The organism is Streptomyces afghaniensis (genome assembly GCF_044327915.1).
GTDB classification, from domain to species: domain Bacteria; phylum Actinomycetota; class Actinomycetes; order Streptomycetales; family Streptomycetaceae; genus Streptomyces; species Streptomyces afghaniensis.
In genome coordinates this window covers 172,416-228,050 of the sequence record NZ_JBIRGJ010000001.1, presented here as the reverse complement: position 1 = coordinate 228,050, position 55,635 = coordinate 172,416, and the positions used below count along the sequence as shown (strand labels likewise).

Here is a 55,635-nt window from a genome sequence, read left to right as displayed (position 1 = left end):
GCGGAGCTCGCCGCGCGGCTGCGCACCGAGCGGCCGGACGTGGTGCACATCCACAACGTCTTCCCGCTCCTGTCGCCGGCGGTGCTGGCCGCCTGCGCCGACGCCGGCGTGCCCGCCGTCGCCACGCTGCACAACTACACCCAGGTCTGCCCGCCCGGCACGCTGCAGCGCGACGGCCGGCCGTGCACCGAGTGCGTCGGGTCGACGCCGCTGCCCGCCGTCCGGCACGGCTGCTACCGGAACTCCCGGCTGGCGACGGTGCCGCTCGCGGTCAGCCTGTCGGTCAACCGGCGGCGGTGGTGGTCCGGCGTGGAGCGGTTCTTCTGCATCTCCGCGGCACAGCGCGACGTCCTGGTGCGGTCCGGCATGCCGGCCGAGCGGCTGGCGGTGAAGCACAACTTCGTGCCCGACCCGGATGCTCGCCGGGCGGGCACCGGCGAGCACCTGCTCTATCTCGGCCGGCTCGCGGAGGCCAAGGGCGTGCGGCTGCTCATGGCCGCGTGGGACGAGATCGCCGCCACCGGCGGTGTGGGCGTGCCGCTCGTGATCGCCGGTGCGGGGCCGCTGGAGCGCGAGGTGACCGCCTGGGCGGCGGGCCGGGACGACGTGCGCCACGTCGGCCTGCTGGACCCGGCCGAGTGCCGGAAGGCCGTCGCGCAGTCGGTCGCCGTGGTGGCTCCCTCTACGTGGCTGGAGGCGTTCGGCCTGGTGGTCGTGGAGGCGATGGCGGCCGGGGTCCCGGTCGTCGCCGCCGGTCACGGCGCCTTCGTCGAACTCGTCGAGGACGGCGTGACCGGGCTGCTGCACCAGCCGGGCGACCCGGCGTCGCTCGCGTCCCGCATACGCCGGATCGCGGCCGAGCCGGACCGCAACCGGGAGATGGGCAAGGCCGCACGGCGCCGTTACGAGCAGGGGTTCAGCCCGGCCGTCGGCCTGGAGCGCCTGGTGGACGAGTACCGCACCGCGATAGCGGGTCGGACGGAATCAATGGGGGGCAGTAGATGACACGATGCCGACTCTGCGGCTCGGCGACGCTGGCGAGCGTCGTCGACCTGGGGGCCACGCCACCATGTGAGAGCTTTCTCGCCGCGGACCAACTGGACCAGCCGGAGCCCGCGTACCCGCTGCACCTGCGGGTCTGCACCGACTGCTGGCTCGCGCAGATCCCGCCGCTGATCACGCCGGAGGAGACGTTCAAGGAGTACGCGTACTTCTCCTCCTACTCGACCTCCTGGGTGGAACACGCGCGCACGTTCGTCACCGACGCCGTACAGCGCCTCGCTCTCGGCCCCGACGCCTTCGTGGTCGAGGTCGCGAGCAACGACGGGTACCTGCTGAGGCACGTGGTGGACCGGGGGATCCGCTGCCTCGGCATCGAGCCGTCGGTGAACGTCGGCGCCGCGGCGCGCGAGGCGGGCGTGCCCACGCTCACGGAGTTCCTGAGCCCGGACACCGGCGCCGCGGTCCGCGCCGAACACGGCCCGGCGGACCTGGTCGTGGCCAACAACGTGTACGCGCACATCCCCGACGTGGTCGGGTTCACCCAGGGGCTGCGCGCCCTGGTCGCCGACGACGGCTGGGTCTCGATCGAGGTGCAGCACCTGCTGACCCTGATCGAGGAGAACCAGTACGACACGATCTACCACGAGCACTTCCAGTACTACACCGTCGCCGCCGCGATCCGGGCCCTGGCGAGCGGCGGACTCGCGCTCGTGGACGTCGAGTTGCTGCCCACGCACGGCGGCTCCATCCGGCTGTGGGCCCGGCCCTCTGAGGCCGCCGGCGAACCGACCCGGCGCGTGGCCGACGTACTGGCCCGGGAGAAGGCCGCCGGGCTGCAGGAGCTGTCCGGGTACACGGAGTTCTCCGCCCGGGTGGCCAAGGTGCGCCGGGACCTGCTGCGGTTCCTCATCGAGGCGGCCGAGCGCGGCGAGACGGTCGTCGGCTACGGCGCACCGGGCAAGGGCAACACCCTGCTCAACCACTGCGGCATCCGGCCCGACCTGCTCGCGTACACGGTCGACCGCAACCCCTACAAGCACGGCAGGTTCACCCCGGGCACCCGCATCCCGATCCTGCCGCCCGAGCAGATCGCCGCCGACAAACCCGACTACGTCCTCGTCCTGCCGTGGAACCTGCGGGCCGAGCTGGTCGAGCAGCTGTCCTACGTGCACGACTGGGGCGGCCGGCTGGTCTTTCCCGTCCCGGAACTGAGCATTGTCGAGGTCGCGTCCGGAAAGGGCACAGCATGAAGGTCGTTCTGTTCTGCGGCGGTTACGGGATGCGGATGCGCAACGGAGCTTCCGATGACGTACCCAAGCCGATGGCGATGGTCGGGCCGCGGCCGCTGATCTGGCACGTCATGCGCTACTACGCGCACTTCGGGCACACGGAGTTCATCCTGTGCCTCGGGTACGGGGCCCACCACATCAAGGACTTCTTCCTCAACTACGAGGAGACGACGTCCAACGACTTCGTGCTGAGGGGCGGGCGGACCGAGCTGCTGTCCACCGACATCTCGGACTGGACGATCACGTTCGCGCAGACCGGCATCGAGTCGCCGATCGGGGAGCGGCTGCGCCGGGTGCGGCACCATCTGGACGGCGACGAGATGTTCCTCGCCAACTACGCCGACGTGCTCACCGACGCCCCGCTGCCGGAGATGATCGACCGGTTCGCCCGGCGCGACGCGGGTGCGTCGATGATGGTGGTGCCGCCGCAGTCGTCGTTCCACTGCGTGGAGCTGGGCGAGGACGGCCTGGTGGGCGGCATCACCGCGGTGAGCGAACTGCCGCTGTGGGAGAACGGCGGCTACTTCGTGCTCCGCCAGGAAGTCTTCGACCACATCCCGGAGAACGGGGACCTGGTCGCCGACGGATGCGCCCAACTGGCCAAGCGCGGCCGGCTGGTGGCGCACCAGCACCGCGGCTTCTGGAAGCCGACCGACACCGTGAAGGAGCGGGCCGCGCTCGACGAGGCCTACGCCCGCGGCGACCGCCCGTGGGCCGTGTGGGAAAAGGACAGCGCGGCGGTGAGCGCGTGATCCGGCTCGGCGCCGGGCGCCTGGACCGGATCGTCGCGGTGGGCGCGCACTGCGACGACATCGCCATCGGCGCCGGCGGCACGCTGCTGACGCTGTGCCACACGCGGCCGGGTGTCCGCGTCGACGCACTGGTGCTCTCCGGCGGCGGCACCGAGCGCGAGCAGGAGGAGCAGGCCGCGCTCGCCGCCTTCTGCCCGGGCGCCGACCTGCGGCTGACCGTGCACAAGCTGCCGGACGGGCGGTTGCCCGTGCACTGGGACGAGGCCAAGGCCGCGGTCGAGGAACTGCGCGGGCAGACCGACCCGGATCTGATCCTGGCCCCGCGCACCGACGACGCGCACCAGGACCACCGCGGCCTGGCCCAGCTGATACCGACCGCGTTCCGCGACCACCTGGTCCTCGGCTACGAGATCGTCAAGTGGGACGGCGATCTCGGCCGTATGGCGGCGTACCAGCCGCTGACGCCGGAGATCGCCGAAGAGAAGGTGCGGCTGCTGCAGGAGCACTACCCCTCGCAGCGGCACCGGCCCTGGTACGACCGCGAGGCCTTCCTGGGCTTGGCCCGGATCCGCGGCATCGAATGCCACGCGCGCTACGCCGAGGCGTTCGCCGTCACCAAACTCACGCTCCACCTGGGGGGATGAACCATGCGCGTACTGCTGACCGGACACCAGGGCTACCTGGGCACCGTGATGGCCCCGGTCCTCGCGGCCGCCGGGCACGAGGTCGTCGGCCTCGACGCCGGCCTGTTCGCCGACTGCGTCCTCGGCCCGGCGCCCGCCGACCCGCAGGGGCACCGGGTCGACCTGCGTGACGTCACAGCGGAACACGTGGCCGGCGTCGACGCCGTGATCCACCTGGCCGCCCTCTCCAACGACCCGCTGGGATCGCTGGCGCCGGAACTCACCTACGACATCAACCACCACGCGTCCGTACGGCTGGCCCGGCTGGCCCGCGACGCCGGAGTGCGGCGCTTCCTGTACGCGTCGACCTGCTCGGTCTACGGCGCCGCCGGCGGCGACGACCTGGTGGGCGAGGACGCCCCGCTGCGCCCGGTGACGCCGTACGCGGAGTCCAAGGTGCGGGTGGAGGACGACCTGCACGAGCTGGCCGACGGTGACTTCACCCCGGTGTTCATGCGCAACGCCACCGCCTTCGGCTACTCCCCCCGGCTGCGCGCCGACATCGTGCTGAACAACCTGGTGGGTCACGCGCTCCTGTCCGGCGAGGTGCTGGTGCTCTCCGACGGCACGCCCTGGCGCCCGCTGGTGCACGCCGCCGACATCGCCCGGGCCTTCACGGCCGCACTGACCGCGCCGCGGGACGCGGTGCACGACCGGGCGTTCAACATCGGCAGCGAGACCAACAACGTCACGGTCGCCGAGATCGCCGAGCAGGTCGCCGAGGCGGTACCCGGCTCCACGGTGGTGATCACCGGGGAGACCGGTGCCGATCCGCGGTCGTACCGGGTCGACTTCTCCCGGTTCCGCGCCGCGATACCCGGCTTCGACTGCGAGTGGACGGTGAAGCAGGGGGCTCTCGAACTCGCCGATGCCTACCGGAAACACGGGCTGACCCGGGAGGACTTCGAGCGCCGCTTCACCCGGCTTGCCGTGCTGCGCTCGGCGTCCGAGGCCGGCACCGTCGACGACACCCTGCGGTGGCGCCGGTGACCGCGGCCGGCTCCGGCGAGGAGATGTACGCGCTGGTGGAGCGGCTGTACCCGCTGTGCCGGAGCATCACCGGCGACGGGGTGCGCGCCACCTTGGACATCGTCGGGGAGCACATCCCGCTGCAGGTGCACGAGGTGCCGACCGGCACGCAGGTGCTGGACTGGACGGTGCCGCAGGAGTGGAACATCCGGGACGCTTACATCGCCGACACCGACGGCAACCGGGTCGTCGACTTCGCCGCGTCCAGCCTGCACGTGCTCGGCTACAGCGTGCCGGTCTCGGCGACCATGCCGCTGGCCGACCTGCGCGCACACCTGCACACCCTGCCCGACCACCCGGGTTGGGTGCCGTACCGCACCAGCTACTACCAGCCGGAATGGGGCTTCTGCCTGGCCCAGGAGACCCTGGACGCGATGCCGGACGGCGAGTACGAGGTCCGCATCGACTCCACCCTCGCCGACGGCCACCTCACCTACGCCGAGCACGTGGTCCCCGGGCAGGTCCCCGACGAGGTGATCGTCTCCTGCCACGTCTGCCACCCGTCGCTGGCCAACGACAACCTGGCCGGCATCGCGGTGGCGACGTTCCTGGCCCGGGCCCTGGCGGAGCAAACGCCGTACTACACCTACCGGTTCATCTTCGCGCCCGGCACCATCGGGGCGATCACCTGGCTCGCCCGCAACGCGGAACGGGTGACTGAGGGCAGGGTCAAGCACGGCCTGGTGCTGGCCTGCGCCGGCGACCCGGGCGACCTGACGTACAAGCAGAGCAGGCGCGGTGACGCGGAGATCGACCGGGTGATGCGGCACGTGCTGGCCGCCTCCGAACGCCCGCACCGCGTCACCGAGTTCACTCCGTACGGCTACGACGAGCGGCAGTTCTGCTCGCCCGGATTCAACCTCGGGGTGGGCTCGCTCACCCGGACCCCCTACGCCGGCTACCCGGAGTACCACACCTCGGCGGACAACCTGGACTTCGTCTCCCCGGAGGCGATGGCGGACACCCTGGCCGTCTGCCGCGAGGCGTTCGCCGTCCTCGACCGCAACCGGCAGTACGTCAACCTCAGCCCCTACGGCGAACCGCAGCTGGGCCGGCGCGGGCTGTACGACGCGCTCGGCGGCCGCAGCGACACCAAGCAGGCCCAGATGGCCATGCTCTGGGTGCTCAACCTCTCCGACGGCGAGCACAGTCTGCTGGACGTCGCCGAGCGGTCCGGGCTGCCGTTCGACACCGTCGCCGCCGCGGCCGGCGCCCTGCACGGCGCCGGGCTGATCAAGGCATGACGCCGATGACCACCGAGGGGGCGAAGACGACGAGACCGGCCGGGTCCGCCCGGCGGGCCCTCGTCGGCCGGCTGTCCTGGGGACTGGCCGACCAGGCGGCCTCCAGCATGACCAACTTCGCGGTGGGGATCTACGTGGCCCGCTCGCTGGGAGTGACCGCGTTCGGCGTGTTCAGCCTGGCCTGGGTGACCTACGGCGTGGTGCTCAACGTCTCGCGCGGGCTGGCCACCGACCCGCTCGTGGTGCGCTTCAGCGGCGTGCCGGACGCCTCCTGGCGCGCGGCGGTGGCCCGGTCGTCGGGTACCGCGCTCGGCGTCGGTGCCGCCCTCGGCGCGGCCTGTCTGGTGGTCGGGCTCGCTCTCGGCGGCAGCGTGGGGGCCGCGTTCGCCTGCCTCGGCGTCGTGCTGCCGGGGCTGCTGCTGCAGGACGCCTGGCGGTTCTCGTTCTTCGCCGCCGGCGCCGGGCGGAAGGCGTTCGTCAACGACCTCGTGTGGGGCGTCGCGCTCGTCCCGGCCATGGTGGCGGCGGCCCGCGTGGGCAGCGTCGGGGCTTTCGTGCTCGCCTGGGGCGCGTCCGCCGCGGTGGCCGCCGGGTACGGCTGCCTCCAGTCCGGCATCCGGCCCCGGATGACCGGGGCGCGCGGGTGGCTTCGCGAGCAGCGCGATCTCGGCTACCGGTACCTGGTCGAGAACGTCAGCCTCAGCGGCGCGAGCCAGCTGCGGGCGTACGGGCTCGGCGCGATCGTCGGGATCGGCGCCGTGGGTGCGGTGCGGGGCGCCGAGCTCCTCCTCGGCCCGTTCCTCGCCGTGCTGATGGGGCTGTCGCTGGTCACCGTCCCCGAGGCGGCACGGGTGCTGCGGCAGGCCCCGCACCGCCTGGGCACGTTCTGCCTCCTGCTGGGCGGCGGGCAGGCCGCCGCCGCGCTGCTCTGGGGCGGGGCGCTGCTGCTGGTGCCGGACCGGCTCGGCGAGCTGGTGCTCGCCGGCGTCTGGCACTCCGCGGCGGCGCTCATCGTGCCGGTCACCCTCGGCGTCGCGGGCGCCGGCCTCGGCACCGGCGCGGCGGCCGGGCTGCGCGCGCTCGGCGCGGCCCGGCGCAGCCTGCGCTGCCAGCTGTTCGCATCCGCCTGCTATGTCGGCGGCGGGCTCGGCGGGGCGGCCGTGGCCGGCACGGCCGGCTCTGCCTGGGGCGTCGCCGCCGCGACCGTCGGCAGCTCGGGCGTGTGGTGGCTGCACCTGCGCTCCGCCCGGCGCGAACACCACCAAGACCCGATCCGCGAAGTGAGGACGCCATGACCGCCCACCCCCGGCTGAGTATCGGCCTGCCCGTCTACAACGGCGAGGAGTACCTGGCCGAGGCGCTCGACGCCCTGCTCGGCCAGACCTACGAGGACTTCGAGCTGGTCATCTCCGACAACGCCTCGACCGACGGCACCCGGGACATCTGCCGCAAGTACGCGGCTCGGGACTCACGCATCCGGTACATCCGGCTGACCCGGAACATCGGCGCCGCGCCGAACCACAACCACGTGTTCACCGAGTGCCGCGGCGAGCTGTTCAAGTGGGCCTCGCACGACGACCTCTACGCCCGCGATCTGCTGCTGCGCTGCGTTGAGGCGCTGGACGAGCGGCCGGAGGTGATCCTCGCCCACAGCGGCCAGGCGGTCATCGACGGCGACGGCCAGGTGAAGGTCCCGTACGAGTACGGTCTCGCCACCGACTCGCCGCACCCGCCGGAGCGCTTCCGCAGCCTGCTGTTCGAACCCGGCGGCGACGACTTCTACGGGGTGATGCGGGCCGACGTGCTGCGCCGGGTGAAGCCGCACGACAGCTACCACCACGCCGACCGCACGTTCGTCGCCGAGATCACCCTGCACGGGCCCTTCCACCAGGTGCCGGAGCTGCTGTACTTCCGCCGCGACCACCCCACCCGCGCCGAGCGGGCGAACCCGTCCAAGCGCTCCCGGTGCGTCAACCTGGACCCGCGCCGGGCCGGCCCGCTGCACCCGACGCCCCGGCTGCTCGCCGAGTACGTCTGGGGCTTCGCCTCGGCGATCCGGCGGGCGCCGTTGTCCCCGGCGGACCGGCGCGCGTGCTACCGCCACCTGGCCGCGTGGATGACCAGCCGGGTCCGGCCGGGCGCCGGCGAGCGGGTCGAGGACCGCGCCCCCATCGACCCGGACCGGCTCGCCGTCTCCGTCGACGCCCTCGTCGCCGGCCGTGAGGGGAGGCGGGCATGACTCCGGTGCGGGTGGGGGTGTTCGGCCTGCTCGGCTCCGGCAACCTCGGCAACGACGGGTCGCTGGAGGCCGTGCTCGGGTACCTCCGCGCCGAGCACCCGGAGGCGGTCGTGGACGCGCTGTGCGGCGGACCCGAGGTCGTCGCGGCCCGGTACGGGATCCCCGCGACGCGGCTGCACTGGTACCGCGGGGAGTACCGGACCGCGTCACGTGCGGGCGCGGTCGCGGCAAAGGGGCTCGGCAAACTCGTCGACGCCTTCCGCACCGCTGCCTGGGTGCGCCGGCACGACGTGGTGATCGTGCCGGGCATGGGCGTCCTGGAAGCCACGCTGCCGCTGCGGCCGTGGGGGTTCCCGTACTCGCTGTTCCTGCTCTGCGCGAGTGGCCGGCTCCTGCGCACCCGGGTCGCGCTGGTCGGCGTCGGCGCGGACGCGATCAGCGACCGGCCGACCCGGGCCCTGGTGCGCTGGTCGGCACGGCTGGCCGGCTACCGGTCGTACCGGGACACCCTGTCCCGCGACGCGATGCGGGCGATGGGCGTGGACACCTCGCGGGACGAGGTCTACCCGGACCTCGCCTTCGCCCTGCCGGCGCCGCGGACGAGCGCGTCCTCGGGCCCCTCGGACCCGCCGGGCCCGGTGTGCGTCGGCGTCATGGCCTTCCACGGAGGCAACGACGACCGCGCCCGGGCGGAGGAGATCCACCGACGCTACCTCGACGGGACGACCCGCTTCGTCCGCGCACTCGTCGAGGACGGCAGGCCGGTCCGGCTGCTCACCGGCGACGAGTGCGATGCACCGGTGGTCGCGGCGATCCTCGACGCGGTGGACTCGCCGCTGGTCACCGCCGCGGAGGCCGCCTCGCTGGCCGACCTGATGAAGGAGACGGCGGCCGCCGACGCCGTGGTGGCGACCCGGTACCACAACCTGGTCTGCGCCCTGAAGGCCGGCACACCGACCCTCGCCCTCAGCTACGCGGCGAAGAGCGACGCGCTCATGGAACGGATGGGCCTCGGCGCCTACCGCCACCCGGCGCGCGAGGTCGACGCCGACCTACTGCTCGGACAGTTCCGGGCGCTGGAGCAGAGATCGGCGGAGCTGCGGCGGACGCTCTCCGAGCGGAACCAGGTCGCCGCCCGGCAACTCGAGGACCAGTTCACCGCCCTGTCCGCGGCCCTGTTCCCGGCGCCCGGCGACACCAACACCCACACCCACACCCACACAGATCGGGAGGCTCGATGAAGGCGACCGCAGTCCCGGAGATCGCCGGCGCGTACCTGTTCGAGCCGACGCCGTACGCCGACGAGCGCGGCTTCTTCTGCCGCACCTTCGACGCCGACGTGGTCCGCTCGGTCGGTCTGGACCCGCACGCCTTCGTCCAGGACAGCCTGTCCCGCTCGGTCGGGGGCGTGCTGCGCGGCCTGCACCTGCGCTCCGGTGCCGGCGAGGCCAAGCTGGTGCGGTGCTCGTACGGAAGGGTCTTCGACGTCGTCGTGGACCTGCGACCGGACTCGCCGACCTACCTGGGCCGGGCCTTCTTCGAGCTGTCCGGCGACACGCAGGCGACCCTGTACATCCCGGCGGGCTGCGCGCACGGCTTCCAGGCGCTGACCGAGACCGCCGACACCTCGTACCGGATCGACCGCCCACACGATCCGGCCGAGGACGTGACGATCGCCTTCGACGACCCGGAGCTCGCCATTCCGTGGCCGCTGCCGGTCACATCGATGTCCCAGCGGGACCGGGAGGCGCCGAGCCTCGCCGAGGTCCTGAAGCAAATGGAGAGGTGAAGCCGGCGTGGACACCGAACACACCGAGGAGACCGAGGAGTTCCTCCTGCCCCGGTCGCGGAGGGCGAACGAGCGGCTGCACGCCCTGATCCCCGGGGGCGCGCACACCTACGCCAAGGGCGACGACCAGTACCCCGAGAACCTGGCCCCGGTCATCAGCCACGGCCGCGGTGCGCATGTGTGGGACATCGACGGCAACCGCTATGTCGAGTACGGCTCCGGCCTGCGGTCGGTCAGCCTCGGCCACGCCCACCCACGCGTGACCGAGGCGGTGCGACGCGAACTCGACCGCGGCAGCAACTTCGTGCGCCCCTCCGTCGTGGAGGTCGAAGCCGCGGAACGCTTCCTGGCCACGGTGCCGACCGCCGAGATGGTGAAGTTCGCGAAGAACGGCTCCGACGCCACCACGGCCGCGGTGCGCCTCGCCCGCGCCGCCACCGGGCGCCCGCGGGTGGCGCTCTGCGCCGACCATCCGTTCTTCTCCACCGACGACTGGTTCATCGCCACCACACCGATGTCCGCCGGCATTCCGGCGCCGACCACCGACCTCACCGTGGCGTTCCCCTACGGCGACCTGGCCGCCACGGAGGAGCTGCTCAACCGCTACCAGGACGAGGTCGCCTGCCTGATCCTCGAACCCGCCACCCACACCGAGCCCCCGCCCGGTTACCTCGCCGGTCTGCGCGACCTGGCCGACCGGCACGGCTGCGTACTGATCTTCGACGAGATGATCACTGGCTTCCGCTGGTCCGAGGCGGGCGCCCAGGGCCTGTACGGCGTCGTCCCCGACCTCTCCACGTTCGGCAAGGCGCTGGGCAACGGATGCGCCGTCTCCGCGCTGGCCGGGCGCCGCGAACTGATGGAGCTGGGCGGTCTGCGTCACTCCGGCGACCGGGTGTTCCTGCTGTCCACCACGCACGGTGCGGAAACACACTCCCTGGCCGCCGCGATGGCCGTGCAGACCACCTACGTCGAAGAGGGCGTCACCGCGAGGCTGCACGCCCTCGGCGAGCGGTTGGCCGCCGGCGTCCGCGACGCCGCGGCGAGCATGGGCGTCGGGGACCACGTCGTCGTCCGGGGCCGGGCCAGCAACTTGGTCTTCGCCACCCTCGACGAGAACCGGCAGCCGTCGCAGCAGTACCGCACCCTGTTCCTGCGCCGGCTCCTCGCGGGCGGGGTGCTGGCCCCGTCGTTCGTGGTGAGCAGCGCGCTCGACGACACCGACATCGACCACACCGTCGACGTGGTGGCCCAGGCGTGTGCGGTGTACCGGAAGGCACTGGACGCCGCCGACCCCACCCCCTGGCTGGCCGGACGACCGGTGAAGCCGGTGTTCCGCCGTCTGGCATGACGTGACGTGACGTCAGCTAGGCGACAGCCGTACGGGTGTCGGCCACCTGATCGACCAGCCACGCGGTCGCCGGTACCACCGCCAGCGCGGTGCACCAGCCGCCGAGGACGTCGGTCGGGTAGTGCGCGCCCAGGGCGACCTGCGCCCACCCCATGGCGGCGCCGGCGACCAGCGCCGCGGCGAGCACGAGTGCCGTGCCGGCCGTCCTGCCGAGACCTAGCCGGCGGGTCGCGAGCAGCGCCACCGTGAGGGCGAACGCGGTGAGGAAGGCGGTGTGCCCGCTCGGATAGGACAGATTGCCGTCGCCGTGGATGGTGCGTCCCACCACGGACTTGAGCAGTGTGGTCGTCCCCACGGTCACGCCGGCGCCGACAACGACGAGCACCGCCGCACGACGGCACCGCAGCAGCAGGCACCCCGTCACAGTGGCCACAACCAGCGTCGCCGCGCCCACGGGCTCCCCGAGGAAGTCCGTGCCCAGAGCGAGGGACCGCCACGGCGGCCCCACACTGTCCGCCGTCGGCTGGATGATCCACCTGTCCACCCTGCCGGGCTCGCTGTGCCCGGCGAACAGAACCCCGAGCACGACGACCACCAGCGCGGCGAGTGCCGCGACCAGCCCGAGCGACGCGCGCAGTGCCGGGGGCAGCACCGCGGGCGCCGACCGGCCGGTCACCCGGCCCACCGCGTCCGCCCCACGAACGGCATCCTGTTCCGCCACCGCGCTACCGCTCCCCCGCCCCGAACTCGCCGGCCTGTCCATCACCCTGGTCAAGGGCACCGGAACCAGTCTCCGTTCGCCACCCTAACCAGCAATGCGGTCATGGAGAACCGCCGCTCGAGAACGAGTCCGGGCGGGATCGAGCAGGCGAAAGCCGCGGTCACCATCGGCCGTCCGAGGGACCGTTGACCTTTTCCGAGCCGCTCAAGATACGTTCTGGCGGTTGAGACGCGGTAGAGACGCCACTATGAGTCCAAGCAGGAAGCCCGCACCACCAACCACCCTTGGCGGCAGGATCGGTGGGGCGAGCACTGAGTACCAGGAGGTACCGCAATGACTGTGGCTCCAACTCGCTCTGTACTGTCAACGGCTCGCCCGAAGGGCTGGGCGGCCCTGCTCATCGTCATCGTGATCGTCTATGCCCCGGCGGCACAGATCCAGGACGTCCTCACCAGTCTGATCGCCCTGTCAGCCGTGCTCGTCTCGGGCTCGGCGGTCACGGCCGTATCAGCGAGTCGGCCGCAGACGACCGCCTGAGGAGACTGAACAGGCTCGATCGGGCCGGCAGGGGGCGGCGGCCACCACCCGGGAAGCGGGCGAGGCCTCCTCTACATGGTCGCCACCGCCCATTCCGCCCCCTGCCTGATCGCTATGTCGAGTCTGACCGGTGTGGTGCGCCCGGCCAGGCGGCCATCGCCGCGTCGACCACCCGCTCCAGGGTCTGCCGTGTCGCCCCGTCGCACGCTTGCTGGTTCATCCCCTGGATGACCGCCGCGCAGCTTGTCCTTCACGTCCTGCCGGTGATGATGAGACAGTCCGGCGGGTGGCTCGGGTCTGTGCAGTCGGCGGCGAGTTGCCGCAGCAGCGTGGCGACGGCCGAGCGGGCGTCCGAGCCCTCCCCCAGCCGGGCTCCGTAGGTGCGCGTGTACAACTGGACGGCCTCGTCGAACAGTTGCCGCTTGTCACCGAAGGCGGCATACAGGCTTGGCGGTTTGATCCCCATCGCCTCAGTTGCCGGGCCGAGCCGTCCGGCACCTCGAAGGGGAATCCGATGACCACGCCCACACGCACCGTCTTCGCCCGCACCGTCCGCGGCACCGGCCCCGGCCTCCTCCTCGCCCACGGCGCGGGAGGCGGCCGTTCGTCGAACGCCCTCAGGAGTGGCTGAAGCTCATGACTGATTTCCTCGCACGCAGCTGAGGGCCAGGGCCCCGGAAATCCCCACCCAGGGGAAAATTTCTTCCCCCTCACCACACATGGACATCATCACGGCCTCGACGAACCATGCTGCCAGGACTCCCATTGCCGGGTCAGGGACGACGAAAGGGGACTGGCGCCATGATCGAGAACGTTTCCTTCAGGAACAAGTCCGTGGAAATCGCGGCCCACCTGCGCCTGCCGGACGACTTCTCAGCGGACGAAAAATACCCGGCCCTCGTCGGTATTCACCCGGCCGGCGGAGTGAAGGAACAGACCATCGGCCACTACGCGAAGCGACTGGCCTCACACGGATTCGTCACCGTGGTCTACGACTCCTCCTGCCAAGGAGACGCCCAGCAGCGCACGGCGGAGACGAGGGGGGCGGAGCCGGTCTATGCCCGGACAAGATGTACGCCTTCTCGGCATTCGATCAGATTCCGGAACTGCTGACCCAGCCACTGCTCCTCATCGCGGGGAGCAAGGCGGACACCAAGGTTTTCAGCGACCAGGCGTACGAGCTTTCCAACGGCCCGAAAGAGCTGTTCGCCGTCCTCTAGCAGTGCACTCTCCCGACGCACGGCTTGGTTCGCCGGGCGCACCGCCCTCGCCGCCTGATCAGCCGACCTTCCCGCGACCGCCGCATGACCACCCCCACGCACACAAGGAGTGACCGTGTCCGATTCCCCGAGCCTGGCCCTCATCCGCCGCGTGTACGAATCCCGTATGGCCCCGGAGGTCACCAGCGAGGTCATGGCTCCCGACCTCGTCTGGGACATCACCCCCGGCTTCCCGAACAGCGGCGTCTACCGCGGCTGGGACGAGGTGGCGAAGAACTTCTTCGGCGCGACGACGCCGGACTACGAGTCCTTCGGCGCGGTGCCCGAGGAGTTCTACGCGGACGACGAGGGCCATGTCTTCGTCTTCGGGCACTACCACGCCGAGACGAAGACGGGGAACACGGCCGACGTCCGTTTCGTCCACCTGTGGACCGTCCGCGACGGCAAGGCCGTCAGCATGCGGCAGGCCGCCGACAGCCACGTCCTCCAGGAAGCCCTGAAGGGCTGAGACGACCACCGGGAGAGAGCCACCCATGACGAAGATCCTTTTCGTGATCACGGCGTCCGCCCACTGGACACTGGCCGACGGCACCCGCCACCCGGCCGGCTTCTGGGCCGAGGAGGCGATCGGCCCGTACCAGGTCTTCAAGGAGGCCGGATACGAGATCGCCGCGGCGACCCCCGGCGGCGTGCCGCCCACGGCGGACGCCCTCAGCCTCAGCCCCGACTTCAACGGCGGCGAGGAAGGGGCCGAGCGCATGCGCACCGCCCTGCGCGAGGCCACCGAGCTGGCGCGCCCGCTGCGCATCGAGGACGTGGACATCGACGACTACGACGCCGTCTTCTACCCCGGCGGCTGGGGCCCGATGGAGGACCTGCCCGACGACGCCGCCTCCGGCAGGCTGCTCACCGAGTGGCTCGCCTCCGGCAAGCCTGTGTCCCTGGTGTGCCACGGCCCCGCCGCCCTGCTCGCCACCATCGGCCCCGACGGGACCTCCCCGTTCGCCGGCTACCGTCTGACCGGCCTGTCCAACGCGGAGGAGAAGCAGAACGGCCTCGCGGACCGCGCGAAGTGGCTGCTCCAGGACCGGCTCGTGAATGAGCTCAGGGCCGACTACCGCGAGGCCGCCCCGTTCACCCCGCACGTCGAGGTCGACCGCACCCTGTACACCGGCCAGAACCCGTACTCGGCCGTCCCTCTGGCCCGGGAACTGGTCAAGGCTCTGAGCTGACGCCACACAGCACCGCATGATCCCCATCGGCCCGGTACGGGTCCACAGCGCCTACCGGGCCACATCTCATGCAGTGTGATCACACGGGCGGGAGATATGATTCTCGTGCGCCGGCAGCCGAAATCCGGGGCAGGGTACACCTCCCCATTACCAGCAGTGCCGGGCCCTTCCGCGAGGCTGGAGACCATGCACCGCGACCCGCACCTGAACGAGCTGGGCGAGTTCCTCAAGGCCCGCCGTGCCGAACTCGGTCCCTCCGAGGTCGGACTCCCTGGCGGGCAACGGCGACGTGTGAGCGGTCTGCGCCGCGAGGAGGTGGCCCTTCTCGCCTCGATCAGCACCGAGTACTACACGCGTATCGAGCAGGGCCGTCTCCAGGCATCGGCTGCTCTCCTGGACGGGATCGCCCGGGTGCTCCGGCTCAACGAGGCCCAGCGCACCTACCTCTTCGAGCTCGCGGCCAGGCAGAAGGTAGGCCCGCCGTCGTCGGGCGACCGACAGCAGGTGGATCCGCAGCTGCAGCGCATGCTGGACGATCTCACCGCCACTCCCGCCTTCGTCATCGGCCGACGGACCGACATTCTCGGCTGGAACCAGCTCGCCGCCGGGCTGTGGACCGACTTCGGCCGCTACCCGGAAGAAGAGCGTGTGTTCATCCGGCTGCTGTTCACCGAGCCCTGGATGCGCGAGCTGTACGCGGACTGGGAGGAGGTCACCCGGCTGGCCATCGCCCACCTGCGCATGGAGAGCGCACGGTATCCCGGCGAACCGCGCCTCGCCACCCTGGTCGAGACCCTCGCCGCCCGCGACGCCCAGTTCCGTCAGTGGTGGGCCGAACATGACGTCGCCATGCGGGACCAGGGCACGAAGAAGCTCCGTCACCCGGTGGTGGGCGAGCTGACGCTCGACTGGAACACGCTCACGTGCGGGACGGACCCGGAGCAGCACATCATTGTCTGGAACGCGGAGTCCGGTTCCCCGTCCCACGACGCCCTGCGCCTGCTGGCCTCCTGGACGGCGGACCAGAAGCGGACGGCGTCCGACAGCGTCGCTTGAGTCCTCGAGCCCTTCAAGGGCCCGAGGACCACCACACCGTCAGCCGGTTGCTGTCGGCTGCCATCTGTGACTCGCCTCCATCCGATGCTCAGCCGCACCGGCCGACGGCGCTCGAACCGCTGTCCCTCTGTTGATGCCCGCGAGCCGGACGACCTCCGCGCGGCGCGGCCCCCCGGTACGCGTCGGCGTGCCCCGGGACGAAGGGGGGTAAGGATTTCTCCCCTGGATAAGCGCTCCCCCGAGTGGAATTCTCCCCTTTGCGAGGTCGCGCGAAGAAGGCACGTTGGATGAAAGAGCAGCACGCGTCCCGTCGGGCGCGGGCGTAACTGCTGCCGGACATCATCCGTATCCCGCGCTTCGCGCGACCGGCGCAGTCGACGACATGCACATACACGTCACCTCACGAATTCCCGGTCCAGGCCGGGCGACCTGATCCGAAACACCCGCCAGGAGCACCACCCCATGACCGACCGGAAGAAGTTCGCGCCGCCGGCGATCCAGGAGTTCGCCCCGAAGCTCGCCGAGGTCACCGACACGGTCCTGTTCGGCGACATCTGGGAGCGGCCGGGTCTGTCCCCGCGTGACCGCAGCCTGGTCACCGTCACCGCGCTCGCCGCCCTCTACCGCACCGACCAACTCGGCTTCCACCTCGGCAAGGCGCTGGAGAACGGCGTGACCAAGGACGAGCTCGTCGAAGCCCTCACCCATCTGGCCTTCTACGCCGGGTGGCCCAACGCCATGTCGGCGATGACCCAGCTCAAGGCGATCGCGGACGAGGCCGACGAGTCGGCCTGAGGCGCGCCCCACCGCCCGCCGTTCGACGGCCTCTCGGACGACGAGCACCACGCCGCCCGTCTCAGGGCCAACTCCCCATGCTGGACTCCCCCACCACCCCAAGGAAGACCAGAGCACCCCCATGCGCGCAACCGTCATCCACGCGCCCGGCGACATCCGGGTGGAGAACCGTCCCGAGCCGGAGATCACCGCACCGACGGACGCCGTCATCCGCACCGTCGCCACCTGCGTGTGCGGCTCCGACCTGTGGAGTTACCGCGGCGTCATGCCGGTCCAGGAGCCGCAGCCGATCGGCCACGAGTACGTCGGCGTCGTCGAGGAGGTCGGCAGCGAGGTGTCGGGCGTCAAGCCCGGCCAGTTCGTCATCGGCTCCTTCGCGGCATCCGACAACACCTGCCCGGTCTGCCGGGCCGGGTACCACACCTCGTGTCAGCACGCGGAGTGGGTCACCGGCTGCCAGGCGGAGTACGTCCGCGTTCCCCTCGCCGACGGCACCCTGGTCGCCGTGCCGGAGCAGCCGGCCGAGGAGCTGATCCCCAGCCTGCTGACGCTGTCCGACGTGATGGGAACCGGCTGGTACGCGGCCGAGGCGGCCGGCGTCAGGCCCGGTGCGACGGCCGTGGTGGTCGGTGACGGCGCGGTCGGCCTGTGCGCCGTCATCGCCGCGAAGGAGCTGGGCGCCGAGCGCGTCATCGCCATGAGCAGGCACGAGTCCCGGCAGAAGCTGGCCCTGGAGTTCGGCGCCACCGACATCGTCGCCGAGCGCGGCGAGAAGGGCGTGGCCCGGGTCAAGGAGCTGACGGACGGCATAGGCGCCGACTCGGTCCTCGAATGCGTCGGCACGCAGCAGTCGATGCACCAGGCCCTGCTGTCCACCCGGCCGGGCGGCAACGTCGGCTTCGTCGGCATGCCGCACGGCGTGCGGATCGACGGGCAGGAGCTGTTCTTCTCCCACGTCGCCCTGCGCGGCGGCCCCGCCCCCGTGCGCGCCTACCTGCCCGACCTGATCGACCGCGTCCTGTCCGGCCGTATCAACCCCGGCAGGGTCTTCGACCTCACCCTGCCCCTCGACGAGGTCGCCGAGGGCTACAGGGCCATGGACGAGCGTCGCGCCATCAAGACGCTGCTGCGTCCGTGACCTCGCACCCGGCGGAGGACGAGGACATCAACGACCGTATCGACGCCGCCTACCGCGCCAAGTACGGCCGCTACGGCGGCGCGTACGTCGACCCCATGGTCGCCTCCCGCGCCACGACGCTGCGTCTGGTCCCGAGATGAGCGGGACGATCCGGCGGGAGGCCGCCCAGCCCTCGCCGGCACCCGGTCTCTCACAGGAGTAAGTCGCATGCTCGGTCTCGAACTCGTCGTGCTCCTCGGCGTAGCCGTGCTGGCGGGCAACGTCCTGGCGCAGCGCCTCGGAGTCGCGCCGCCCGTCGTCCTGCTCGCCCTGGGCGCGCTGCTCGGCCTGGTCCCGGCCGTCCGCCAGACCCAACTTCCGCCCGAGGTCGTACTGTTGCTCTTCCTTCCCGTACTCCTGTACTGGGAGAGCCTGACAACGTCGAGCCGGGAGATCCGCTCCAACCTGCGCGGCATCGTCCTGATGAGCACGGTACTGGTCATCCTCACCGCGTGGGCCGTGGCGGCCGCCGGGCACGCGCTCGGGCTGCCGTGGGGGCCCGCGTGGGTGCTGGGCGCGGCAGTCGCACCCACCGACGCCACTGCGGTCGGCGCCCTGGCCCGGGCGCTGCCGCGCCGCCAGGTCACGGCGCTGCGCGCGGAGAGCCTCGTCAACGACGGCACCGCGCTGGTCATCTTCGGCCTGGCGGTCGGTCTGACCGTCGGTGAGGAGCACCTCACCGTCCCCCACGTGGGCGCGCTGTTCCTCCTCGCCTACGGCGGCGGGGCCGCGGTCGGCGTGGCGGTCGCCTGGGTCAACATGAACCTGCGGCGGCGCCTTCAGGACCCGCTGCTGGGCAACCTCGTCATGATCCTGGCGCCGTTCACGGCTTATCTGCTCGCTGAGCTGATCCATGCCTCGGGGGTGCTCGCGGTCGTGGTGAGCGGGCTGATCATGGCCCAGGTGGCGCCCCGCCTCATCCGCGCCGAGCACCGCCGGCAGGCCCTGGCGTTCTGGCCACTGGCCACGTTCATCATCAACGCCGCACTCTTCGTCCTGGTCGGTGTGGAACTCCAAGGCGCGCTGCGGCACATGAGCCGACCGGACCTCCGGGACGCGCTGATCGCCGTGGGTGTGGTCAGCGTGGTGCTGGTCGCCGTACGCTTCGCGTTCCTGTTCGCCTCCGCCTACCTGATCCGCGCGCTCGACCGGCGACCGGAGCAGCGGCTGCGGCGGATGAGCGACCGGGCGCGCACCGTCAGCGGGTTCGCGGGCTTCCGGGGCGCGGTGTCCCTGGCCGTGGCCCTCTCGGTGCCGGAGACACTGGCCTCCGGTGCGCCCTTCCCGGACCGCGCCTTCATCGTCTTCGTCACCTCCGGCGTCATCGTGGTGACGCTCGTGGTTCAGGGTCTGCTGCTGCCAGCGGTGGTGCGCTGGGCCCGGCTGCCACGGGACACCTCCGTCGAGGAGGAAGAACTCCTGGCGGAGACCAAGGCCACCGAGGAGGCTCTCGAGGCACTGCCCCGGCTCGCCACCGACCTGGGCACGACCCCGAAGGTCGCAGAGTGGCTGCGCCAGGAGTACGAGGGCCAACTGGCCGCCGTACAGGCGCGGGGCGCGGGCTCCGACGGCGATCCGGCCCTGCTGCACAACCGTCACCACACCGAGCTGCGGCTCGCTCTCATCGCCCACAAGCGCGCGACCGTCGTCCGGCTGCGCGACGAGCAACGGATCGACGACACCGTTCTGCGCCGGCTCCAGACCACCTTGGACTACGAGGAGGTGCGGCTCTCCGGGACGGAAGTGGAGTGAGCCGGCGCCACCGGCCCGGCACGAAACCCACGAGAGAGAGGACCCCGTCATTCCCTCCGGCCTCATCGACGTCCACGACCTCATGGACCGCAACGGCATCGCGACCGCGATGCTGTCCCTGTCCTCCCCCGGCGTCCACTTCGGCGACGACAAGGCGGCCCGTCTCCTCGCCCGGCGCGTGAACGAGTACACCGCCGAGCTGACCCGCGAACACCCGGAACGCTTCGGCAAGTTCGTGTCGCTGCCCCTCCCGGACTTGGACGGCGCGCTCGAAGAGATCAGCTTCGCCTTCGACACCACCCGAACGCGCCGGGCCGGCACCGTCCACGCCACACCTGACTGCCCGACTCGACAGCACAGGCCAGACCCACTCGGCTCATCGAGCGGGTCGACCGGCAAGGAGGAGCACGATGCACACACGAACGCTGGGGCGGGACCTGCGCGTCTCCGCGATCGGGCTCGGCGCCATGGGCATGTCCCAGAGCTACGGCCCGAACCCCGGTGACCGCAAGGACATGATCGCCGTACTCCGCGGCGCCGTCGACCGCGGCGTCACGTTCTTCGACACCGCTGAGGTGTACGGCCCGTACGTCAACGAGGAACTCGTGGGAGAAGCTCTCGCACCGCTGCGCGACCAGGTGGTGATCGCCACCAAGTTCGGCTTCCGCATCGAGAACGGCGCGCCCGCCGGGCTCAACAGCCGTCCCGAACAGATCCGCGCCGTGGCCGACGCCTCCCTCAGGCGCCTCGGAGCAGACACGATCGACCTGTTCTACCAGCACCGCGTCGACCCGGACGTGCCGATCGAGGACGTTGCCGGCACGGTGGGTGAACTGGTCCAGGAGGGCAAGGTGCGCTGCTTCGGGCTCTCGGAGGCCAATGCGCGGACCATCCGCCGCGCCCACGCGGTACATCCGGTGACGGCGGTGCAGAGCGAGTACTCGCTGTGGACCCGGGACCCCGAGCCGGAGGTGCTGCCCACCTGCGTGGCACTCGGCATCGGCTTCGTGCCGTTCAGCCCGCTCGGCAAGGGATTCCTGACCGGGACGGTCGACACGTCCACGTCGTTCGCGGACGGCGACGTCCGCACGACCATTCCCCGGTTCACGGCGGAGAACCGCGCGGCGAACCAGGCTCTCGTGGACCATGTCGCGGCGCTGGCCCAGGTCAAGGACGCCTCACCCGGCCAGGTCGCCCTCGCCTGGCTCCTCACCCAGCACCCGTCGATCGTCCCGATCCCCGGAACACGACGCCTGTCCCGCGTGGAAGAAAACATCGGCGCCACTCAACTGCCGCTCTCCGCCGACGAACTGGCCCATCTCGGCAAACTCGCCAGCCGCATCGGCGTGCAGGGCGACCGCTACAACGAGCACCACATGTCCCTGGTCGACAAGTAAGGGGACACGTAAGGCTTGCGGGCGGGCGGCACCGATGCCGCGTCGTCCGCCCGCAGCACTCGTCCTGGCCCGGGCAGCCCGTCGCCGCCCGTCGGTTCGTGAGGCCGGCCTACCGGTAGCCCGCCAACTCCGACGGCCGGTGGATCGGGCCGGTGATCCGGGTCAGAGGTCTGCCCGTGCCGTGGTTGGCCTGGGCGATGATCTCCGCGGTGATGGAGACGGCCGTCTCCTCGGGTGTGGAGGCTCCAAGGTCGAGGCCGATGGGGGAACGCAGCCGGGCCAACTGGCTCTCCGTGACGCCCTGCTCGCGCAGGCGGCGTATGCGCTCGTCGTGGGTGCGCCGGGAGCCCATGGCCCCGACGTAGGCGAGGGGCAGGTCGAGTGCCAGGCGAAGCAGCGGGATGTCGAACTTGGCGTCATGCGTGAGGACGCATACGGCGGTGCGCTCGTCCACCTCGGTGCGTTCCAGGTAGCGGTGGGGCCAGTCGACGACCACTTCGTCCGCGCGCGGGAAGCGGGCGGGAGTGGCGAAGACGGGGCGGGCGTCACAGACGGTGACGTGGTAGCCCAGGAAGCGGCCGGCCTGGCTGAGGGCCGCGGCGAAGTCGACGGCACCGAAGACCAGCAGGCGCGGCGGGGACGCATGGACATGAACGAGGACGGACAGCCGTTCAGGGCATTCGTCTGCCCGCCCGCCGATGTCGATGCGGACGGTGCGGCCCGCCCGCATCAGGGCCCTGGCCCGGTCGGCCACGGCCCGGTCCGTCGGGCCGCCGTCCACGCGCCCGTAGGCGGCATGGCCGCCGCCGAGCACGCTCAGCGTGGAGCCGAGGAGACGATCCGGGCCCTCCACGACCTGTGCCACGGCGACCGATCGCCCTTGAGCGATCTCGGAGAGGGCCGTGGACAGGTGCGGCTGAGCTGCGGGATCGATGCGCTGGACGAGGACGTCGAGTTCGCCGCCGCAGGTCAGACCGACTGCGAAGGCGTCGTCGTCGGAGTAGCCGAACCAGGCCCGCTGCGGCGTGCCCCGGTCATGGAGCACCTGTCGGCACAGCTCGTAGACCGCTCCCTCGACGCAGCCGCCGGAGATGCTGCCGACGGCGTTGCCGTCCTCGTCCACGGCTACCGACGTACCGACCGGCAGAGGGGCACTGCCGTGCACGCCGACGACGGTGGCCAGGGCGAAGGGGCGTGCCTCGCGGCACCAGCGGTGCAGAGTGTCCGCGATGTTCAGCATCGGTAGTTCTCCAACGGCAGGACCAGGATCGGAAGGCGAGCGGTGTGCACTGCGTCGGCCCGAAGTGCACAGGTCAGAGCAACGCCTCCGCGGTGATGGGCAGTTCGCGGACGCGCCGGCCGGTGGCGTTGAAGACCGCGTTGCCGATCGCGGCCGCCACGCCCACCTGGACGACCTCGCCGAGCCCCTTGACGCCGAGCGCGTTGCCGTCGTTGTCCTCGCCGTCCAGGTAGATCGCCCTGACCTCGGGGACGTCGGCGTTGACGGGGACGAGGTAGTCGGCCAGGTTGGCGTTGACGATGCGGCCGTCGCGGTGGTCGGTGACCGTGTGCTCCAGCAGGGCCGCGCCGATACCGCCCACGATGCCGCCGAACGCCTGGCTCTCGGCGAGCTTGGGACTGATGATGCGGCCCGCGTCGTACACGCCGAGCATGCGCCTGACCCGGACGAGGCCCAGGGTCGCGTCCACGGCGACCTCGGCGAAGGTGGCGTTGTAGGCGTGGTAGGAGCGCCGTGCCGGCTCGGGCGCCCCGGCGTAGGAGCCGTCCGCCTGGAGATGGGTGCGGTGGTTGCGGGCCAGCAGGCTCCGGTACGTCTCGCCGCGCGCCGGATTGCCCCGCACGTGCAGCCGTCCGCCGCGCACCACCACATCGCCGGGGTCCACCCCGTACAGCGGTGACTCGCGGTCCTCGACCGCCAGCTTGATCGCCTGCTCGCGGACCTTGCCGCAGGCGTCGTGGACGGCGGTGCCGACGCTGGCCATGGTGGCCGAGCCGCCGTGCGGGCCGGTCGGCGGGTAGAGCGAGTCGCCGAGCCGGAAGGTGACCGTACGCATGGTCAGCCCGAGGGCGTCGGCCGCGACCTGGGTCTGGGAGGTGTAGGTACCCGGTCCCATGTCGCTGGTGGCCGTCTCGACCACGGCGGTGCCGTCGGCATCGAGGCGGGCTCGGGCCTGCGCGGGGAAGCGGCCGGGGTCGTAGACACCGGCGGCCATGCCCAGGCCGATCAGCCAGTCCCCGTCCCGCGTGGAGCGGGGCCTCGGGTTGCGGCGGTGCCAGCCGAACTCGCGGGCTCCCACGGTGTAGCACTCGCGCAGCCGCCGGGTGGAGAACGGCAGGTTGTTCGACTCGTCCTCGGACGGCTCGTTGCGCCGGCGCAGCTCGATGGGGTCGACGCCCAGTTCGTGGGCGAGCTCGTCCATGGCCGACTCGATGGCGAACGACGCCGTGGCGAGACCGGGGCCGCGCATCCAGATCGGGGTGTTCACGTCCAGGGGAACCTGCCGGTACGCCTGGCTGACGTGGGGCATGCTGTACATCATCTGGCCGGCCGCCATGACGGCCTCGGTGAACGTCTCGTACGACGACGTCTCGGCGTCGATGCCGTGGATCGCGGCGGTCAGCCGGCCGCGCCGGTCGCTGCCGAGGCGCAGCCGGTACTCGTACAAGGGCCGGAAGCCGGTGCCGAAGTACATCTGCCGACGGCTCAGCACCAGCTTCACCGGACGTGCCGTCACCCGCGCGGCCAGCGCGGCGACGACCGTGTGCGGCCAGCAGCGCAGCCCGCTGCCGAAGCCGCCGCCGACGAACGGGTTGATGATGCGCACCGACTCTGCGGGCAGGTCGAACACGGCGGCGAGTTCGTCGTGCGTACCGACGATCCACTGGGTCTTGTCCCACACGGTGAGCCTGTCGCCGTCCCAGCGGGCGATGGTGGCGTGCGGCTCCATCGGGTTGTGGTGGTTGCGCGCCAGCCGGTATGTCAGATCCAGCCGTACGGGAGCGCCGCGCAGGCCCGCTTCCGCATCGCCGCGTGCGTAGTTCGTCGGCTCGTCCCGCTCCGCCTCGTCCAGATCGGTGGAGGGCTGTTCGGCGTCGTAGCGGACCTTCACCAGGCTCGCGCCGTGCTGCGCGGCCTCCAGGGTGGTGGCGACCACGACGGCGACCGGCTGGCCGTGGAAGAGCACGCGGTCGTCCTGGAACACGCGGAGCCTGCGCCCGGGCGGGTTGTTGGACCCGGCGTTGTCGCGGTACGGCAGCTTCGGTGCGTTGCCGTGGTGGATCACCCGCAGCACGCCCGGCTGGGCCTCGGCGGCGCCCGTGTCGATGCCGGTGATACGCCCGCGGCCGATGCTCGCGTCCACGATGACGGCGTGTACCGCCCCGTCGACATCGAACTCGGCGGCGTACTGCGCCTTGCCCGTGACCTTCAGCCGGCCGTCCACCCGGGACAGCGGCGCACCCACGGCTGCCTGCGGCTGGGGGCTCACTTGGTACCTCCTACGACGCGCAGCTGGCGTTCGACAGTGCGCTTGAGCAGCTCGACCTTGAAGCGGTTGTGCTGAAGGGGACGGGCCCCCTCTGCCGCCTTCGCGGCAGCGGCCGACCAGAGGGCCCCCGAGGGGCGTTCACCGAGGAGGTGCTGCTCGACGGCGGGCAGCTTCCAGGGCACCGTGCCCACTCCCCCGGCGGCGACCTTGGCCTCGCGGATCACCCCGCCGCGTATGTGCAGCGCGACGGCCGCCGACGTCAGGGCGAACTCGTACGACTGCCGGTCACGCACCTTCAGGTAGCCGGACCTGAGCGGGCGCGGGAGAGCGGGGATCTCGACTGCCGTTATCAACTCACCTCTACGCAGGGCCTGTTCCCGTTGTGGGGTGCTGCCGGGCCGCAACAGGAAGTCGGCGAAGGGGACTTGGCGTGCTCCGTCCGGGCCCAGCAGGTGGACCCGGGCCTCCAGTGCCGCGAAGGTTACGGCGGCATCGGACGGGTGCGCGGCCACACAGGCGTCGGAGGTCCCGAGGATGGCGTGCGTGCGGTTGACGCCGTGCAGCGCGGCGCAACCGGAGCCGGGCTCGCGCTTGTTGCAGTCGGCGGTGACGTCCCGGAAGTACGTGCAGCGGGTGCGCTGCATGATGTTGCCGCCGATGGTCGCCATGTTCCGCAGCTGGGCCGACGCGCTCAGCTCCAGCGCCTCGGAGACGACGGGATACAGGGTGCGCACCTTGGGATGGGCGGCGGCCTCGGACATGGTCACCAGGGCGCCGATGCGCAAGCCCCCGCGCTCGGTGACGGTGATCTCGCCCAGCGGCAGTCCGGTGATGTCGACGAGGGCCTCGGGGCGTTCGACAGTCTCACGCATGAGGTCGACCAGGGTGGTGCCCCCGGCGATGTAACGCCCGCCGCGGCGACCAGCGTCGAGGGCTTCGCGGGTGTCGGAGACGCGGGTGTAGGAGAAGGGATGCATGGCGGGCCGCTCCTTACTTCCGGCCCGCGGTCTGCTCGACCGCGCGCACGATCTTGACGTAGCAGCCGCAGCGGCAGATGTTTCCGCTCATCCACTCCCGGATCTCCTCCGGCGAGCCGGTGTGGCCCTCCTGGATGCAGCCGACGCCGGAGAGAATCTGTCCGGGGGTGCAATAGCCGCACTGGAAGGCGTCCTGTTCGATGAACGCCTGCTGCAGCGGGTGCAGTTGATCACCATCGGCCAGGCCCTCGATCGTGGTGACCTCGGCTCCCTCCAGACGCACCGCGAGCGTCAGGCAGGCGTTGTGCCGCTGCCCGTCGACCAGGACCGTGCACGCCCCGCAGGCCCCGGCGTTGCAGCCCTTCTTGGAGCCCGTGAGTCCGAGGTGCTCGCGGAGCAGGTCCAGCAGTGAGGTGCGGTTGTCGACCGTCACGGTATGGCGGGTGCCGTTGACCGTCAGGGAGACACGGCTGGACGGCGGCCTCTCGGCGGCCCTCGCTTCCTCCGGGTCGGCGAGGAACGTGCCTCCGATCACTCCACCTGCGACGACGGCACCACCGACCGCTGTGCTGGTGGCGATGAACGTGCGCCGAGTCGGTGCCGGGGAGGACTCGCCGGCTCCGGTGGGTGGTGGGGCGGAAGGTTCGGGGAGTTCAGTGGACATACGTACGCCTTCGTATCGCGGACGGATCGGCGGTACACATCAGCGGGACGGGAGAGTGGATCGTCGTCACCGCGGGAAAGCCGGCAACCGCGCGCTCCGGCAGCGGCTACTGGTCGCCTGGGGAGTCTTGCACCACCGGCACCGCTCGTGGCAGGGAGACTTTCCTCCCCCCTTAGAAGCTCCATCAGGAGCGACTGACCGGCGTCATCGGGGGCACGTGCGCGCGGGCAAGGCAGGCGGCCCTCCCCGCGACGCGGTGACGTCCTGCGGGAGCCCCGGATGCGCGCTGGATGGACCGGGGCTACTGGTCGCGGGTGCGGCGGCCGTTGTAGTGCTGGTCGGTGACCGGCTCGGCCCACGTGGTCTCGGGAGTGCCGTCGCCTGTGCCCTCCCACAGGGCGATGTGCTCCATGAAGCGGTCGGGGGCAGCACCGTGCCAGTGTTCCTCGTCCGGCGGGCAGGCGACGGTCTCGCCGGGGTGGGCCTCGAAGACGGTGCCGTCCCGGGTGCCGATCAGGGCGATGCCGGAAACGACGTGCAGGGTCTGGCCCAGGGCGTGGGAGTGCCAGTTGGTGCGGGCGCCCGGCGAGAAGCGGACCAGGTTGGCGCGCATCCGGGACGGCTCCTGGCCGGCCACGATGACGTCCCACCACACGTCGCCGGTGAACCAGTCCGCCGGGGCCTTGCTGCTGGGCTGCTGCTTGATGAATTCCATGGTGTCTCTCAGCTCTCATTCCTGGGTGGGCTGTCTTCAGCGGGCGACGTAGCCGCCGTCGACGGGGAGGGCGACGCCGACGACGAAACTCGCTCCGGGGCTGCACAGCCACAGGACCGCCTGGGCGATCTCCTCGGCGGTGCCGAGCCGGTTGACGGGCTGGTTGGCCTCGGCCTCGGCGCGGTCGAGTTCCCCCTTGGCGATCATGTCGCCGACCATGGGGGTGTCGATGGTGCCCGGGCAGACGGCGTTGATGCGGATGCCTCGGGAGGCGTATTCGAGTGCCGCGCTGCTCGTCAGGCCGATGACTCCGTGTTTGGAGGCGTGGTAGGAGGCGCGGCCGGGCAGGCCGACCAGGCCGCCCAGGGAGGAGCAGTTGACGATCGCGCCGCTGCCCTGTGCGCGCATGTGCCGCAGCTCGTGCTTCATGCAGGCCCATACGCCGCGCAGGTTGATGGCGTTGACGCGGTCGAACCTCTCGGCGGGTTCGTCGGCGGCGTCGCTGGGCGGGATCTGGATGCCGGCGTTGTTGTAGGCCATGTCCAGGCGGCCGAAGGTCTCGACCGTGCGGTCGACGGCGGCGGCGACCTGGTCCTCGTCGCTGACGTCGCAGGTGAGGGCGAGGGCTTGGTGGCCGGCGTCGGTGAGTTCCTTCGCGGCAGCGTTCAGGGCCGCTTCGTCGATGTCGGTGAGGGCGACGGCGGCTCCGGACCGGGCGAACGCGCGGGCGGTCGCCAGCCCCATACCGGCGCCGGCCCCGGTGACGAGGGCGACCTGGCCGTTGAAGTCGTAGGTGGGATTCACGGGGCGTTGTCCCTTCAGGTGGCACGATGTGGCGGTCAGTGCTGCGACGGCACCTGCGCGGGTTCGTCGTGTCGCCGTTGCGCGGGAGCGCTGCTCCGGGCCACGATCCGGCCCTTGTGGGACGGGCCGTGAACGGCGAGGGCGATCAGCGGCAGCAGCGTCAGGGCGGCGATGACGGTGCCGACCAGAGGCGGGCCGGTCAGGCCGAGGGAGGAGTCCAGGGCCGTACCGGCGATCGCCGAACCGGCGGCGATGCCGGTGTTGAAGGCGGACGTGGTCAGCGCCGAGGTGAGAGTGGGGGCATCACCCGCGAAGCGCATGGCGAGGGCGGTGACGACCGGGTTGACCGTGAAGCCGGTCAGGCCCATGAGGAAGACCAGGAGGGTCGCTGTCACCGGATTGCCGGACAGCGGGATCATCAGGAACAGGATCAGAGCCGTAGCCGCGGCGGCCGTGATCGTGGTCGCCATCGGACGTCGGTCGCCCAGGCGGCCGCCCGTGGTGGTGCCGCCCAGGGCGCCGACCGCCGAAGGCGATGAGGACGAGCGGTACGGCGCCTGCGGGGATGCCCGCGCGGTCGGTCAGCAGCGGCGTGACATAGGTGTACGTCGCCAGGACGCCGCCCATGATCAGCATCGCGGCGCCGAGCGCCAGCCACAGCCGGCCCTGCCGCAGCGCCCCGACCTCGGCCCGGATGGACACCTCGACTCGCTGCTCCCGGGCCGGGATGAAGCGGCCGATGAACACGGCGGCGAGCCCGGAGAGGACGGCCAGGGCCCAGAAGGGGCCGCGCCAGCCGGTGAACTGGCCGGCGAACGAGCCGATCGGCACGCCGACGACGTTGGCCAGGGTCAGGCCGCCGATCATGACGCCCGTGGCGCGCGTTGCGTTGTGCGGGCCTGCGGCGGTGGTGGCGACGACGAAGCCGACGGACCAGAACGCTCCGGTGGCCAGGGCCGTGACGACGCGGGCGGCGAGGACGATCGTGAAGGACGTGCTGAGGGCGGCGACGAGATGGCCGAGGCAGAACACGGACAGGGCCAGGATCAGCGTCAGGCGCTGCGGAAGCCGCAGGGTCGCCATGGCCATGGTGGGCGCGCCGACGATCATGCCGATGGCGAAGGCGGTGATCAGCAGGCCGGCGTGGGAGACGCTGACACCGAGGTCACCGGCCAGCTCCGGCAGCAGGCCGGCGACGACGAACTCGGTGGTCCCCATCAGGAACGTGCCGGCGGCGAGCACCCAGACGACGAAGGGGAGCTTGCCGGGGGTCGTCCCGGACGCGGAAGGCATACGTGTGGTCTCTCCTTGCGTGGAAATCGGGGGATCATGGTGGCGGCTGAAGCCGTCGCGGCGGACAGTGGACGGCGCGGCCACGTCTTCGACGGTTCCATGCGGCGAACCGGACGAAAAGGGGAGAATCTCCTCCCCCCTTCGTGCACGGGTGAGCAGTGGGGCGGGTCAGGGCGCGGCTTCGATGGTGATCTCGTCGGCGGTGGCGAGCCGCTCGGCGCCGCCGTCGGCCATGTGCCCGAGAATCACCAGGCCGGTCGCGTAGGGGGCGTCGCGGTAGTAGGTGGCGAGCTGGTTCCATGGGGCGTAGTACGCCAGGTCGCCGACCTCGGGATCGGCGCCTTCCGGGGCGCCGGAGGTGGACAGCTTCCGGGGCAGATCGGCGACCTTCTCGGCCTGGTTGAGGTCGCTCAGGGAGAGTGTCAGGGGGAGCTGGGCGGCGAAGTCGCGGGCGGTGGGGCTGTCGTTCAGGGTGGCGGCGATGCGGTGGCCGTCGAGGGTGAGCCGGATGTTCATCGCGGTTGTCCTGCCGGTCGGTGCGGTGGCTGCCGGGGCCGTCGAAGCCTGCGGCGACGCGGGCTCGGAGGAGGCGGAGGAGGAGGCTGCGGAGGAGGGCGGGGGATCGTCGGTGCAGGCGGTCATGACCAGCAGCAGGGCGGCGGCCGGGACCACACGGGGGAGAGCGCGAAAGGGGGCGGGATTCACCGGTCGTCCTGTGGCTGGTCGGGCAGAGGCTCGGAGTAGTGGCGGAAGCCGTCCCGGTCGGTGTGGATGGCGTACAGGCGCTGGGCCAGGGCGTCGGGACTGCTGTGCTCGGCTTCGGGCCGGATGGCTCCGGGGATGATCAGCTGGGCGGCGTGGATGTTCTCCGGGGCGAGCGCGTCGTGAAGCATGCGGGCGTAGGCGCTCTCGGCGGCGAAGGCGATCGAGGTGCCGGCGACCTTCGGGTTGGGACGTACGGCGCTGGAGCCGTTGACGAACAGCAGCGTGCCGCGGCCGAGTTGGCGCATGCCGGGCAGGACGGCGTGCACCGCGGTGACAGGGCCCTTGACGGAGAAGGCGAGCGGGGCGTCGAGGTCGTCGGCGCTGGTGTCGAGGACCGGCTTCATGAAGTGGGCCTGGGGAACGGGGCTGTACTGGAGGATCTCGACGGGCCCCAGGTCGGCCGCGGCTGCGTGCAGGGCCGCGGTCAGGGACTCGATGTCGAGGACGTCGGCCGTGTAGCCGCGCGCCTGGATGCCGTCACGGGCGAGGTCGGCCGTCAGGCCGTCCAGCTTCTCCGCGTCGCGGGCGATGAGGGCGACGGCGTGGCCGGCGGTTCCGAAGCGGCGGGCGGTGGCCAGCCCGAGACCGGGGCCGGCGCCGACGAGGGCGAAGGTCGTCATGGTCAGTCCTTGTGTGGGCGGAGGTGGTTGCCGTCCCTGTGGCCGCACCGCCTCGGTGCGGCCCCGGGTGTGGACGCGGCCGCGCTCAGGGCTTGAGCAGGGCCTTGACGGCGCGGCGCTCGTCCATCGCCCGGTAACCCTCGGCGACCTGGTCCAGGGACAGGCTGAGGTCGAAGACCTTGCCCGGGTCGATGCGGCCGGTCAGGACGCGGTCGATCAGGTCGGGCAGGTAGCGGCGCACGGGGGCGGGGCCGCCGCGCAGGCCGACGTGGGAGAAGAACAGTTCCTCGCCGTCGACGGCCACCTCGTGCGGGACGCCGACGAAGCCGACGTTGCCGCCGGGGCGGGTGGAGTGCAGGGCCTGCCGCATCGAATCCGCGGTGCCGACGCACTCCAGCACGCTGTCGGCGCCGATGCCGCCGGTGAGGTCCTTGACGCGAGCGATGCCTTCGTCGCCGCGCTCGGCCACGATGTCGGTGGCGCCGAAGTCCAGGGCGAGCTTCTGGCGGGACGCGTGACGGGACATGGCGATGATCCGCTCCGCACCCAGTTCCTTCGCGGCGATGACACCGCACAGGCCGACCGCACCGTCACCGACCACGACGGCCGTCGAGCCGGGCTTCACCTCGGCGGCGAGGGCGGCGTACCAGCCGGTGCCCATCACGTCGGACACGGCGAGCAGGCTGGGCACCATCTCGGCGTCCGGGTGCTCGTCCGTGGCGACCAGGGTGCCGTGGGCGTTGGGGATGCGCACGTACTCGGCCTGGCAGGTGCTCATGAACTCGCGGTTCAGACAGGAGGACTGCCAGCCGTTCCGGCAGTTCACGCAGGTGTTGTCGGAGGTGGCGAAGGAACCGACCACGAACTGGCCCGGCGCGACGTTCGCGACCTCGCTGCCCACGTCCTCGACGATGCCGACGTACTCGTGCCCCATCGGGTGCGGGTCGCCGACCGGCTCGAGACCGCGATACGGCCAGAGGTCCGAGCCGCACACACAGGTGGCGACCGTACGGATCACCGCGTCGGTCGGCTCAATGATCTTCGGGTCGTCGAGGTTCTCGAGGCGCACGTCGCCGGGGGCGTGGATGACTGCTCCGCGCATGGGGTGCTTCCTTCAGTGCGGGGTCTGTGGACCGCAGCCGTGGTGAGGAACACGACTGCTCACGGTCGAGCCTCACACCCGAGGACAGGCGCGAAAAGCGGAGAGAAGTATCCCGGGAGGGAAACATCCGGGGAGGAAATTCTCCCCCCTTACGCAGGTGCGATGGGTGTCATGCTGGGAAGCATGACCGCCAACGTCCCCCTCAATGAGCTGGGAGAATTCCTCAAGAAGCGGCGCTCGGAGCTGAGCCCCCGCACGGTCGGTCTGCCCGAGACCGACAGGCCCCGCCGGGTGGAGGGGCTGCGCCGCGAGGAGGTCGCTCAGCTGGCCAATATCAGCACTGACTACTACACGCGTCTGGAACAGGGCCGTATGCAGGCGTCGGCGCCCGTGCTGGACGTCCTCGCCCGGGTGCTCCATCTGGACGACGACGAGCGGGGCTACCTCTTCCAGCTCGCCGGCAAGACCACCACCCGCACCCGGCGCCGCGGCCGGCAGAAGGTCCAGCCACAGTTGCAGCGGGTCCTGGACGACCTCACCGCCACTCCGGCCATCGTGCAGGGCAGGCGCGGGGACATTCTTGCCTGGAACGCGCTGGCCGCCGCCCTGGTCACCGACTTCTCCCGCCTCCCGGAAAAGCACCGCAACTACCCACGGATCATCTTCACGGACCCCGCCATGCGCACCCTGTACGCGGACTGGGAGAGCTCCGCGCACATCGCCGTCGCCCAACTGCGCATGGAGGCCGCGAAGTATCCGGAAGACCCGCGTCTGATCGAGCTGGTCGGTGAACTGTCCATGCGCGACAAGCAGTTCGCCCGCTGGTGGGGCGATCACCACGTCGCCGCCCGCACCGTGGGCACGAAGACCCTCAACCATCCGGTCGTCGGCGAACTCGTCCTGGACTGGGACACCCTCACCGCCAACACCGACCCCGACCAGCACCTCACCGTCTGGACCGCCGCGCCCGGCTCCCCCACCCACGAGCGGCTGCGCATCCTGGCCTCCTGGGCCACCGACCAGGACCTGCCGGCCTCCTCCCCCGTCAGCTGACCGCGACGGGCCGCGCCACGAAGGTGGTGGGAAGGGGCTGTCAGGCTCAGATCACGAGCCGCTGCACGTCCATCAGGCCGCGCTCTCCCGTGCGGTGTTCCGCCGGCAGGATGTAGGTGCGCAGTCCGCAGGCGGCCGCGCCGCCGTCGCGGACCGGGTTGTCGCCGACCATCAGGGTGGCGCGGGGGTCCACGCCGAGGCCGGCGCAGGCTTTGAGGAACAGCTGTGGGTCGGGCTTTTCCCGGCCCTGTTCGTAGGAGATCACGCAGGTGTCGATCAAGGCGTCCAGCCCGTGGTGGGCGAGGTGGGTGCGCAGGTCCCAGGCGAAGTCGCTGACGATGCCGACGCGCAGTCCGCGCTGGTGCAGGGCACGCAGGACCGGTTCGGTGTCGGGATAGGGAACCCAGGCGTCCGGAGCGGTGAGCTCCCGGTAGGCCGCCTCCTCCGCGCCGCATAGGAAGTCCACCTGCTCCCACCATCCCCACATGGCGCGGCGGTGCCGTTCGGAAGAGAGGTCACGGCCTTCCTGGAGGGCTGCGACGGAGGGCAGCCGGAAGGCGGCGCGCAACTGCTCGGAGATCTTGGCCACCGCGCCGGGCTCGTCCAGCACAGCAAGGCGGCCGGCGGCGGAGCCGACCCGGCGCAGCCACGTCTCCAGGTCGATCATCTGGAAGATGGTGTTGCTGAAGTCGAACAGGACGGCCTGGACCGGAGGCACCGGCGCCGCCATCTCGGCGTCGCTTGGGCGGTAGGCGCTCGGGGTTTCGAAGAGGGTGCGGGTCACTGGGAAGGCTCTTCGGGTTCGACCGTCTCGACGGGGACTCCGAGGTCGCGTATGGCCGCGAGTTCCGCGTCGGGGGTGGCGGTGTCGGTGATGACGGTGTGGTAGTCGGCCACGGTGCCGTACGCGTACGTGGCGGTCTTGCCGAACTTCGAGTGGTCCACCAGGAGCAGCGCCTGTTCGGCGGAGGCGAGCATGGCCCGCTTCACCTCGACGTAGTCGTTCAGGGGGTGGAAGAGGCGACCTTCCAGAACGGCGGTGGCGGACATCAGGGCGAGCTCGGCCCTCATGTGGGCCAGGGCGCGGGTGACGGTGGGGCCGGTGCAGGAGTTGAAGTCGCCGCGGTAGTGGCCGCCCAGCAGGGTGACGTTCACCCCGGGGGCGGCGGATCCGAGGCGCTGCGCGAGGCCGACCGAGTTGGTGACGACGTGCAGCTGATCCACCTCCGCCAGCGCCGGGACCAGGGGGAACAGGGTGGTCGAGTCCTCCATGAGCACGGTGCTGCCCGGGCTGATCCGGCCGGCGACGGCCGCGCAGAGCGCGTTCTTGGCCGCGAGGGCGCTGTTCTCCCGGAAACGGGTGGCCGTCTCCATGGTGAGCGCGGGGAACGCGACGGCCCGCCCGCGCTCCTTGCGCAGCAGATGCCGCCCGGCGAGGTCGTCCAGGTCCCGGTGCATCGTCATCAGACTGACGTCGAAGTGCCGGGCGAGGTCGTCGATGCGGGTCTCGCCATGGTCGGCGACGTACCGCAGCACGGCCTGGCGCCGCTCCTCGACGGCCGCCTGTGACAGTCGCGTACGGGCGGTCACGGCGCCCCTCCTTCCCGCTCGCTCCGGTCTCGCAGTTTCCCACACAGGCCGGTGCGGGGCCGGGTCCGTCCGGCTCGCGGCCCTCGGGCCGGCCGTGCGACGGCTGCTCCGTACGACGTGCGTGTCCGCGTCCATGTCTGCAATCCCTGTCTGCGTGGGGCCGTGGGCTACGGTCCGTCCACCGTGACCAGCACCTTGACCTGTTCGGGGTCGACGGATGCGGCGAAAGCCTTGGCGGCGTCCTGAAGCGGGTAGGTGGCGGTGACGATCTCGGCGGTGTCGACGGCACCGGACGAGATCAGGGACATCGCGGTGCGGTAGTCGTCGCCGGTGTACATCAGCGTGCCCTCGATGCGGATCTCCCGGTCCTGGACCAGGTCGAGGCGGACCGGGGTGGTGCCGGCGGCGCCGACGCCGACGACGATGATCGTGCCGCCCTTGGTGACCAGGTCGGTGGCCTGGGCGATGGACTGTTCGCGCGCCACGCAGTCGAAGACCACGTCGGCCGGTCCGCCGAGCGCCGCATGGGCCTGGTCGGCGAGGTCGGTGACGTCGGCGGGCAGGGCCGTGTCGGCTCCCAGACGCAGGGCGCGGTCCCTCTTGCCCGGCAGCAGGTCGGTGACGGCGATCCTGGCGGCACCGGCGTGCCGGGCGGCGGCGAGGACGAGCAGACCGATCGGCCCGGCTCCGAGCACGACGACCGTGCGTCCGGTGAGGTCACCTGCCTTCGCCACGGCGTGCACCGGGGTGGCCAGGGGTTCGACGAGGGCGGCCTCGATGTCGGTCATGCCGTAGGGAACGCGGTGGACGCGGTCGGCCGCGATGGTGAACAGGTCGGCCATGGCGCCGGGTGTCTGGCAGCCGAACACCTTCAGCTCCTGGCAGATGTTGTAGCGGCCGGAGCGGCACTGGGGGCACCGGCCGCAGTACAGGTTGGGCTCGATGATCACCCGGTCTCCGGGCGTGAAGTCCTCGGCTCCCTTCCCTGCCGCGGCGACTACACCGACCGCCTCGTGGCCGGGGCGGTAGGGCAGGTCGATGAAGGGGTGGTGGCCGGCCGCCGCATGGGTGTCGGAGCCGCACACGCCGACGACGGTGGTACGCACCAGGAGTTCGTCGTCCCCGGGGACGGGTGCGGGCACCTCCTCGAGGGTGATGTCGTCGAGGGAGCGGACGAGAACGCGGCGGATCTGCTCGGTCATGTGGGGGTTCCGTTCGGTTCGGGCGTTCACGCGGTGGCGAGGCCGGGCTGGATCTGGATCTTGCGGCCGCTGCCTGCCTGGAAGCGGGCGACCGCGTCCGGGAACGCCGCCAGGGGAAGGCGGTCACTGATGAAGACGCGCGGGTCGATGACACCGGTGGCGAAGAGGTCCGCGGCACGTTCGAAGCTGTGCAGGACCGCCATGGAGCCGGTGATCGTGATCTCCTGGTTGTAGATCCGGTACGGCTCGATGGTGGCCCGGGCGGCGTAGTCGGCGACCCCGAACTGCAGGTACGTACCGCCTCTGCCCACCCGGCCGAGGGCGTCCTGGATGGCTTGCGCGTTGCCGGTGGCGTCGACGACCAGGTCCCAGCCGTAGGGCGGCCGGTCGAGCTCATCGGCGGACGCGGCACCGGCGGAGCAGCCCAACTGCCCTGCCGTGGCCAGGCGTTCGGCGTTGATGTCGACGACGTCGACGCTCGCGGCGCCGGTGGCCTTGGCGAGCTGGAGCATCATCAGGCCCATGGTTCCGGCGCCGTAGACGAGCACGCGGGAGGCGAGGCGGCTGCGCAGGACGTCGTAGCCGCGCACCGCGCAGGACAGCGGCTCGATCAGGGCCGCGTCCTGGGCGTCCACGTGGTCGGGCAGTCGTACGCAGTTGGCGGCGGGCGCCACGGCGTACTCGGCGGCGGCGCCCGGGTGGGTGACGCCGATGGCGGCCCAGCGTTCGCAGAGGTTGTTGTGGCCGAGGCGGCAGTAGTGGCACTCGAAGCAGTACAGCGACGGGTCCACGGCGACCTGGTCGCCGAGCGCGAGTTCGGTGACCTCGCTGCCGCGGCCCACGACCTCCCCGGCGAACTCGTGGCCGGGGATGATGGGCAGTTTCGGGGCGAACTCCCCCTGGAGGATGTGCAGATCTGTGCCGCACAGCCCGGTGGCCGCGACCTCGACGACGACCTCGCGCGGGCCGGGAGCGGGGTCATCGACCGTGGCGATCTCGACGCTGCCGGGCTGGGTGATGACGGCTGCCTTCACTTGACGGCTCCCAGGGAGAGACCGCGGACGAGCTTGTCCTGGGCGGCGAAACCGGCGATGAGGACGGGCAGCGAGACCAGGGTGGCCGCCGCGCACAGCCGGGCGAGGAACAGGCCCTCGTTGGTGATGAAGCCGACCAGGAACACCGGCGCGGTGGACGCCTGCGTGGCGGTGAGGTTCACGGCGAACATGAACTCGTTCCAGCTGAAGATGAAGCAGATCAGCGAGGTGGCGGCGAGTCCGGGCATGGCGACGGGTGCGACGACCCGCCACAGGACGGTGAGCAGGCCCGCGCCGTCGACCTCGGCCGCTTCCAGGATCTCCTTGGGGACCTCGGCGAGGAAGGAACGCATCATCCATACCGCGATCGGGAGGTTCATGGCGGTGTAGAGGATGACCAGCGTCCACACGTTGTCCAGCATCCCGGCGTCCTTGACGATCAGGTACACCGGCAGCAGGGCCGCGATGGCCGGGAGGAACTTGGTGGACAGGAAGAAGAACATCACGTCGGTCCACTTCTCGACCGGCTTGATGGACAGGGCGTAGGCCGCCGGCACCGCCAGGGCGAGGACCAGGATCGTGGAAAGGACGCTGGCCATGGCCGAGTTGAGGAGGAAGGGGGTGATGTCCCGGCTGAAGAGGAGTTTGTACTGGTCGAAGGTGACGGCGGCGAAGGGGGTGGGCGGATTGGTGGCCGCGTCGGCCTCCTGGTGGAAGGAGGTGAGCACCATCCAGGCCACCGGCGCGAAGAACGCCAGGGTGGCGAGCCAGGCGACGAAGGTCCACAGGGGAGAGAGCCGGGGCTCACCGCCCCGGTCCTCCCTGCGGCGGAAGAGCTTTGTGAACTTCGCCCCGGGCGCGGCGACTGCTGCGTGAGCGGTGGTCATCGGGATACCTCCTCGCGGAACAGCGACGCGATGGTGCGCAGCGCGAAGGTCGCGATGACGAACGCGCCGAGGACGACGACGACACCGGCGGCGGCTGCCTCGCCGTACTCGTACTTGCGGAACATGGTCAGGTAGATCTCGTAGGGCAGATTGGTGGTCCGGGAACCGGGGCCGCCCTGGGTGATGGTGAAGACCGCGTCGAAGGTCTGCACGACGTAGATCGTGCCGAGCAGGACGCCCAGCTCGATGTACTGGCGCAGGTGCGGCAGCGTGATGTGGCGGAAGGTCTGCAGCGCGGAGGCGCCGTCCATGCGGGCCGCCTCCAGGACGTCACCGGGCTGCGCCTGCAGGCCGGCCAGGAGGATCAGCATCATGAACGGGGTCCACTGCCAGACCAGCGACACCACGACGGCGGGCATCGGGTAGGAGGAGATCCAGTCGACCGTGGGGCCGTTGTCCGCGCCGAACAACCGGTAGACGGCGTTGAGGGTGCCGTTGAGCAGTCCGTAGTCGGGGTTGTAGATGGCGTGCTTCCACAGCAGCGCCGCCGCGACCGGCATGACCAGGAACGGGGCGATGAGCAGCGTGCGCGCCAGCCCGCGGCCGGCGAAGCGGCGGTCGAGGAGCATCGCCAGACCGAGTCCGAGGATCACACTGATGATCACCACCGACGCGGTGAGCACGACGGTGTTGAGCACGGCCGTGCGCAGCCGCTCGTCGGTGAAGACGAACGAGAAGTTGGACAGACCGACGAAGTGCCTCTCGCCCGGCTTGAGGATGTTCCACTGGAACGTGGAGATGATCAACGTGGCCACGAAAGGCAGCTGCGTGACGACGATGGTGAAAATCAGCGCGGGCAGCAGCGGGATGCGGCGCTTCCACTTGGCCGCCGCGCCCGAGGACTTCCGGGGACGGACGGGCGGGGGTGCTGTCTTGGGGGGTGCGGTGAGCGTGGTCATGAATGGTTCCTCTGCCGGTGAAGGCCGGGGGCGGGGAAGCGGCGCCCGGCCGACGCCGAGGCCGGCCGGGCACTGAAGGTCACTTCTGGTAGTTCTTGGCGACGCCCTCGGCCAGCTTCTGGCCGTCGCCCAGCGCCTTGTCCACGCTGGTCTTGCCGGCGATGGCGGCGGAGATCTCCTGGGTGACCTTGGTGCCCAGGTCCTGGAACTCGGGGATGGCCACGTACTGGATGCCCACGGTCGGCCTCGGCTGGACACCGGGGTTGGCCGGGTCGGCCTGCTCGATGGACTTCAGGGTGATGTCACCGAACGAACCGGCGGCCTTCTTGTACTGCGGGATGTCGTAGGTGCTGGCCCGCTTGCCGGCCGGGACGCGCGCCCAGCCGAGCTTCTCGCCGACGAGGTTCTCGTACTTCTTGCTGGAGGCCCACAGCATGAACTTCGAGGCGGCGTCGGCGTTCTTCGTGGTCTTGGGCATGGCCCACGACCAGGCCCACAGCCAGCCGCTGCTGTCCGTCTTGACGGTCGGTGCGTAGGCGTAGCCGACGTTGCCGGCGATCTTGCTGGAGGCGGGGTCCTCCAGCGACCCGGCCGCGCTGGTCGCGTCGTACCACATCGCGACCTTCTTCTGGCTCAGCGCGTTCAGGCACTCGGTGAACCCGGCCTGCGGGGCGCCGGCCTCACCGTGCTTGCGGACCAGGTCGACGTAGAACTTCGTGGCCTCCTTGAAGCCGCCGGTGTTGACCTGCGCCTTCCAGTCCTTGGTGAACCACGTGCCGCCGAAGGTGTTGACCATGGACGTCAGCGGCGCACCCAGCTCGCCCCAGCCGGCCAGGCCGCGCAGGCAGATGCCCTTCATGCCGGGCTCGGCGCCGTCGACCTCGGCCGCGATGTCGGCGATCTGCTGCCAGGTCGGCCGTTCGGGCACCGTGATGCCCTTCGCCTTCATGACGTCCTTGTTGTACATGAGCATGGAGGACTCGCCGTAGAACGGCAGGGCGTAGAGCTTGCCGTCCGAGCCGGTGAGTGACTGGACCATCGGCCCCAGCAGGTCGGCCTTGTCGAAGCCCTTGTCCTTGTCGGCGTAGGAGCCCAGGTCGTGCAGCCAGCCGTTCTTCTCCCAGATGGGCACCTCGTAGGCGCCGATGGTGGCGACGTCGTACTGGCCTGCCTGGGTGGCGATGTCCTGTGTGACCTTGTCGCGCAGTTCGTTCTCGGGGAGGACCGTGAAGTTGACCTTGATCCCGGTGTCCTTGGTGAAGTTGCCCTTGGTCAGCTTCGCGATGTCCTCCATCTGCGGGTTGCCGACCATCAGGACGTTGATGCTCTTCCCTCCCCCCGAGGCCCCGCCGGCTCCGGCTCCGGAACAGGCTGTGGCGAGCAGGGCGGTGGCGGCGGCGCCGGCTATGAGGGCGTATCTGGTCGATGCCATGTGGCGGGGGAACCTCTCGTGCGGGTTCGCCGGGACCTCGACTGAGGCGCGGCGGGTCGAGCAGGGGTGTGGATGCGTCCTTGGGGAGTCGGGCGCGTTTCGATGGCCGAATCATTAGCAGGAGACTGCGCCGTTGTTAACACATCTTGCGAGAAATTCTCTTCAGACTTATCGTCAAGCGGTCTCTGAGGGCTACGGAACTCCACCGAACAGCGCAGCCCTCGACCTCGCCGCCGCCGTCCCCGAGGAACCCACACGAGCACCAGACCGGAACCCGCAGACCAGCCTGCCGTCGTCGTCGCCGGAGACGCGCTGGCGGACCTCACCACCGCCCGCACGGCCGACGGTGCCGCGGCGTTCCAGCCACGCCCGGGCGGCTCGTGCCTCAACATCGCCGCCGGTCTCGGCCCACTCCGAGTCCCCACGGCACTGCTCGCGCGCATCTCCGACGACCACTTCGGCGATCTCCTGCGCGCGCACCTCGCGGCCTCCGGCACACGGCTCCCCCATGCGCTGCCTGCCTCCGACGCCACCACTCTCGCCGCCGTGCATCTGCGCGAGGACGGGTCGGCCGCCTACTCCTTCCACGCGAACGGCACCGCCGACCGCGCTCGCTGCTCTCCCGGACGGCGGCACGCTGCCTGCGGGGACGGCCCTGCACCTCGGGTCGCTGGGGCTGCTGCTCGAACCCCTGGCCTCCACGCTCGACGGACTGATTCGCCGGGAGACGGGCCGGCAGGTGGTGTCCCTCGACCCGAACGTGCGGCCGGGCCTGGTCACCGACCGCGCCGCCTGTCTCCAGCGGTTCGCCGAGTGGGCGGCGTTCGCCGACGTGGTGAAGGCGAGCGACGAGGACCTGGCCTGGCTCCACCCCGGTGAGTCGTATGAGGGGGTGGCCGAACGCGGGCTCGCGTCCGGGGCAGGACTCGTCCTGATCACGTTCGGCTCCCGGGGCGCCTGGGCCGACCTCGCCCGGCTGCTGTCCTACGCCGTGGAGTTCGCCGCCGACACCTGCACCCGCGCCGATGCCCAGCCGCCGTACCGCTACGACGGCGTGACGACCCCCGTGTAGCGGCAGTAGCCATGCCTGGATGCCCGTCGCTCCCTCATGTCGCCGGCTCGCCCGGCGCTCACTCCGGAGCCTCGCGCGCGTCCAGACGAGCCCAGACCGGTCCGAGAGCCTCCAACGCCTCTCGGTACACCGCATACGCCTCGTCGAGTACGGCGACCCGGTCGGGGCGGGGTTCGTAGCGCCTGAGCACGTGGGGGGTGGCGCGCGGGTCCGTCACGTCGTCGAGCAGCCCGACGGCTGTGGCGGCGAGCAGCGCCGCTCCCCGGGCAGCACTCTCCTGCACGTCGGTCACCACGACCGGCCGCCGTAGGGCGTCGGCGAACATCTGGCTCCATACCGCACTGTGTGCGGCCCCGCCGGTCAGCCGGGCCGCGGCCCCGGTGATCGGCAGCTTCGAGCGGAGCGCGTCGACATGCCAGCGGTGGTTGAGGACCACGCCTTCCATCAGGGCCCGCAGCAGGTGGCCGCGGCCGTGCCAGCCGCGCAGTCCGAGGAACGTCCCGGATGCGGGATGCGGGTGCGGGGAGCCGTAGACGAACGGGTGGAACAGCACCTCCGACGGACCTTCCAGGCATGCCTCGACCTCGCGGCCGATCGCCTCATGGACGCCGTACCGCTGGTCGGTAGGTGCACCGGTGACCTGCAGGAACCATTCCAGGTTCGCCACCGACGCGGGTGAGGTGGACATGGTCATCCACTGGCCCGGGCGGACGAAGTGACGGACCTGCCAGCGCGGATCGACGACCGGGCGCTCGCTGACCACCTGGTTGATGCTGAACGACCCGGCGATCAGGCACAGTTCGCCCGGCGTCGTGCCGCCGATCCCGAGCGCGGCGGCATCGACGTCATGGGCACCCGTGACAACGGGCGTGCCGGCGGTGAGCCCGGTGAGCGCCGCGGCCTCACGGGTGACGGTTCCGCTCACCGCGTCGCAGGTCAGCACGGGCGGCAGCAGGCGGGCGAGCGCGCCGAGGCCGTACAGGTCGAGCAGCTCTGGCGAGTATCCGCCGCGGCGCATGTCGGTGAACGAGGCACTGGCGTCCGTGGGATCGGTGGCCACCGCGCCTGTCAGTCTGAGGCGCAGCCAGTCCTTGCAGGACAGAAGCCATCGGGCCTGCCGAAGCACTCCCGCCTCGTGGCGGGCGAGCCAGGCCAGCAGGGCGGCCGGGGAACCAGCGAACGGCACCGTGCCCGACATCTCCAGGGCGCGCGACCAGACCGGAGTGCCCCGCCACTCCACCAGCACTGGTTCGGCCCGCGTGTCCATCGCCACGATCCCGGCGCGCACCGGCCGGGCGAACTCGTCGACGGCGTACAGACCGTCGCCGTGCCCGGCCAGTCCCACCGCGGCGACGGCTCGCCCCGCGTCCGGTCCCACCTCGGCGAGACAGGCGGCGATGGCCTGGAACGCGGTCCGCCACACCTCGTCCATGTCCCTCTCCACCCAATGAGGTCGAGGGGTCTTCAGGGGCACTGTGCCGCTGCCGCGCGCCACCGCTCGGCCGGTGGCATCGAACAACACGGCCTTGGTCACGGTATGGCCCGCGTCGACACCGAGCACCAGTTCACGCGCCACAGCTCACCCCCGCCCCAGGCCGAGGGCAGTGTCCGTCGCGACGCACCGGCCGGTCGCCACGAGTCCGGCGACGAGCCGCGCCGAACGCAGCATCCCGGTCGCGCCGGAGCCCAGACCACCGATGACCGGAACGCACACCGGGGTCTCCTCCCGTGCCGAAGCCACCATCCACCGGGCCGATCGTCCCACGTAGCCGGTCGACGCGCCCTGACCGTCATCTGTCCGGCACCGTCGGAAGAGAAGGTAGATGATCAGTCGTCCTGAGGGGCAGTGTCAGTCACCAGTCGGTCCAGTCAGCGCCTCGCGGACGACAGCGACGCCTCCCGCGGGGAGACTGACCAAGCCCACGACCGGTTTACCGGTGAGGAGTTCGACCCCGTCGGCGGGGATTTCAGCGCCTTGACCGGCGTGGTCGATGAAGAAGAGGTAGTCGGCGTCGGTGCCCCGCCGCCGGACCACCTCGACGCCCGCCGGCACCTCACGCTCCGGACGCACGCCCGCCTCCTGGCGAATACGCTCCAGGACGGCGGCCAGGCTGGTGGGGTCCGGGTGGGTGGCGACGTACCAGGCGGTTCCGCTGCCGTACGCGTGGCGGGTGACGGCCGGGACGCCGGCCAACGGTCCGTCCGCGTACGCGGCGACGGCCTCCGCCCCGGTGAGCCGGATGCGTTCGGTCCAGAGGTCGGCGGTCGCGTCCTGCGGCACCTGCCCGGCCAGACCGACCGACTGTCCCGGCAGCAGGGGGAACGGCTCGTCGCCGCGCACCCCGAGGAGCTCCCGGAAGGCGCCCGGGTAACCGCCCAGGCGTACGTGACAGTTCTCGTCCACCGCGCCGCTGTGGAAGCCCACGGCCAGGGTGCCGCCGCCCTCGACGAACGCCGCCAGGCCGGTCGCGCCCGCGTCGTCGACCAGGTACAGACTAGGGGCGAGTACGAGCTGGTAGCGGTCGAGGTCCGGGGCGTCGGGGCGCACGAAGTCGACCGCCACTCCGGCCTCCCACAGCGGTGCGTACCAGTCCCTCACCAGGTCCTGGAAGCGGAATTCGGCGCTGGGCTGGGAGGGTTGTTCCATGGCCCAGCGGGCGTTCCAGTCCCAGACGATGGCGACGCGGGCGGGGCTGGTGCTGCCGCGGACCTCCGCCAACGCTCCCAGGTCCGCGCCGAGTTGGACGACGTCCTGCCAGATCCGGCTGTCGGTGCCCGCGTGCGGGAGCATCGCCGAGTGCCATTGCTCGGCGCCCGCCTTAGCGGCCCGCCACTGGAAGTACGCGATCCCGTCGGCGCCGTGCGCGACGTGGGCGAGTGCGTTGCGGCGCATCTCGCCGGGGCCCTTGGCCCGGTTGACGGGCTGCCAGTTGACGGCTCCGGTGGAGTGCTCCATCAGCAGCCAGGGCCGCCCGCCGCTCAGGGAGCGGACCAGGTCGCCGCAGAGCGCGATGTCGATCTCCGACTCCGGGTCGGTGGAGAGCAGGTAGTGGTCGTTGGAGACGATGTCCAGCTCGGGGGCCCAGCGCCAGTAGTCGAGCGCGTCGAAGTTGTGCATCACCATGAAGTTGGTGGTGGCGGGGAGGTCCGGGGCGGCGCGGCGGAGCACGTCACGTTCGGCGGTGAACAGCGACAGCAGTTCGTCCGAGCAGAAGCGGCGCCAGTCCAGCTGGTGGGTGGGGTTGGGGTCGGCGCCGGTGGCGCGGGGCGGGATGATCTCCTCCCAGTCGTAGTACCACTGGCTCCAGAAGGTGGTGCCCCAGGCGTGGTTGAGCGCGTCCAGGTCGTTGCCGTACTTCTCCTTCAGCCAGGTACGGAAGGCGGCGGCGCTGGTGTCGCAATAACAGGCGGCGTTGTGGCAGCCGTACTCGTTGTGGACGTGCCACATCGCCACGGCAGGGTGGTCGGCGTACCGTTCGGCCAGTGCGCCCGCGATGCGCAGCGCCGCGGTGCGGTAGTCGGGGCTGGACGGGCAGAACGTCTGGCGGCTGCCGTACGACAGCGTGCGGCCGTCGCGGGCGACCGGCAGTGCCTCGGGATGGGCCTTGAAGAACCAGGCGGGCGGGGCGGCGGTGGGGGTGGCGAGGTCGGCGGCGATGCCGTTCTCGTGGAGGAGGCCGAGGATCTTGTCCATGCGGGCGAAGTCGTAGACGCCCTCGGACGGCTCCATCAGGGCCCAGGAGAAGATGCCGACGCTGACCATGGTCACCCCGGCCTCGCGCATCAGGGCCATGTCCTCGGCCCACACCTCCTCGGGCCACTGTTCGGGGTTGTAGTCGCCGCCATAGGCGATGCCGGGCAGGCGGAGATGGCGTTCGGTGGTCACTGGTGGTGCTCCGGGGGCTGTGGGGAACGAGTGGGAGGCGTGCTTCAGCCCTTGTTGGCGCCGAGGGTCAGGCCGCTGACGAACTGGCGCTGGAGCGCGAAGTAGACGATCAGGGTGGGGATCGCGGTGAGCAGGGCGCCGGCGGCTACCAGGTTGGGATCGGTGAAGTACTGGCCGGAGAGGTTGTTCAGCGCCGAGGTGATGGGCATGTTCTCGCCGGTGGAGATGAGCACGATGGCCCAGAAGAAGTCGTTGTAGATCCAGATGGACAGCAGGGTGGCCAGGGCGGCCATCGCCGGTTTGCACAGCGGCAGCACGATCTGCCAGTACAGGCGCCAGACGGAGGCGCCGTCGACCAGGGCGGCCTCGGTCAGTTCATGGGGCAGCGAGCGCATGTAGTTGCTCAGCACGAACGCGCAGAAGCCGGACTGGAACGCCACGTGGATGAGCACCAGGCCGAGGGCGGAGTCGTAGAGCTTGCCGCTCATGGTGATGCCGGGCAGGTCGATCAGCAGATACAGCCGGTACAGCGGGGTGATGATGACCTGCTGGGGCAGGAGGTTGCCGGCGGTGAAGACCAGCAGCAGCGCCAGGTTGAGGCGGAAGTCGAAGCGGCTGACGTAGAAGGCGACCATCGACGACAGCAGCAGTGTCAGCAGCACGGCCGGTACGGCGACGATCAGCGTGTTGCCGAAGTAGTGCAGCATGTCCGACTGCTGGAAGGCGTTCGTGAAGTTGTCGAAGCTCAGCTTGTCGGGCCAGGAGACATAGCCCTTGGTGCTGGTCTCCGAGTAGGGCCGCATCGCCGCGTACAGCGCCCACAGCAGGGGCGCCAGCCAGGCCAGCGCCGTGACGACGAGGAAGGTGTGCAGCAGGATCCGGGCGGGGCGGACGGGGGTGCGCTGCTTGTGAGCGCCGGCGACGGTGCTCATGCGCGCCGCTCCTTCCGGAAGGTGGCGATCAGGTACGGGATGATCACCGCGAGCGAGATCACCAGCAGCACGACGGCGATGGCGGAGCCGTATCCGATCCGGCTGGACTCGCCGATGATGTTGTTGGTCACCAGGATCGACAGCAACTCGGTGCCCTGAGCGCCCTTGTTGAAGACGAAGACCAGGTCGAAGGCGCGCAGGGCCTCGATGATCGTGACGACCAGGACGACGGTGTTGGTGGGCCGCAGGGTCGGGAAGACGACGTTCTTGAACGTCTGCCACTCATTGGCGCCGTCCAGCGAGGACGCCTCGCGCAGGGCGGGGTCGACGCCCTTCAGGCCGGCCAGGTAGAGGATCATCATGTAGCCGGTGTGCCGCCAGGAGGCGGCGACCAGGACGGCCCAGAGGTTGAGGTCCGGGTCGCCGATCCAGTCGATGTAGTGGCCGGGCTTGTTGGCTCCGATGAGGCTGTTGATCAGGCCGGTGTCGGGGTTGTAGACGAGCTGCCAGACGAACCCGGTGACCGCCAGCGACATGACGACCGGCAGGAAGAACGCGGTCTGGTAGACGCGGCTGAAGCGGATGTTCTTGTCCAGTTGCACGGCCAGGAACAGGCCGAAGGGGGTGGGCAGCAGGATGAGCACGACGAACCAGATGACGTTGTGCTCGACGGCGGGCCAGAACTGCGGGTTGCTGGTGAACAGTTCCTTGAAGTTCTGCAGCCCGACCCACTGGATGGAGTCGAAGCCGATGCCGTTCCACGTGGTGAAGGCCAGCGCGATCGAGGCCAGCGCCGTGAGCCAGACGAGCAGGACGTGCAGGATCGTCGGCACCCCGGCCATCACGCCGAGCGTGATGCGGTCCCGCCGGGTGAGCAGCCGCCGGTGGCCCAAGGGCGCCCGTAGCCGCTCGGCCTGATCCGTGGTCAGATTCTTCGGGTTGCCCGGGGGCGGCACTGCGGCCGTCCCCGGGGTGCTGGTGGTGCCGGTCCCGGTACCGGTGTTCGTTGTGGCGGTCATGCGGACGCGAAGATCGTCTTCTTCTGGCGCTCGATCGACGCCAGCAGGCTGTCGACGCCCTTGGGGTCGCGGACGAACTTCTGCAGGGCCGGCTGCATCACCGTGGAGGTGAAGTCCGGCCGGCTGTCGCGGTCCATGAACTGGGTGAGGTGCTTGGCCCCGGAGATCGTCGCGTACGCCTTCTTCTGCAGCGCCGTGTACGAGGAGGTGTCGGCCTTGTCGGAGGCTGCGACCAGGCTCGGGTCGGACTTCAGGTAGATCTGCTCGGCCTCCGGCGTGCCCAGGAACTCCAGGAGCTTGAGCGCGCCGGCCTTGTTCTTCGGGGCCTTGGAGAGCATGAAGCCGTCGGTGGGGGCCTCGACGGTGTCCTGCCCGTATGCGGAGTTGATCTCCGGGAAGGGGAAGAAGTCGAGGTCGTCGAGGTCGGCCTGGTTGGTGAACTGCTGGGCCACGAAGCTGCCGAACAGGTACATGCCCGCCTTCTTCGATATCAGCGTCTGGGCCGCGTCCTGCCAGGTGCGGCCGACGGCGCCCTCCTGGTGGTAGGGGAGGATCTCGGCCCAGTGGTCGAAGGCGGTACGGACCTTGGCATCCGTCCACGAGGCTTTGCCGGCCATCAGCTCGACGTGGAAGTCGTAGCCGTTGGTGCGGAAGTTGATCTGGTCGAAGGTGCCGAGCGCGGGCCAGGCGTCCTTGTCACCGAAGGCGAAGGGGACCAGGCCGTTCTTCCTCATCTGCTTGCACAGGGCGACGAGTTGGTCCCACGTGGTGGGGACCTCGTAGCCGTGCTGGGCGAAGACGCTCTTGCGGTAGAAGACACCCCACAGGGACGTGGAGATCGGCACGAAGTAGTACTTGCCGTCCGCGCCCTTGCTGAGCGCCTTCATCGCCTCGGGGAAGTTGCCGCCGATCTTCTGCCACACGTCGTCGATCGGGGAGGCCAGGCCCTTGGCGGCGAAGAACTGCATGCGGTAGCCGGCGAACCAGTTGAACACGTCGTCGGGCGTGCCCTGGAGGTAGGAGTTGATCTGCTCCTGGAACGTGTTGTGGTCCTTGGTGTTGACGTCGACCGTGATCCCGGACTGCTTCGTGAACGCCGCGTAGATCTCGGCGAACGCCTTCTTCGGCACCGCGTCCGACGCGTTCGACCCGAGGCTGACGGTCTTCGGGTCGGCGGCCGTACCGCTGCCGCCGCAGGCGCTGAGCAGAGGTATGCCGGCACCGAGGGCGGCTGCCCCACCAATACCGCGCAGGACGGTGCGGCGACTGGCAGCAGGCATGCGCCGGCCGAGGGAGGAAGAGTGCATTTCGGCTCCAGACAGGGCGGCCGTGCTCAGGCGGCACGTCGGCCCGCGGGTGTGACGGGGAAAGCGGTCGTTCAGGCGACCAAGAATCAACACGATCGAACAGATCCGACCGGCGGTTGCGAGGAAGACTGAACGTTCCGGGGAGTCGCTGTCAAGCCCCTTCGACCTGAGCGCAGGCCTGGCGGTGCATGTCGAGAAGTCTGACGGTTCACCGCCGGACGGGAACGGCGACGTCTTCCCGTGAGCGGATGAGCGAGTGAGCTCATGCTGTCTGACCAGCAGGTATGTGCGGCCCGGGTACCCCCACGCAATGGCTGCGCAACCTGTCGCCGACCGGCCGCCCTCCATCCGGTCCGCTGCCGTCCATCGGAAATCGATACTGCGGGCACCCTTGACGTACACCTGTCGGCTACGTAGACATGACCACGCGGTCAGACCGCGTGGTCATACAGTTGACCTCATTCGATGCGGACGCACGGCCGTCGGGAGACTTCATGGGAGCAGTGGTGGGGCAGAGCGAGGGCTCCCCCGTGCCGCGCAGCGCGGACGTGGCCCGCCTGGCCGGGGTGTCGCGCAAGACGGTGTCCCGGGTCCTCAACAACGAGCCGTATGTCTCCGAAGACGCCCGCACACGGGTCCTCGCAGCCGCTGAGGAACTCGGCTACCGGCTGAACCAGGCGGCCAGGACACTGGTCTCCGGGCGTACCGGCTCCCTCGGCGTGGTCGCCCTGGGCACCGCCGGGTACGGGACCGCTTCACTGCTCGTGCACATCGAGCGGGCCGTGCGCGACGCGGGCTACGCGCTCCGTGTGGTCAACACACCGGACGGCGACCCGGCGGGTATCGCCGGCGCCGTGGAGTCGCTGCTCGAACAGGGGGTGGACGGCGTCATCGTCTCCGAACCCATCGTGGAGGGAGACGTCAGCGTCCGCGTCGACGTGCCGGTGCTCTTCCTGGGGGCACCGCCCGCATTCAACGCCACCCGCACCGTGACCATGGGTGTGGGCGCCCACGAACTGGCCCGGGCCGCCACCGAACATCTGCTGGACCTGGGGCACGCGACCGTTCATCACCTGGCCGGTCCGCGGCGCTGGTACGCCACCAAAGACCGCATCGAAGGATGGCGGGCAGCGCTGGCGGCGCGGGGCGCACACGAGCCGCCGCTGCTCAACGGTGACTGGTCGGCCGCCTCCGGCCATGCCGTGGGCGAGGCGCTGGCCTCGGACCGTTCCGTGACCGCTGTCTTCGCGGCGGGCGACGAGATGGCCATCGGCCTCATCCACGCCCTGCGGGAAGCCGGGCGTCGCGTGCCACAGGACATCAGTGTCGTCGGCTTCGACGGCAACCCGGTCTTCGCCTACGTCTCTCCTCCCCTGACCACCGTGCGCCAGCCCTTCGAGGCCGCGGCACGGGAGGGCATCCGCCTTCTCGTGCACGCGATCGAGAAGCCCCACACCGACCTGCCGCAGGCGAGCGACCCACCGGTCGAACTCATCGTCCGCGGCTCGACCGCGCCCCCGCCGCCCCACCCCGACACAGCGGGCCGGCGCACCACCTGACAGCATCCCGGCGGCCCGCAGGGAGCACACCCGCACGCCGGCCACCGCTGAGCCACTCGCACCGGTTGTCCCACGCAGAGGCCGACCGGCCCGACCGCCGCGCCGTCGCGACGCCGTCGTTCCCGTTCGCCGGGCGCGGTGCACGCGCCTTCCGGGCTTGCCGCTTCCCACCCTGGTTCCGTCACGACGCGGCAGATACCGGTCCATCCCACCCATTCCCTGTCCTGAGAGCCGCACATGTCCCCTGCACTGTTGGGCGCCGGACCCGGCGCCGCTCAGCGTTCCCGCCCCAAGACCCTGCTGTTCCTGTTCCTCGCACTGGCCGTCGCCGCGGCGACGATCCTTCTGCCGGCCGCGGGGCGGGCGCATGCCCTCTCCCGTCCCTCGCAGACGATGTACACCCCGCCTTCGGGTGCGCCTTCGCCCGGTTCGCTGTATCCGCGGGTGCTGCGCCTGCAGCACAACGGATCAGCAAACGGCACCCTGCTCTCCACCTTCGAGCAGTACACCTCCGGGAAGCCCGTCTTCCCGATCTACCGCAGCACCGACAACGGCAACTCCTGGAGCAAGCTCTCCGACGTCGCCGACACCCAGAACGGCTGGGGCATGCGCTGGCAGCCGGAACTGTTCGAACTGCCCACAGCCATCGGTGACTTCCCGGCCGGGACGATCCTGGCCGCGGGTGACTCCGTGCCCTCCGACCGGTCGGCCACCAAGATCGACCTGTACGCCAGCACCGATCGCGGGCAGACCTGGAGCTTCGTCACCAACATCGCCACCGGTGGCGCCGCCTTCGACACCAACGGGAACACCCCGGTCTGGGAGCCGTTCTTCCTGGTCTCCGGCGGCAAGCTCATCGTCTACTACTCCGACCAGCGCGACCCCGACCACGGCCAGAAGATCGTGCACCAGGTCTCCACGGACGGCCGCACCTGGGGCCCCGTCGTGGACGACGTGGCCATGCCCACCGCCAGTTACCGTCCGGGCATGCCGACCGTCGCGAAGCTGCCGAACGGCAAGTACGTCATGTCGTACGAGTACGGCGGTGCTCCCGAGGGCAACTTCTCCGTCTACTACAAGATCTCCTCCGACCCGGAGGCGTTCGGCTCGGTCACCGGCATCCCGCTGCGGACGACGGACGGCGTGGTGCCGCAGAGCGCTCCCTACATGACCTGGCTGCCGACCGGGGGCGCCAACGGCACGCTCGTCGTCAGCGCGAACAGCGCCGAGGACCTGTTCATCAACACGCAGAACGGCGCCGCGAACACCTGGACGCGCATCAACGCCAACCTGACCGGCGGCTACAGCCGCGGCATGACGTCCCTCCCCGACGGGCACAGCCTGCTGATACTCAGCGCGGGACGCGGCGGCAGCAACCTCTCCAACCCCGTCAGATACAGCACGATCGACCTGGGCGGTGGCATCTCCGACGGCGCCACCTACACCGTCTCCAACGCGGGCAGCGGCCAGTTGCTCACGATCGCGGGCGGCTCCACCACCAACGGCACCTACGCCACCCAGCAGAGCGCCGACAACGCCGGCGACCAGAAGTGGCGGTTCGAGCAGCAGCCCTCGGGCCACTTCAAGATCTTCAACGTGGCCAGCGGCAAGGTCCTGGGCGTGGAGAACCAGTCCACCGCCAACGGCGCCAAGGTCCTGCAGTGGGACGACAACGGCACCGTGGACCACGAGTGGGCGGTTTCCCCGCACCCCGCGGGTGGCTACTCCCTGGTGAACCGGCTGACCGGCAAGTACCTGGAGATCCCCGGCGGTTCCACCACCGTCGGCACCACCGCCGGGCAGTGGGCCGCCACCAGCTGCGACTGCCAGCGCTGGAACCTCACCCAGACCGCCCTGCCGCCCCTGGGCACCGGTCAGTACGTGCTCGTCAACAAGAACAGCGGCAAGTACCTCGACATCCCGAACGGCTCCACCACTGCCGGCACCGCCGTCGGCCAGTGGCAGAACACGGCCTGCACCTGCCAGCTCTTCACCTTCCAGTCCGCGGGCAGCGGCGCCTGGACCATCAAGAACGCCAAGAGCAACCTCAACCTCGACATCCAGGGATCCTCCAGCGCCACGGGCGCGGCCGTCGTCCAGAACACCGCCTCCAGCGCCGCCTCCCAGAAGTGGACTCTCACCGAGGCGGGCGGCGGGTACTACAAGCTCCGGAACGTGAACAGCACCCTCGTCGCCGGCGTCGCCCAGTCCTCCACCGCCGACGGGGCAGCCGTCGTCCAGTGGGGCAGCGCCGACCTCGACGACCAGCTCTGGAAGATCGTCCGGATCAACTGACGGCTCCCACGGTCCAAGACCTGGGGCGGGAACCGCCGACGAAGCGGTTCCCGCCCCTGCGTCAGCCCCGGCCGAGCGTGCGTGACGTGCTCATCGGCGTCGCCAGCGGCAAGACCCTCTGGCTCGCAGGTCAGAGCCCCTTTGCAGCAGGCTCCAAAATCGCCACGCACTCCACATGATGCGTCATCGGAAACAGGTCGGAAAATCAGATCATCTTAAAACCCCAGGTCAAGTGGCACTTTCGGGTCCATCCACCTACCCGAAACCCCCTCTGAGCGTCAAACGAGCGTCAAGCGATTACGTCTGGCCACGGCCTCAGGCTGGCCCGGCAACGGACTTCACCGTCGACCTAGGTAGACAGAGGCAACAAGCACAAGGGACGCGCCATCACAAATGGCGTCCCCTTGCGTACTGAACGTAGCGAAGGGTGCCTGGCGGCAGCCTTTAGTGAGCACGGCAACCGCCCCAGCGCACCCACGCCTCGTAGGCGACCAGGATTAGTTCACCAGATCCGCGGCCGCCGCACGGATCCGCCAGGTGCGAAAATGGCGACCATGGCTTCTCAGCAGCTCGCGGGATCGGAACTGGGACGCTTCCTGCGTGCCCGGCGTGACCAGACGAGTCCGGATGATGTCGGGCTGGCCGTGGGCCCGGGGCAGCGGCGTACGCCCGGATTGCGCCGTGAGGAGCTGGCCACGCTCGCCGGCGTCAGCATCGACTACTACACCCGGCTCGAACGCGGCAAGGAAGCCCGGCCCAGCCCCGGCGTGGTCGATGCCCTCGCCCGCGCGTTGAAGCTCAGTGACGACGAGCACCAGCACCTGCGAAGTCTTGCCGCCGGTGCCGCACACTTCGGGCCGACGACGTCCGCCGCACCCGACCGGGAGGTGCAGCCTCAGACGCTGCTGTTGCTGGATGTGCTGCGCCCGCACCCGGCCTACGTCATCAGCCGCACCCTTGATCTGCTCGCGGCGAACCCCAGCACGCTGGCCCTGTGTGCGGGCATGTCGGAGTGGCCGCCGGAGCTGCGCAACATCGCCCGGTATCTCTTTCTGCATCCGGCAGCCCGAGAGATCTTCGACGACTGGCACAACCAGGCGATCAGTGGTGTGGCCCGGCTTCGTGCCGTCACCGCCGTTGAGCCGGATGCTCCGGATGTCGCGGCGCTGGTCGACGAACTCCGGGCCAAGAGCCCTTACTTCGCCGAGCTGTGGGAGCGTTACGAGGTCAAGGGCCGTCGCTGGGACGGGCAGAAGACCTTCCACCACCCACGCGTGGGTACGATCACGCTGAGCTACCAGTCCATGGAGGTCGAGGGCTCCGCCGGTCAGCGCCTCGCCGTCTTCACAGCCGAGCCCGGAACGCCTGAGCATGAGGCGATCGTGCTGCTCGACGGGGCCGCCGAGCAGCACGCCGAGCACTCGGCCGGGGAGTCGGCGGGCTGACGGCTATCCCGTCTCGCGGCGCGCGTTCGGTCCGGTCGGCGCAGCGGTGGTGCCCGCCGGTTCCGCGCTCATGTCGAGCAGGACCATCGCGTCGTGGTCGGCGGTGCCCGGTTCGGCGGTGTACACGCTGAGGCGTTGGCCTGGGGTGCCGTCGAGGTACATGCCCTGGCCACTGAGGGTGAGGGCGCCAACCGTGGGGTGGTGGAAAGTCTTCTGGACCTTCTTGCGGCCGACGACTTCGTAGCGTTCCCACAGCTTCGCGAAGTCCGAGCTTTTCAGGAGAAGCTCGCCGACGAGGTGGGTGAAGTCCGGTGCGTCGGGGTTGGTACCCGCCTCGGCGCGCAGCCGGGCGACGCAGGAGCGGACCAGGTTCTCCCAGTCGGGGAACAGTTCGCGTGCCGCAGGGTGGAGGAAGAGGTAGCGGGCCAGGTTTCGCTGCTTGACAGGCCAGTCGGCCAGGCCCGCGTACAAGGCGAGGCCGCCGGAATTCCAGGCGAGCACGTCCCAACTGCGGCTCAGGATGTATGCAGGGCTGGGCCGCATCGTCTCCAGGAGGAGCTTCAGGTGCGGGCGGACCGTGCGGCTGGGCGGGGGCGGCGGCTCGGGGGCGTACCTGGCAGTGCGGGCGGCGAGCTCGCGCAGGTGGTGGTGTTCGTCGTCGTCCAGCTGCAGGGCACGGGCGAGGGCGTCGACGACGCCGGGGCTGGGCCGGGTCTCCTTGCCGCGTTCGAGCCGCCTGTAGTAGTCGATGCTGACCCCGGCGAGCGTGGCCAGCTCCTCGCGGCGCAGGCCGGGGGTGCGGCGTACGCCGGGTCCGAGGGTGAGGCCGGCACTCTCGGGGCTGGTCTGGGTGCGGCGGGCGCGCAGGAAGCTCGCCAGCTCGTCGCCGCCGGTGTGCTGCTCAGGTGCCATGAAGCCAGTTTCTCCGCGCCGTCACCCGGGCGGCACTGGCGAGGGGGGCCCTGTCACACCCCCGCACGGCTCACCCCTGATCGACTCGGCCTGGCTGCGCGGCACGCATGGCCGCATGGTGGATATCACCAGAGGCTTCGTCCACAGAAGGAACGTCATGCAGCAGGTCACCCTCAGCAACGGCACCGTGATGCCGATCCTCGGCTTCGGCGTCTATCAGATCCCCGCGGAGGAGACCGAGCAGGCCGTCTCCGCCGCTATCGCCGCTGGCTACCGTCTCCTCGACACCGCCGCCGCATACGGCAACGAGGAGGCCGTCGGCCGCGCGATCAAGAACAGCGGCGTGCGCCGCGAGGAGCTGTTCGTCACCACCAAGCTGTGGGTGCAGGACGCTCCTGCCCAGGAGAACACCCGGCGCGCCTCCGAGACCTCCCTGAACAAGCTCGGTCTCGATTACCTCGACCTGTATCTGATGCACCAGCCGTACGGCGATGTGTACGGCCAGTGGCGCGCCATGGAGGCGCTCCAGCACGAGGGTCTCGCCAAGGCGATCGGTGTCGCCAACTTCTACCCCGACCGGCTGCTCGACCTGATCCTGAACAACGAGATCACCCCGCAGGTCAACCAGGTCGAGACCCACCCATTCTTCCAGCGCGCCGACTACCAGGAGCTGATGCGCGAGCACGGCGTGCAGATCCAGTCCTGGGGCGGGTTCGCCGAGGGCAAGAACGACCTGTTCACCAACCCGCTCCTTGCCGGGATCGGCAAGGAGCACGGCAAGTCCGTCGCGCAGGTCGTGCTGCGCTGGCTCACCCAGCGCGGTGTCGTCGCGATCCCCAAGTCGGTCCGGCCCCAGCGGATGGCGGAGAACATCGACGTCTTCGACTTCGAGCTCACCGACGAGCAGATGGCACAGATCGCCACCCTGGACACCGGTTCTTCCCTGTTCTTCGACCACCGCGACCCGGAGATCGTCTCCTGGCTCGCCAAGCGGCGTCTGACCTGACCAGCACCCCTACGACGTGGACCAGGGCATTACCATGAAGCAGCAGAGCATCACCGACGTACTCATGGTCGGCGCGACCGGCAGCATCGGACGATTCGCCGTGCAGACCGCGCAGCGGCACGGGCTGCACCCACGTGCCCTGGTGCGCGACGTGCAGCGGGCCGAGCAGCTTCTTCCCGGTGTCGAACTGGTGCAGGGTGATCTGGAAGATCCTGCCTCCCTGCGGCGCGCTCTGCACGGCGCCGACGCCCTGGTCCTCACCCACGGGTCCGGTAGTGACGCCCGTCCTGATGCCCGAGCGCACATCGACTACGGTGGTGTACGCAACATC

54 protein-coding genes and 2 pseudogenes (2 of these 56 running past the window's edge) are annotated in these 55,635 nt (G+C 70.5%); 29 read left to right on the top strand and 27 right to left on the bottom strand.

Annotated elements, in window-relative coordinates; translation table 11 throughout:
- The 11 genes in view from ACH4G3_RS00995 to ACH4G3_RS00945 are tightly spaced (at most 7 nt apart) and all read left to right on the top strand, a layout consistent with a single transcriptional unit that may run on beyond the window.
- Positions 1-1,005: the 3' portion of a glycosyltransferase gene (locus ACH4G3_RS00995; protein WP_397622447.1), read on the top strand. Its footprint begins 204 nt before the window's first position; only the last 1,005 of its 1,209 coding nucleotides appear in the window; the start codon falls outside the window, past its left edge; its stop codon occupies positions 1,003-1,005.
- Positions 1,002-2,252: a class I SAM-dependent methyltransferase gene (locus ACH4G3_RS00990; RefSeq protein ID WP_397622446.1), complete on the top strand. Its 1,251-nt coding sequence runs from the start codon at positions 1,002-1,004 to the stop codon at positions 2,250-2,252. The genes ACH4G3_RS00995 and ACH4G3_RS00990 overlap by 4 nt, the downstream gene beginning before the upstream one ends.
- On the top strand, positions 2,249-3,043 hold the full coding sequence (locus ACH4G3_RS00985) for a sugar phosphate nucleotidyltransferase (RefSeq protein WP_397622445.1): 795 nt from the start codon (positions 2,249-2,251) through the stop codon (positions 3,041-3,043). Before ACH4G3_RS00990 ends, ACH4G3_RS00985 begins: the two co-directional genes overlap by 4 nt.
- The gene (locus ACH4G3_RS00980) at positions 3,040-3,687 is read left to right on the top strand and encodes a PIG-L deacetylase family protein (protein WP_397622444.1); all 648 of its coding nucleotides are present in this window, start codon (positions 3,040-3,042) and stop codon (positions 3,685-3,687) included. The genes ACH4G3_RS00985 and ACH4G3_RS00980 overlap by 4 nt, the downstream gene beginning before the upstream one ends.
- A gap of 3 nt (positions 3,688-3,690) precedes the next feature.
- Complete coding sequence (locus ACH4G3_RS00975) at positions 3,691-4,716, top strand: NAD-dependent epimerase/dehydratase family protein (protein ID WP_397622443.1); 1,026 nt, start codon at positions 3,691-3,693, stop codon at positions 4,714-4,716.
- Positions 4,704-5,999: a DUF4910 domain-containing protein gene (locus tag ACH4G3_RS00970; protein WP_397622442.1), complete on the top strand. Its 1,296-nt coding sequence runs from the start codon at positions 4,704-4,706 to the stop codon at positions 5,997-5,999. Before ACH4G3_RS00975 ends, ACH4G3_RS00970 begins: the two co-directional genes overlap by 13 nt.
- 5 nt (positions 6,000-6,004) lie before the next feature.
- Complete coding sequence (locus ACH4G3_RS00965) at positions 6,005-7,294, top strand: MATE family efflux transporter (protein WP_397623346.1); 1,290 nt, start codon at positions 6,005-6,007, stop codon at positions 7,292-7,294.
- Positions 7,291-8,238 carry a glycosyltransferase family 2 protein gene (locus tag ACH4G3_RS00960; RefSeq protein WP_397622441.1) on the top strand — a complete coding sequence of 316 codons (948 nt, stop codon included), beginning with the start codon at positions 7,291-7,293 and terminating at the stop codon, positions 8,236-8,238. The genes ACH4G3_RS00965 and ACH4G3_RS00960 overlap by 4 nt, the downstream gene beginning before the upstream one ends.
- On the top strand, positions 8,235-9,479 hold the full coding sequence (locus ACH4G3_RS00955; protein WP_397622440.1) for a polysaccharide pyruvyl transferase family protein: 1,245 nt from the start codon (positions 8,235-8,237) through the stop codon (positions 9,477-9,479). Before ACH4G3_RS00960 ends, ACH4G3_RS00955 begins: the two co-directional genes overlap by 4 nt.
- Complete coding sequence (locus tag ACH4G3_RS00950; RefSeq protein ID WP_397622439.1) at positions 9,476-10,027, top strand: dTDP-4-dehydrorhamnose 3,5-epimerase family protein; 552 nt, start codon at positions 9,476-9,478, stop codon at positions 10,025-10,027. Before ACH4G3_RS00955 ends, ACH4G3_RS00950 begins: the two co-directional genes overlap by 4 nt.
- A gap of 7 nt (positions 10,028-10,034) precedes the next feature.
- Positions 10,035-11,378 carry a glutamate-1-semialdehyde 2,1-aminomutase gene (locus ACH4G3_RS00945; protein ID WP_397622438.1) on the top strand — a complete coding sequence of 448 codons (1,344 nt, stop codon included), beginning with the start codon at positions 10,035-10,037 and terminating at the stop codon, positions 11,376-11,378.
- A gap of 16 nt (positions 11,379-11,394) precedes the next feature.
- Here the strand turns inward: ACH4G3_RS00945 and ACH4G3_RS00940 are convergent, their stop codons facing one another.
- Positions 11,395-12,054, bottom strand: a complete 660-nt coding sequence (locus tag ACH4G3_RS00940; RefSeq protein WP_397623345.1) for a phosphatase PAP2 family protein — start codon at positions 12,052-12,054, stop codon at positions 11,395-11,397.
- A gap of 453 nt (positions 12,055-12,507) precedes the next feature.
- Here ACH4G3_RS00940 and ACH4G3_RS00935 point away from each other — a divergent pair, with 453 nt between their 5' ends.
- Complete coding sequence (locus ACH4G3_RS00935) at positions 12,508-12,636, top strand: hypothetical protein (RefSeq protein WP_397622437.1); 129 nt, start codon at positions 12,508-12,510, stop codon at positions 12,634-12,636.
- Between the two features lie 250 nt (positions 12,637-12,886).
- On the opposite strand, the gene ACH4G3_RS00930 is transcribed toward ACH4G3_RS00935, so the two are convergent.
- Entirely contained in the window at positions 12,887-13,102 is a 216-nt protein-coding gene (locus tag ACH4G3_RS00930) for a hypothetical protein (RefSeq protein ID WP_397622436.1), read from the bottom strand.
- Between the two features lie 335 nt (positions 13,103-13,437).
- Between ACH4G3_RS00930 and ACH4G3_RS00925 the strand changes: the two genes are divergently transcribed.
- The 10 genes and pseudogenes from ACH4G3_RS00925 (at position 13,438) to ACH4G3_RS00880 (ending at position 21,265) form a co-directional block, all read left to right on the top strand.
- The gene (locus tag ACH4G3_RS00925; RefSeq protein ID WP_397622435.1) at positions 13,438-13,749 is read left to right on the top strand and encodes an alpha/beta hydrolase family protein; all 312 of its coding nucleotides are present in this window, start codon (positions 13,438-13,440) and stop codon (positions 13,747-13,749) included.
- A 222-nt stretch (positions 13,750-13,971) separates the two neighbouring features.
- Entirely contained in the window at positions 13,972-14,364 is a 393-nt protein-coding gene (locus ACH4G3_RS00920) for a nuclear transport factor 2 family protein (RefSeq protein WP_397622434.1), read from the top strand.
- Positions 14,365-14,389: 25 nt separating this feature from the next.
- The gene (locus ACH4G3_RS00915; RefSeq protein ID WP_397622433.1) at positions 14,390-15,088 is read left to right on the top strand and encodes a type 1 glutamine amidotransferase domain-containing protein; all 699 of its coding nucleotides are present in this window, start codon (positions 14,390-14,392) and stop codon (positions 15,086-15,088) included.
- Between the two features lie 186 nt (positions 15,089-15,274).
- Entirely contained in the window at positions 15,275-16,144 is an 870-nt protein-coding gene (locus ACH4G3_RS00910) for a helix-turn-helix domain-containing protein (RefSeq protein ID WP_397622432.1), read from the top strand.
- Positions 16,145-16,606: 462 nt separating this feature from the next.
- Complete coding sequence (locus ACH4G3_RS00905) at positions 16,607-16,939, top strand: carboxymuconolactone decarboxylase family protein (protein WP_397622431.1); 333 nt, start codon at positions 16,607-16,609, stop codon at positions 16,937-16,939.
- 121 nt (positions 16,940-17,060) lie between these two features.
- Positions 17,061-18,077 (top strand): zinc-dependent alcohol dehydrogenase family protein, encoded by a 1,017-nt coding sequence (locus tag ACH4G3_RS00900; RefSeq protein ID WP_397622430.1) that lies wholly within the window; start codon positions 17,061-17,063, stop codon positions 18,075-18,077.
- Positions 18,074-18,217, top strand: coding sequence for a DUF2255 family protein (locus ACH4G3_RS00895; RefSeq protein WP_397622429.1), 144 nt, complete (start codon positions 18,074-18,076; stop codon positions 18,215-18,217). Before ACH4G3_RS00900 ends, ACH4G3_RS00895 begins: the two co-directional genes overlap by 4 nt.
- Before the next feature lie 67 nt (positions 18,218-18,284).
- Positions 18,285-19,868, top strand: coding sequence for a Na+/H+ antiporter (locus tag ACH4G3_RS00890; protein WP_397622428.1), 1,584 nt, complete (start codon positions 18,285-18,287; stop codon positions 19,866-19,868).
- Positions 19,869-19,950: 82 nt separating this feature from the next.
- A pseudogene (locus tag ACH4G3_RS00885) lies at positions 19,951-20,163 on the top strand (amidohydrolase family protein); the annotation flags it as partial.
- A gap of 115 nt (positions 20,164-20,278) precedes the next feature.
- On the top strand, positions 20,279-21,265 hold the full coding sequence (locus ACH4G3_RS00880) for an aldo/keto reductase (RefSeq protein WP_397622427.1): 987 nt from the start codon (positions 20,279-20,281) through the stop codon (positions 21,263-21,265).
- A gap of 109 nt (positions 21,266-21,374) precedes the next feature.
- Here the strand turns inward: ACH4G3_RS00880 and ACH4G3_RS00875 are convergent, their stop codons facing one another.
- From ACH4G3_RS00875 to ACH4G3_RS00830, 10 genes and pseudogenes are all read right to left on the bottom strand, one after another.
- Positions 21,375-22,505: an XdhC family protein gene (locus ACH4G3_RS00875; RefSeq protein WP_397622426.1), complete on the bottom strand. Its 1,131-nt coding sequence runs from the start codon at positions 22,503-22,505 to the stop codon at positions 21,375-21,377.
- Between the two features lie 73 nt (positions 22,506-22,578).
- A complete protein-coding gene (locus ACH4G3_RS00870; RefSeq protein ID WP_397622425.1) occupies positions 22,579-24,774 on the bottom strand; it encodes a xanthine dehydrogenase family protein molybdopterin-binding subunit in 2,196 nt (731 codons plus the stop codon).
- A complete protein-coding gene (locus ACH4G3_RS00865) occupies positions 24,771-25,751 on the bottom strand; it encodes an FAD binding domain-containing protein (protein WP_397622424.1) in 981 nt (326 codons plus the stop codon). Before ACH4G3_RS00865 ends, ACH4G3_RS00870 begins: the two co-directional genes overlap by 4 nt.
- A 13-nt stretch (positions 25,752-25,764) precedes the next feature.
- Positions 25,765-26,415 (bottom strand): (2Fe-2S)-binding protein, encoded by a 651-nt coding sequence (locus tag ACH4G3_RS00860; RefSeq protein ID WP_397622423.1) that lies wholly within the window; start codon positions 26,413-26,415, stop codon positions 25,765-25,767.
- 301 nt (positions 26,416-26,716) lie between these two features.
- Positions 26,717-27,130, bottom strand: a complete 414-nt coding sequence (locus ACH4G3_RS00855) for a (R)-mandelonitrile lyase (protein ID WP_397622422.1) — start codon at positions 27,128-27,130, stop codon at positions 26,717-26,719.
- Between the two features lie 36 nt (positions 27,131-27,166).
- Positions 27,167-27,934 carry an SDR family NAD(P)-dependent oxidoreductase gene (locus tag ACH4G3_RS00850; protein ID WP_397622421.1) on the bottom strand — a complete coding sequence of 256 codons (768 nt, stop codon included), beginning with the start codon at positions 27,932-27,934 and terminating at the stop codon, positions 27,167-27,169.
- Between the two features lie 35 nt (positions 27,935-27,969).
- Positions 27,970-29,227, bottom strand: a pseudogene (locus ACH4G3_RS00845) (MFS transporter).
- A 168-nt stretch (positions 29,228-29,395) separates the two neighbouring features.
- On the bottom strand, positions 29,396-29,932 hold the full coding sequence (locus ACH4G3_RS00840) for a cyclophilin-like fold protein (protein WP_397622420.1): 537 nt from the start codon (positions 29,930-29,932) through the stop codon (positions 29,396-29,398).
- A complete protein-coding gene (locus tag ACH4G3_RS00835; RefSeq protein ID WP_397622419.1) occupies positions 29,929-30,612 on the bottom strand; it encodes an SDR family NAD(P)-dependent oxidoreductase in 684 nt (227 codons plus the stop codon). Before ACH4G3_RS00835 ends, ACH4G3_RS00840 begins: the two co-directional genes overlap by 4 nt.
- 85 nt (positions 30,613-30,697) lie before the next feature.
- Positions 30,698-31,714, bottom strand: a complete 1,017-nt coding sequence (locus tag ACH4G3_RS00830; protein ID WP_397622418.1) for a zinc-dependent alcohol dehydrogenase family protein — start codon at positions 31,712-31,714, stop codon at positions 30,698-30,700.
- A 171-nt stretch (positions 31,715-31,885) separates the two neighbouring features.
- Here ACH4G3_RS00830 and ACH4G3_RS00825 point away from each other — a divergent pair, with 171 nt between their 5' ends.
- The gene (locus ACH4G3_RS00825) at positions 31,886-32,767 is read left to right on the top strand and encodes a helix-turn-helix domain-containing protein (RefSeq protein WP_397622417.1); all 882 of its coding nucleotides are present in this window, start codon (positions 31,886-31,888) and stop codon (positions 32,765-32,767) included.
- Positions 32,768-32,813: 46 nt separating this feature from the next.
- On the opposite strand, the gene ACH4G3_RS00820 is transcribed toward ACH4G3_RS00825, so the two are convergent.
- The 8 genes from ACH4G3_RS00820 to ACH4G3_RS00785 all read right to left on the bottom strand — a co-directional run bounded on the left by ACH4G3_RS00820 (position 32,814) and on the right by ACH4G3_RS00785 (position 40,381).
- Positions 32,814-33,551, bottom strand: coding sequence for an HAD family hydrolase (locus tag ACH4G3_RS00820; protein ID WP_397622416.1), 738 nt, complete (start codon positions 33,549-33,551; stop codon positions 32,814-32,816).
- A complete protein-coding gene (locus tag ACH4G3_RS00815; RefSeq protein WP_397622415.1) occupies positions 33,548-34,357 on the bottom strand; it encodes a DeoR/GlpR family DNA-binding transcription regulator in 810 nt (269 codons plus the stop codon). Before ACH4G3_RS00815 ends, ACH4G3_RS00820 begins: the two co-directional genes overlap by 4 nt.
- 167 nt (positions 34,358-34,524) lie before the next feature.
- The gene (locus ACH4G3_RS00810; RefSeq protein WP_397622414.1) at positions 34,525-35,559 is read right to left on the bottom strand and encodes a zinc-dependent alcohol dehydrogenase; all 1,035 of its coding nucleotides are present in this window, start codon (positions 35,557-35,559) and stop codon (positions 34,525-34,527) included.
- A gap of 26 nt (positions 35,560-35,585) precedes the next feature.
- Complete coding sequence (locus ACH4G3_RS00805; RefSeq protein ID WP_397622413.1) at positions 35,586-36,593, bottom strand: zinc-dependent alcohol dehydrogenase family protein; 1,008 nt, start codon at positions 36,591-36,593, stop codon at positions 35,586-35,588.
- On the bottom strand, positions 36,590-37,480 hold the full coding sequence (locus ACH4G3_RS00800) for a carbohydrate ABC transporter permease (RefSeq protein ID WP_397622412.1): 891 nt from the start codon (positions 37,478-37,480) through the stop codon (positions 36,590-36,592). The genes ACH4G3_RS00805 and ACH4G3_RS00800 overlap by 4 nt, the downstream gene beginning before the upstream one ends.
- Entirely contained in the window at positions 37,477-38,439 is a 963-nt protein-coding gene (locus ACH4G3_RS00795) for a carbohydrate ABC transporter permease (RefSeq protein WP_397622411.1), read from the bottom strand. The genes ACH4G3_RS00800 and ACH4G3_RS00795 overlap by 4 nt, the downstream gene beginning before the upstream one ends.
- A 79-nt stretch (positions 38,440-38,518) precedes the next feature.
- A complete protein-coding gene (locus tag ACH4G3_RS00790; RefSeq protein ID WP_397622410.1) occupies positions 38,519-39,871 on the bottom strand; it encodes an ABC transporter substrate-binding protein in 1,353 nt (450 codons plus the stop codon).
- A gap of 192 nt (positions 39,872-40,063) precedes the next feature.
- Positions 40,064-40,381: a hypothetical protein gene (locus tag ACH4G3_RS00785; RefSeq protein WP_397622409.1), complete on the bottom strand. Its 318-nt coding sequence runs from the start codon at positions 40,379-40,381 to the stop codon at positions 40,064-40,066.
- Here ACH4G3_RS00785 and ACH4G3_RS00780 point away from each other — a divergent pair.
- Positions 40,380-40,943: a carbohydrate kinase family protein gene (locus ACH4G3_RS00780; RefSeq protein WP_397622408.1), complete on the top strand. Its 564-nt coding sequence runs from the start codon at positions 40,380-40,382 to the stop codon at positions 40,941-40,943. The genes ACH4G3_RS00785 and ACH4G3_RS00780 overlap by 2 nt on opposite strands.
- A 58-nt stretch (positions 40,944-41,001) precedes the next feature.
- Here the strand turns inward: ACH4G3_RS00780 and ACH4G3_RS00775 are convergent, their stop codons facing one another.
- The 6 genes from ACH4G3_RS00775 to ACH4G3_RS00750 form a co-directional block, all read right to left on the bottom strand.
- Positions 41,002-42,504, bottom strand: a complete 1,503-nt coding sequence (locus ACH4G3_RS00775) for an FGGY-family carbohydrate kinase (protein WP_397623344.1) — start codon at positions 42,502-42,504, stop codon at positions 41,002-41,004.
- Positions 42,505-42,522: 18 nt separating this feature from the next.
- On the bottom strand, positions 42,523-42,657 hold the full coding sequence (locus ACH4G3_RS00770; RefSeq protein ID WP_397622407.1) for a hypothetical protein: 135 nt from the start codon (positions 42,655-42,657) through the stop codon (positions 42,523-42,525).
- A 135-nt stretch (positions 42,658-42,792) separates the two neighbouring features.
- Positions 42,793-44,829 (bottom strand): beta-galactosidase, encoded by a 2,037-nt coding sequence (locus ACH4G3_RS00765; RefSeq protein ID WP_397622406.1) that lies wholly within the window; start codon positions 44,827-44,829, stop codon positions 42,793-42,795.
- Positions 44,830-44,873: 44 nt separating this feature from the next.
- Entirely contained in the window at positions 44,874-45,761 is an 888-nt protein-coding gene (locus ACH4G3_RS00760) for a carbohydrate ABC transporter permease (protein WP_397622405.1), read from the bottom strand.
- The gene (locus tag ACH4G3_RS00755) at positions 45,758-46,780 is read right to left on the bottom strand and encodes a carbohydrate ABC transporter permease (protein WP_397622404.1); all 1,023 of its coding nucleotides are present in this window, start codon (positions 46,778-46,780) and stop codon (positions 45,758-45,760) included. The genes ACH4G3_RS00760 and ACH4G3_RS00755 overlap by 4 nt, the downstream gene beginning before the upstream one ends.
- Complete coding sequence (locus ACH4G3_RS00750; RefSeq protein ID WP_397622403.1) at positions 46,777-48,060, bottom strand: ABC transporter substrate-binding protein; 1,284 nt, start codon at positions 48,058-48,060, stop codon at positions 46,777-46,779. Before ACH4G3_RS00750 ends, ACH4G3_RS00755 begins: the two co-directional genes overlap by 4 nt.
- 521 nt (positions 48,061-48,581) lie before the next feature.
- Here ACH4G3_RS00750 and ACH4G3_RS00745 point away from each other — a divergent pair.
- The 3 genes from ACH4G3_RS00745 (at position 48,582) to ACH4G3_RS00735 (ending at position 53,386) form a co-directional block, all read left to right on the top strand.
- The gene (locus ACH4G3_RS00745; protein WP_397622402.1) at positions 48,582-49,646 is read left to right on the top strand and encodes a LacI family DNA-binding transcriptional regulator; all 1,065 of its coding nucleotides are present in this window, start codon (positions 48,582-48,584) and stop codon (positions 49,644-49,646) included.
- 237 nt (positions 49,647-49,883) lie between these two features.
- Positions 49,884-51,941: an RICIN domain-containing protein gene (locus ACH4G3_RS00740; RefSeq protein WP_397622401.1), complete on the top strand. Its 2,058-nt coding sequence runs from the start codon at positions 49,884-49,886 to the stop codon at positions 51,939-51,941.
- 545 nt (positions 51,942-52,486) lie between these two features.
- Positions 52,487-53,386: a helix-turn-helix transcriptional regulator gene (locus tag ACH4G3_RS00735; RefSeq protein ID WP_397622400.1), complete on the top strand. Its 900-nt coding sequence runs from the start codon at positions 52,487-52,489 to the stop codon at positions 53,384-53,386.
- Between the two features lie 3 nt (positions 53,387-53,389).
- Here the strand turns inward: ACH4G3_RS00735 and ACH4G3_RS00730 are convergent, their stop codons facing one another.
- Complete coding sequence (locus tag ACH4G3_RS00730; RefSeq protein WP_397622399.1) at positions 53,390-54,298, bottom strand: helix-turn-helix transcriptional regulator; 909 nt, start codon at positions 54,296-54,298, stop codon at positions 53,390-53,392.
- A 157-nt stretch (positions 54,299-54,455) separates the two neighbouring features.
- Between ACH4G3_RS00730 and ACH4G3_RS00725 the strand changes: the two genes are divergently transcribed.
- Complete coding sequence (locus tag ACH4G3_RS00725) at positions 54,456-55,304, top strand: aldo/keto reductase (RefSeq protein WP_397622398.1); 849 nt, start codon at positions 54,456-54,458, stop codon at positions 55,302-55,304.
- Positions 55,305-55,338: 34 nt separating this feature from the next.
- Positions 55,339-55,635, top strand: the 5' end (the start) of a protein-coding gene (locus ACH4G3_RS00720) for an SDR family oxidoreductase (protein ID WP_397622397.1). 477 nt of this gene lie beyond the right edge of the window; 297 of the gene's 774 nt are visible here — the first part of the coding sequence; its start codon is at positions 55,339-55,341; the stop codon falls past the right edge of the window.

What these genes read in the sequence shown, in the direction of transcription:
- ACH4G3_RS00990 (WP_397622446.1), top strand. Translation starts at nt 1,002, where the DNA reads ATGACACGATGCCGACTCTGCGGCTCGGCGACGCTGGCGAGCGTCGTC.
- ACH4G3_RS00985 (WP_397622445.1), top strand. Translation starts at nt 2,249, where the DNA reads ATGAAGGTCGTTCTGTTCTGCGGCGGTTACGGGATGCGGATGCGCAAC.
- ACH4G3_RS00975 (WP_397622443.1), top strand. Translation starts at nt 3,691, where the DNA reads ATGCGCGTACTGCTGACCGGACACCAGGGCTACCTGGGCACCGTGATG.
- ACH4G3_RS00965 (WP_397623346.1), top strand. Translation starts at nt 6,005, where the DNA reads ATGACCACCGAGGGGGCGAAGACGACGAGACCGGCCGGGTCCGCCCGG.
- ACH4G3_RS00960 (WP_397622441.1), top strand. Translation starts at nt 7,291, where the DNA reads ATGACCGCCCACCCCCGGCTGAGTATCGGCCTGCCCGTCTACAACGGC.
- ACH4G3_RS00955 (WP_397622440.1), top strand. Translation starts at nt 8,235, where the DNA reads ATGACTCCGGTGCGGGTGGGGGTGTTCGGCCTGCTCGGCTCCGGCAAC.
- ACH4G3_RS00950 (WP_397622439.1), top strand. Translation starts at nt 9,476, where the DNA reads ATGAAGGCGACCGCAGTCCCGGAGATCGCCGGCGCGTACCTGTTCGAG.
- ACH4G3_RS00930 (WP_397622436.1), bottom strand. Translation starts at nt 13,102, where the DNA reads ATGGGGATCAAACCGCCAAGCCTGTATGCCGCCTTCGGTGACAAGCGG.
- ACH4G3_RS00925 (WP_397622435.1), top strand. Translation starts at nt 13,438, where the DNA reads ATGATCGAGAACGTTTCCTTCAGGAACAAGTCCGTGGAAATCGCGGCC.
- ACH4G3_RS00915 (WP_397622433.1), top strand. Translation starts at nt 14,390, where the DNA reads ATGACGAAGATCCTTTTCGTGATCACGGCGTCCGCCCACTGGACACTG.
- ACH4G3_RS00910 (WP_397622432.1), top strand. Translation starts at nt 15,275, where the DNA reads ATGCACCGCGACCCGCACCTGAACGAGCTGGGCGAGTTCCTCAAGGCC.
- ACH4G3_RS00905 (WP_397622431.1), top strand. Translation starts at nt 16,607, where the DNA reads ATGACCGACCGGAAGAAGTTCGCGCCGCCGGCGATCCAGGAGTTCGCC.
- ACH4G3_RS00900 (WP_397622430.1), top strand. Translation starts at nt 17,061, where the DNA reads ATGCGCGCAACCGTCATCCACGCGCCCGGCGACATCCGGGTGGAGAAC.
- ACH4G3_RS00890 (WP_397622428.1), top strand. Translation starts at nt 18,285, where the DNA reads ATGCTCGGTCTCGAACTCGTCGTGCTCCTCGGCGTAGCCGTGCTGGCG.
- ACH4G3_RS00880 (WP_397622427.1), top strand. Translation starts at nt 20,279, where the DNA reads ATGCACACACGAACGCTGGGGCGGGACCTGCGCGTCTCCGCGATCGGG.
- ACH4G3_RS00875 (WP_397622426.1), bottom strand. Translation starts at nt 22,505, where the DNA reads ATGCTGAACATCGCGGACACTCTGCACCGCTGGTGCCGCGAGGCACGC.
- ACH4G3_RS00865 (WP_397622424.1), bottom strand. Translation starts at nt 25,751, where the DNA reads ATGCATCCCTTCTCCTACACCCGCGTCTCCGACACCCGCGAAGCCCTC.
- ACH4G3_RS00860 (WP_397622423.1), bottom strand. Translation starts at nt 26,415, where the DNA reads ATGTCCACTGAACTCCCCGAACCTTCCGCCCCACCACCCACCGGAGCC.
- ACH4G3_RS00855 (WP_397622422.1), bottom strand. Translation starts at nt 27,130, where the DNA reads ATGGAATTCATCAAGCAGCAGCCCAGCAGCAAGGCCCCGGCGGACTGG.
- ACH4G3_RS00835 (WP_397622419.1), bottom strand. Translation starts at nt 30,612, where the DNA reads ATGACGACCTTCGCCCTCGTCGGCGCCGGCCCCGGTCTCGGGCTGGCC.
- ACH4G3_RS00830 (WP_397622418.1), bottom strand. Translation starts at nt 31,714, where the DNA reads ATGCGCGGAGCAGTCATCCACGCCCCCGGCGACGTGCGCCTCGAGAAC.
- ACH4G3_RS00825 (WP_397622417.1), top strand. Translation starts at nt 31,886, where the DNA reads ATGCTGGGAAGCATGACCGCCAACGTCCCCCTCAATGAGCTGGGAGAA.
- ACH4G3_RS00810 (WP_397622414.1), bottom strand. Translation starts at nt 35,559, where the DNA reads ATGACCGAGCAGATCCGCCGCGTTCTCGTCCGCTCCCTCGACGACATC.
- ACH4G3_RS00800 (WP_397622412.1), bottom strand. Translation starts at nt 37,480, where the DNA reads ATGACCACCGCTCACGCAGCAGTCGCCGCGCCCGGGGCGAAGTTCACA.
- ACH4G3_RS00795 (WP_397622411.1), bottom strand. Translation starts at nt 38,439, where the DNA reads ATGACCACGCTCACCGCACCCCCCAAGACAGCACCCCCGCCCGTCCGT.
- ACH4G3_RS00790 (WP_397622410.1), bottom strand. Translation starts at nt 39,871, where the DNA reads ATGGCATCGACCAGATACGCCCTCATAGCCGGCGCCGCCGCCACCGCC.
- ACH4G3_RS00780 (WP_397622408.1), top strand. Translation starts at nt 40,380, where the DNA reads ATGCGCTGCCTGCCTCCGACGCCACCACTCTCGCCGCCGTGCATCTGC.
- ACH4G3_RS00785 (WP_397622409.1), bottom strand. Translation starts at nt 40,381, where the DNA reads ATGGGGGAGCCGTGTGCCGGAGGCCGCGAGGTGCGCGCGCAGGAGATC.
- ACH4G3_RS00760 (WP_397622405.1), bottom strand. Translation starts at nt 45,761, where the DNA reads ATGAGCACCGTCGCCGGCGCTCACAAGCAGCGCACCCCCGTCCGCCCC.
- ACH4G3_RS00755 (WP_397622404.1), bottom strand. Translation starts at nt 46,780, where the DNA reads ATGACCGCCACAACGAACACCGGTACCGGGACCGGCACCACCAGCACC.
- ACH4G3_RS00750 (WP_397622403.1), bottom strand. Translation starts at nt 48,060, where the DNA reads ATGCCTGCTGCCAGTCGCCGCACCGTCCTGCGCGGTATTGGTGGGGCA.
- ACH4G3_RS00745 (WP_397622402.1), top strand. Translation starts at nt 48,582, where the DNA reads ATGGGAGCAGTGGTGGGGCAGAGCGAGGGCTCCCCCGTGCCGCGCAGC.
- ACH4G3_RS00740 (WP_397622401.1), top strand. Translation starts at nt 49,884, where the DNA reads ATGTCCCCTGCACTGTTGGGCGCCGGACCCGGCGCCGCTCAGCGTTCC.
- ACH4G3_RS00735 (WP_397622400.1), top strand. Translation starts at nt 52,487, where the DNA reads ATGGCGACCATGGCTTCTCAGCAGCTCGCGGGATCGGAACTGGGACGC.
- ACH4G3_RS00730 (WP_397622399.1), bottom strand. Translation starts at nt 54,298, where the DNA reads ATGGCACCTGAGCAGCACACCGGCGGCGACGAGCTGGCGAGCTTCCTG.
- ACH4G3_RS00725 (WP_397622398.1), top strand. Translation starts at nt 54,456, where the DNA reads ATGCAGCAGGTCACCCTCAGCAACGGCACCGTGATGCCGATCCTCGGC.